Raw genomic sequence first — 57,083 nt, forward strand, 5'->3', positions numbered from 1 at the left:
TCGCAACACCATTGCATCTCGCGGCTGGAGGTGATGCCTTTTGAGTAAGCAAACAGGATGATCTTCAACAAGATGGCCGGATCATAGGCCAGCCGACCGGTCGCGTCGTTTCGATACTTGGGATGGAAAACGGATAAATCGAGCTTGTGCTCGATCAGGTAGTGTACGGCGTGTTCGAAGGTGCCTGGCTGGAGCTGATCTTGGTAATTGATCACCACCATGGCGTTCTGATCGTAGTTATAAGCCTTGAAGCGCGGCATGCTGACCACTCCTCGTCTGTTTCCTCGATCCTATCAAAACTTAGGGGCCAGCGGGGTTTTTCTACAGCCTCAACGCTTGCAGCATGCGCGCCCATGGAATGGAGCCGAAGGCGCAATGTAATGAGCGTCGCTGTGCCTGCACTGGTTAGGAATTTTAAGCACCGTTTTCTGGCCGTGCCCCACGAGCCCACATGGCTTCGTCAGCCTCGGTCTTGAAAGTTTTATGTATCACAAAGTCTAGGAAAACTTTGGTCTTCAAAAGGTCATCATGTGATATTTCGGCCTGCTCGTTCTGCGAGTGTGCCACTTGACTAGATCGAATACGATATACGGTCCGAAGCTCTTCTATGAGTTCCTCATCTCTGGTCAATGTGCGAATTGCTCTTTGCAAATCGCGGAGCTCATTGGAGAGTTTTCGAACCTTTAGAATACGATTGGCTACAAAGTGCTCTAATGCACGGTAAAAACAAAGGAATGACTCTCGGCGAAAGTTCAGCTCTAAGATGTTCAATCGCATAAGCAGCAAGCCTCGTAGATATTCCCCTACGAGAACTGGGGTTCGCTCACGAGCGATAATGCCAAATATCAGAGCCGAATTCTCAATATGAAGATCATTGATTTGCTGACGTTCTGGATACTCCGTCTCTGGATTGACAACGAGCGCAGCTTTTCGCCAGTTCAAACCATCCAAGTCATCTGCTACGGTTAGAATCGGGTGAGCCCACGGATCTTCGTCAAGCGTAAAAGTCCCCATAGCCCCTACATTGAGAGCGATCAGCATTGCATTGATAACATGGTTACAGTCATGAATTTGCTTAGATTCGGGGGCATCTTCAGCAGCCGGACGCACCGATAAAACGAAATCTTGCTCGCGCACGGTATGGATGCGAATATTTGATTCTGGAAGTTGAAACAGCCGAAAAGCATCAGGCGTGAGCGTATGCGAATCGGTGCGAATTCTACTTGAGACCCACATAAGTATTCCTAACGCCCGCAGCACGCGCGGCTTTGTAGTGATGGCGAAACCGCAACGAAAAAGCCGTCGCTGTGGCTGCGATTGTTATGCGCTTAGAAGCTGGCATAGGCTTTTAAAACACTCTGCCCAAGGACATTTGCAGTTGCCAAGTACAAAAACTGCTTTGGTTGAGTTCCCAGAAACTCACTCATTAACCACTGCTCTTTATCAGAGAATATCTTGTCAAACATATATGGGTGATAACGAGTAATAGACCCCAAGTAAAACATCATCATGTAAATAATAGACTCTTGGCTATATCGATTATCCGGACAGGTCGATAGGTACATCGTATAACCGCTATTTCCTATAAAATACCAAATTCCCTTGTTTTTTATCTGTGCTGACAAGTTTGCATAATCAGCTCTTTTAGGCTGATAGCTATTCATGTTTATTGACTCCGTATATATGGTATTTCCATCTTCATCTATGGATATACTGTAGCCTCTGGCGATTAAATCCGTTGATTGTGCAGAGCTACATTGGAGCATTGCTTTAAAGATGAGCGCCTTGCCATGCTTATACAGGTGATATTTTCTTATTCTAACGAAAATTTCTGACTGACTATAGATTTCACTATATGCGCGGTGAACACCGACACAATGATTAAGTATATTTTTAGTATTGAGAGTCAAGTCGCTAGTAGTTATTCCTGGATCAAATAACGAAACCAACTCATGCGCCACCTGCACTATTTGTTGCTTCTGTCTTTGCTTTACTATTTCGGAGTTTATGAACTTGTGTTTATGATCTTCTTTCATTCCATGCATGTACATTCTGGAGGGCCCGAATGTACCGCGAATGTTGATCATAATTTTAGAAAGGTTTAGAAAAGAATAATAATAGAGGAGCGGCTGACTTTTTACTGGGCTACCTTCTGCGCTCTGGTAAAAGTGCTTTGCCTGCTCGAGCAAAGACCTGAGAAACTCTTCTTTCTTTCGGTCTGACGATGCCTTCTTGATGACATAGTCCCAAAAAGACCATATATCTGAAATAACCAACTTTTCATTTTTACCTAAATTTACTACAGATGACTGCCTAGCAAACAAAGGAAATCCATATTTTTCTTCAACTTCTACCATGAATACGTCTCAATGAAATAGTTACTGTAAGATACTGATATCAGATGGCCACGCATAACGCCACCCATAACCAGCAGTAAAAAATGGCGCGACAAAGGAGCGCCGCTTTTACTGTCTGAGTTGATGGGATTGTTAAAAGTCATCATGCCAACATTCGTCGCAAAGCGGGAGAAACATTATAAATATGAACGCCGCCACCAACAGTTTTTGATAAGTCTAAGTGACCATTGATATCGAGCAAATCCAATATGTGGTCAATGAGTCTCTGAGAACAATTCGTTTCTTCTATTATTTTTGCATTTAATTTCATGTCTTTATTAACTATAAGCGAAATAACATCTCTGATTAAGCTTTGATACTCTGTCAAGTATGCGTTTAAATACGACTCCATGCCGTGTGTTGTGATCTGGTAATGTGAAAAACCTTCGCCGATGGTTCTAGATAATTTTACAAATCCATTTCTATCTAACATTTCCAGTGAATCTTTCAATTCGTTCTCTGGAACAATCAGCTTGTCGTTCTCAATAAACAACTTGCCTGGGTTTATGATGTGGGCGTTATTTTCAAGATCATAATCACATGACTTTTTCAGTACAAGGTTATCTATTTGTGTAAGCCCAGGTATATCTGCTAATGCATGCTGTGTGTACGATGGAGGGGAGCCAAGAGAAGGCTTGGTCGAATGACCAAAGACTGATGCAATTATTCTATCGAGATTATCTTGGTAGTTATTGGTATCTTGCACTCTTTCCCATACTGTAGATTTTAAACTTTCGGGTATATCACATTGGTCTATAACTACAGGAATAATCTTTGTGCCATTTGATATTTTATTAACAATACTCGTATTTAATTCTTCTTTCACCCAAGGCTTCGAGATACTATAGCTAGACAAAACAACAATTACAGCTTGAGCTTCTTTTAGGCCTTCCTCAAATATCTTTTCCACCAGACTGTCACCAGGGAGCATTTCCCACTTATCTAGCCATGCATCAACCCCGTTTTGTCGCAACTTTTCAGCAAAACCCAAGACGAATCGTTCTTTATCTTCGCTTGCATGACTTACAAATACCTTAGGTGCCATAATTAATCCTCTAACTTCCTTGCTGACTTCTAACGCCCATGTACAGCTGCGCGAGCTTGCGAGCGTCCGGCACCCGAAGGGTGCGAACTGGTACGCATGGTTATAGTGCAATTTCCACAACCCTGCAAAGGCACTTTGCGAAGCGCTAGCGGAGCCACACTTGGTACGTGACGGCAAGAAGAAGACAGTTGCCTACACCCCTAAATTTGCTTACTGGCACGCCGGAAAAGACACGCTGAAATTCCCGGCGCCACATAGCTTTCTTACGACGGAACGAAACCACTGAATTAAATGATGCCACGTTCCTTAATACCAGTTTTCTTGATGCTTACGAAGCGCCAGCTATAGGCACACCACTTGAAGACCCACTCCATTGCACCTATAACAGTGATTATACGCCCGGCTGCATAATATCAATGAATGTGCCGACGCGTTTATTGACATTATCTAGCCAGCCACATACTCATAACCCATTGTTTTATAATGTATCAACCTGCTTACTTGGCAGCATAGACAAAATTCGCGTGCGCGCTTGTTTTGCTCTGTTAAACCATACTCTATTCATAAAATTAGCTTAGGTCACGTGTCGGGAAGGTAAATTTTGTCGGTGGTGTGTTCAGGGTTGGAAAGGTGAGGAAGGAAACTCTGTACAAGTGATTGTTTTCGTTGGCTGATTTAATGCTGATCGCCCAATGAATTGGGCTCCTACAACCCCCTCGACGCGGGCATTGATGACGTGATTATTTCTAGAATGGCAATGTATGGTCCGTTGCAAGCCCATTGTAATGGGCTTCTGTAAGAGCCCGACTTCGTCGGGCGATCGTTTTTGGTGGCTGATTAAGCGCTGATTGCCCAATGAATTGGGCTCCTACACGCCCCGTCAACGCGGGCTTGGTGGCACGATGGCTGCTGAATCGCGCGATGAATTGCGCTTCTGCAGGCCACCGTACACTTCGCTGGATGGGCGTATCAGGCTTTTAGGACGTAGCGGAGGGTTTCGACGACTTGATCGGTAGTGGTGCACCAGGCTTGGGCGCCTGCGTCGACTTCTTTCAGCGGGTGGACGATGTCTTCGCTGTGCAGGGTGATGTAGGGCTTGGCGAGGGCGGCGCAGTAGCCTGCGTCGAAGGCGGCGTTCCACTGTTTGTATTTATCGCCAAAGCGTACGACGACCAGGTCGGCCTGTTCGATCATGGTGCGGGTGCGGATGGCGTTGACCTTGGAGGACTGGTGGTCGCGCCAGAAGCTATTTTCGGGTTTGCCGAGGTGGTCGCCGGCGGCGTCCGAGGCGTCGTGGTCGGTCACCGGGGCGGTGAAGACGATATCCAGGCCTGCCGCGTCGGCGCCGCGTTGGATTTCGTCGCGCCAGTCGGTGTGGATCTCGCCGGATAGATAAACGTAAAAGCTCATGGTCGCTCCTGATAACGCAGTCATTTAGTCGATGCAGTTATTTTATGGAAAAACATTCCATATTGATACCGGCGTCAAATCAGCGGCTGTTTGGCCAGCAGGTAGATATCCATGATCCAGCCGTGCTGTTCGCGCAGGCTTGAGCGGCGCTGGATGATCTCGTCGCTGACCTCGCTTAGCCAGCCTTTGATCAGGCACTGTTTTTCCATGCCCAGGTAGGCGCCCCACCAGATGTAGGTATCGTCGGCGGGCAACGCGGTAAAGGCCCCGCCGCTGTCGAGCATGACGGCGACGGTGCCGGCGTCGCTTGGCCAGCCGCGTTCGCGCAGGCGGCGGCCGGTGGTGATCTGGATGGGCTCGGCGAGCGCATTCAGCGGTATGCGGTGTTCGGCGGTGAGTACCTGCAGGCTGGTGATGCCCGGCACCACCTCGACGTCGACCTCTCGCCCGGCAGCGCCCAGGCGTTCGGCGATGCGCAGGCTGCTGTCGTAAAGCGAGGGGTCGCCCCAGATCAGCAAGCCGACCCGCCCGCCTTCGGGCAGGTGGTGCGCCATCAGCGATGCCCACACTTCAGCGATGGCGTGGTGCCATTCATCGACGGCGCCAAGGTAATCGCCCTGCTCGCCGCGCTTAGGCAAGTCGAATTCGACGATTTGAGCCTGCTCGGGCTCGCGCAGCAGGGTTTGGCACAGCAGGCGGCGCAGGTCGACCAGGTCGCTTTTGGCTTCGCCTTTGCGCGGCAGCAGGATCAGGTCGGCGTCGTTGAGGGCGCGCACGGCGGCAAGCGTGACGTGGTCAGGGTTGCCCGTGCCGATGCCGATCAGCGAAAGCGTCGTCATCTGTCGCGGCCCTCCTCGTCTGGCAGGTTGGCAAACGGCGAATCCGCGGTCTGTGGCCGAAAGCGGCGGTCGTAGCCCACGGCGTACAGCGCGCTTTCCTGGAAGTCCTGGCTCTCGAGCACCGGCCCGACCAGAATCAGCGCCGTCCGCTGCAGCGTGTTGGTAGCCAACGCCTCAATGGTGGACAGGCGCCCTCTGATGATTTTTTCATCGGGCCAGCTGGCGCGCCATACAATGGCCACGGGGCAGTCACTGCCGTAGTAAGGAACCAGCGAGGCCACCACGCTTGCGAGGTTATGAACCGACAGGTGAATCGCCAGCGTTGCGCCGGTTTGGGCAAAGTTGGTCAGGGTTTCGTTGTCCGGCATGGCGCTGGCGCGCCCGGAGGTACGCGTTAGCACCACCGATTGCGCCACGCCCGGCAGGGTCAGTTCCTGACCCAAACTGGCCGCAGCGGCGGCAAAGGCGGGCACGCCGGGGGTGATGGTGTAGGGAATTTCAAGCTCGCGCAGGCGACGGGTCTGCTCGCCTACCGCCGACCATACCGAAAGATCCCCCGAGTGCAGCCGCACGACATCCTGCTCAGCCGCGTGGGCGGCCTGGATTTCCTCAATGATTTCGTCCAGCGATAGCGGCGCAGTGTTGACGATACGCGCCCCTGCCGGGCAATGCGCCAGCAGTTCTTGCGGCACCAGCGAGCCTGCGTAGAGGCACACCGGGCTCGCGGCAATCAGGTCGCGGCCGCGCAGCGTGATCAGGTCCGGGGCGCCTGGCCCGGCGCCGATGAAGTGTACGGTCATAATGATGTTCCTATGGCGATGGCCGCCGTTGCCTGCCGGTCAGCGGAAATGTGCCGTGGGCCGAGCAGCTGCGCCCCTGGCCCGGCGGCCAATAACGCCACCGCTTCGGCCACGCTGCCCGTGCCCCGCGCCTGTAGGCTTTGCGCGGATTGCGTGAGAGTGGTGACGCCTGGCAGGTGCGCATCGGCGACCAGAATGACATTGAGGCAGCGTGCCTGGCCCAGGCTTTGCACCAGCGGGCGCATGGATTGCGTAGCCGCCAGGGCGTCGATGGTCCCAAAGCGCTGGATCAGCGTATCGAGTAACGCCGCCAGCGAGGCGAGCGACGCACCGCGACGAAAACCAAAGCCCACGACTTTTAGCTCCCGCCCGTTCATCGAACGCCCCGCCACTGCACGATGGGGTAGCTGGCCTTCCAGCCCCGGCGGGAGCCAAGCGGCGCGGCGCTGGCAAGCTCCAGGCGCAGCAGTTCGCCGCCTGCCTGTTTGTGCCAGTGGGCCAGCAGCGCCTCGGACTCCAGCGTCACCGCATTGGCGACGATGCGCACGCCGCTCGGCAGAATTTGCCATAACGATTCCAACAGCGCCTGGGATAGCCCGCCGCCGATAAACACCGCATCCGGCGGCGCTGCATCGCTTAAGCGCTCAACCGCGCTGCCCTCTTTTACCTCAAGCCAGTCGACGCCCAGCTGCCGGGCGTTATGGGCGGCGCGGGCGGCGCGGGCGGCGTTCTGCTCAAAGCCTACCGCCTGATTGTCGGGGTGCGCCAGCAGCCACTCGATGGCAATCGATCCCGAGCCGGTGCCGATATCCCATAGCCGTTCGCCAGGCTTGGGGGCCAGCGCAGCCAGGGTCATGGCGCGAATGGGTTGTTTGGTGATCTGGCCGTCGTGGTCAAAAAAATCATCGGCAAGCCCGGGCGTCAGCGGCAATGCGGGCCCCTCGCCTGCAACCTCAAGCGCTACCGCGACCGGGTGCGCGATGTCATCGGGCAGTGTGGCGGCGGCCTGAAAAGTGCGCACCCGCTCGTGCTCGCCGCCCAGGGCTTCCAGCACGGTTAGCGTTGAATCCGCAAAGCCAAAGCTTTCGACCAGCGCTGCCAGCTCAGCCACCGCGTCGCCGCCGCGTACCAGCACCAGCAAACGCCTGCCGGGATGCAGGTGGGGGCGAACGCGGGTTAACGGCTTGGCGTGCAGGCCCAGGCAGGTGCAGTCCTGAAGCGGCCAGCCCAGGCGGGAAGCCGCCAGGCTGAACGTGGAGGGCGACGGCAGCGCCTGCCATTCATGGGGCTCAAGGTGGCTAACGATGGAAGTGCCCGCTCCAAACCAGAAGGGGTCGCCGGAGGCCAGCATCACCACACGGCGGCCGCGCTCGGCGAGCAGTTGGGGGATGCCGTCGGCAAACGGCACCGGCCATTCACGCAGCTTGGTTTTCAAGTCGGTTCTCAAGTCGGCTTTCAGGTCGGCGCTTTGGTCAGTGCTCAGGGGTTCGAGCAGGCGCAGGTGTCGGCGGGCGCCAAACACCACCTCGGCACGCTCGAGCGCCTCGCGGCTTGCCGCCGTGAGACCCTGTGTGCCACTCTCCCCCCAGCCTATTATCGTCAGCCAGGGAACCTCGTTACCGTTAACCACTATGAACATCCTGATTCTTGGCGGAACCTCAGAGGCCAGCGCCCTGGCCAGCCTGCTGGCCGAGCTTTCGATCCCGGCCGTCTATAGTTATGCGGGGCGTGTCAGCACCCCCAAGCCGCAACCCTTGCCGACGCGTGTTGGCGGTTTTGGCGGCGTGGCTGGCCTGGTTGCGTACCTTCAGCAAGCGGGCATTACCCACCTGGTTGACGCGACCCACCCTTTCGCCGAGCAGATGAGCCGCCACGCGCTGGCCGCAGCCGAACAGTGTAACGTCCCCCTGATGGCGTTCACCCGCCCGGCCTGGCACCCCCAACCCGGCGATCACTGGGCGAGGGCTGCCAGCATCGACGAGGCAGTGAGCCAGTTGGACGGCCCGCCCCAGCGCATCATGCTGGCCATCGGGCGTCAGCACCTGGAGGCCTTTGCCGCGATGCCGCAGCATCACTATTTACTGCGGCTGGTCGATCACCCCGAGCAGCCGATACCACTGCCCCACCAGACTATCACCGTCGCGCGCGGCCCGTTTACCACGGAGGACGACTTGGCCTTGCTCAAAGACCACGCCATTGAGCGCCTGGTGTGTAAAAACGCCGGCGGCGACGGCGCGGTATCCAAACTCACCGCTGCCCGCACGCTTAGCCTGCCGGTGGTGATGATCGAGCGGCCCACGCTGCCCTCACGCCGGGAGTGTCACACCGCGGATGACGTGCTGGCCTGGCTTTTTGCGCCCACCGAGCGAGGGGTATAAACCCAGGGTTCGTTCTGTTCAGAGTTTTGTCTTTCAATGCGCCGCGTCTGGCTGGAACCCACAATGACCAGGGTGCGCATGTCTGCCATCTCCGGCGTCGCCTCGCCAAGGGTGGTCACGCGGATGACTTCGTCAGGGGTCGAGACAGCGCGGGCGAAAACGATCAGCCTTTCCGGCCCGCAGGCGTCAAGCAGCACCTCAAGCGTACGCGCAAAGCCCTCCGGCCGCGCCCTGGAGCGCGGGTTGTAGAACGCCATGGCAAAGTCGGCCTCGGCGGCCAGGCGCAGGCGCTTTTCAATCAGCGCCCAGGGCTTGAGGTTGTCGGATAGATTAATGCAGCAGAAGTCGTGCCCCAGCGGCGCGCCGACGCTGGCACTGGCGGCCAGCATGGCGGAAATCCCCGGCAGCACCTGAACGTCCAGCGAGCGCCAATGGGCATCGCCTGCTTCCAAGGCTTCAAACACCGCCGAGGCCATGGCAAACACGCCAGGGTCGCCGGAGGACACCACCGCCACGCGGCGGCCCTCGGCGGCCATCATCAGCGCTTGCTCGGCCCGCTGGATTTCTTCGCGGTTGTCCGAGCCGTGGCGCACAAGCCCGGCCCTGGGCGCGACCCGTTCAACGTAGGGCACATAGCCCACCACATCCGTGGCCTCGGCGAGCACCACCGACACCTCGGGCGTCACCAACTGGTCACTGCCCGGCCCCAAACCGACGATTTTCAGCCAGCCGCTCATGGGCGCCTCCCGTGGCCGTGAATCAGCACAATCGAGAAGTACGGCACGCTTTCGCCTGCGTCCTTGAAGGGCTGCACGCGCTCCTGGCGCATGGCGGCGTATTCGATCAGCCAGGCGTCGTCCTCGCGCCCGGCGTGGGCCAGCGCCCGGCGCAGTTTGTCCAGGTTGCGGCCGATTTTCATCACCACCAGGGCATCGGTCTCGGCGATGCGCTCGGCCAGGGAGGCCTCCGGCAGCGTGGCCATGACCACGGTGAGGATATCGTCGCCCCAGGTGATCGGCTGGCCGGTGGCGGTCCAGGCCGCCGACATCCCGGTGATCCCCGGCACCACGGAGACCGGCACGTGATCCAGTAGCCGGGTATAGAGATGCATGAAGGAACCGTAGAAGAACGGGTCGCCTTCGCAAAGCACCACCACATCGCGCCCCGCCTCGGCCAGTTCGATCAACAGCGCCACGCTGCGCTCATAGAAGTTGGCCAGCAACTCGTTATAACGCGGGTCGTCGAAGGGGATTTCCGTGGTCACCGGGTATTCCATTGCGAGCTCGGTGACCTCGGGGGCCAGCATGCCCTCGACGATGCTGCGCGCATGGCCGGTACGCCCCTTCTTGCGAAAATAGGCCACGTGCGAGGCGCCGCGGATCAGCCGATCGGCGCGCACGCTCATCAGGTCCTGGCTTCCCGGGCCAAGGCCGACCCCGTAGATGGTTCCCTGGGTCATTCTGTTCGGTCCGCGATGGCATTGAGGGCGGCGACGGTCACGGCGCTGCCGCCCAGGCGGCCCTGCACCGTGCAGCAGGGGCTCACCTGGCTCTCCCAGAGCGCCTGCTTGGACTCGGCCGCACCGACAAAGCCCACCGGGCAGCCGATAATCGCCGCAGGCCGGGGGCAGTCGGGGTCTTCGAGCATATTGAGCAGATGAAACAGCGCCGTGGGCGCGTTGCCAATTGCCACTACCGCGCCTTCCAGGTGTGGGCGCCATAGCTCCAGCGCCGCCGCCGAGCGGGTGTTGGCCATTTCTTTGGCCAGCGTCGGCGTGCGCTCGTCATTCAGCGTGCAGATGACTTGGTTATCCGCAGGCAGCCGTTTGCGGGTAATGCCTTCCGAGACCATCCGTGCATCGCAAAGAATCGGGGCACCCTGCTCCAATGCGGCGCGGGCTTTATTGACCACATCGTTTTGAAAGTGAATATGCGCGGCCAACTCCACAAGACCGGCGGCGTGAATCATACGTACCGCAACCGCTTCTTCCTCCACTGAAAAGCGGGCAAGCTCAGCCTCGCTGCGGATAATGGCAAATGACTCGCGGTAAATCGCCGGGCCGCTTGTTTCGTACTTATGAGGCACCCAAATTCTCCAAATAAACTAATTCGCAGTTGGTCGTCTGCAAGGCAACCGTGCCAGTGCAGGTTTCCGCGAGGGCGCTGTGAACCCATCCTTGGGCGCTACTTTTTCCATCCATGGAAAAAGACCCTCGCTACAACCTGCCCTGTCACTCAGCTACCGAGTATGTAAGCCAAAATTTTAACTTCGATAAACCTAACTGCTTTCTCTGAGCTTTCTTACTAAATCCAACACCTCACTCTCGGTGAGGCCTGTTTTAAACGGCGTGCTATCGGCACGGCCGTTAACAATCAGATTAAACCGGCCTGCCTCGCCAACCAGGCAAACGTCAGCCGATGAGCGGCGGGCGCAGCCCTTGGCGCAGCCGGATACATGCACTGCACCCTGGGTAACCCCACGCAGGCGTTCGGCCAGCGGCTGGGTGGCGACACTGGCCTGCTCGCAATAGGGCGCGCCGGGGCAGGCATCAATCCGCAAGCGGGCGTCCTGTTCGTCGCTGATCAACCCGTCGATGGCCTCGGCGCTGGCTCCCGCGACCCAGATGCGCCGCCAGGGGGTCACCTGCAGGGCGGTAACGTCGGCAGGCATCACCGCAGCGCGCAACACCCTGGCGGGCACCCGCCCAAACGGCAGGCCATACACCGCGCCGTGGGCGTACTTGCCCAGGGGCAATTGGCTGCCGGTTGCCGCGGGCCGTGCGTTGGCCGTGGCCCAGTCAGGCAGCGGCACATGATGGCGCCGCATACGCTTGGAGTCCCAGCCGCCACTTTCGACAAACCACGCCAGCAGGCGAATAAGCTGCGCCACGGCGGCGTCAATCGAGTCAACAGCGGTGCCTAACGAATAACCGTCGGCGCGCACCAGCAGGCCGCCCGACTCGGCGCGCTCGATACGAAAGTCCGCCGAGGCATCGCCCAGTACCGGTGCCTTGCCTGCATCAATGGCGATCCCAACCTTGGCGGGCACCACCGGCAATTCTTGCCAGCGGTCGTTAAGCGCGCTGGCGATTTTATGGGTATCGTCCCCCGCTTGCCAGCCGGGAGCCAATAGAATTTGCGGGCGACGCTCCGCTTCCGGGTCGGCATCGATCAAGTCGTGGGCGACCAGGGTCTCCATCAGGGCTGGCCAACTCGCCTCTGTGACGCCGCGCAACTGCAGATTGGCGCGGCTGGTGAGTTCGATCAAGCCGCTGCCGTAGGCCTCCGCCGCATCGCACAGCGTAAGCACCTGGCCACGCTCGAGCTGGCCCAGCCGTGGGCGCACGCGCACCAGTAAGCCATCGCCGGTTGCCATCGGTTGCCAGGCACCGGGGCACCAGCCTTTGATGCGAGGCTCAGCCGACATCCGCCGCGACCTCCTTGGCCTCGTCCATGTCCAGCAGCAGGTCTTTCAGCGCCTCGCCCTGCTCACCGGGCGACTGCCACATGCCGCGCTGGGCGGCTTCGAGCAGGCGTTCGGCCATTTCTTCCAGCGCCGAGGGGTTATGCTCACGCAGGAACTGCTGATTGGCGTCGTCCAGCACCAGGGCATCGGTGACCTGGGCGTACTGGTAGTCGGCGACCAGGTCGGTGGTGGCATCGTAGGCGAATAGATAGTCGACCGTGGCGGCCATCTCGAAGCCGCCTTTGTAGCCGTGCTCGCGCATGGCGTTAATCCACTTGGGATTGAGCACCCGCGAGCGAATCACCTTGGCCAGTTCCTCTTTCAGCGTGCGAATCTTGGGCTGAGCCGGGTTGGCGTGGTCGGCGTGGTAGATCACCGGGGTTTGCCCGCTCAGCGACCGGCTGGCGTTGGCCATGCCGCCCTGGAAGGCGTAGTAGCTGTTGGAATCGAGGATATCGTGCTCGCGGTTATCCTGATTCTGCATCACCGCTTCCAGGCCTTTAAGCTGCTGCTCGAAGGCATCCGGGGCGGCGGTGCCGGACTCGGCAAACTGCCCGTAGGCGTAGGCGCCGTTGTCCAGGTAGGCCTGTGCCAGGTCATCGGCATTTTCCCAGGCGCCGTTGTCGATCAGCCGGTTCAGGCCGGTGCCGTACTCCCCCGGCTTGCTGCCAAAGATCCGATAGCCTGCCTGCTGGGCGGCCATCTCGGGGCTCAGCCCTTGGTTTTCCAGCACCTGCTGGCGGGCCATTACCGCCTCGCGGATGGTATTGCTGTTGCCCGGTTCGGCGTAGCTCGCCACCGCCTGTACCGCCGCATCGAACAGCCGGATCACGTTGGGAAACGCATCGCGGAAGAAGCCGGAAACCCGCAGCGTGACGTCCACCCGCGGGCGGTTGAGCAGCATCGAGGGGATCACCTCGATATCGATCACCCGCTGCGAGCCCAGCGACCAGATGGGGCGCACGCCCATCAGCGCAAAGGCCTGGGCAATGTCATCGCCGCCGGTGCGCATGGTGGCGGTGCCCCAGATGGAGAGTCCCAGGCGGCGTGGGTAGTCGCCGTTATCCTGCAGGTAGCGCTCAACGAACGCCTGGGCGGATTTTTCGCCCAGCGTCCAGGCGGCGGGGGATGGAATCGAGCGGTTGTCCACGCTGAAGAAGTTGCGCCCGGTGGGCAGCGTATCCAGCCGCCCACGGCTGGGGGCGCCACTCGGCCCCGGCGGCACAAACAGGCCGCCAAGCCCATCCAGCAGGGAGCTGATTTCCAACTCAGCGCTCTGCTGAAGTGCCACCCACAGCTGATCCCGGGCGTAGCGCAGCTGCTCGGCGGTGGCGGTATAGTGGGCGGCCAACGCCTCCAGGCTGCCCGGCGCGACCACGTACGCCTCGACCAGCTGGTGGGCCAGCGCTTCCAGCCGCTCGCGGGTGTCGTTGCCGCTGCGCCAGGCGGCGCTATCCAGCTCGCGCAGCACGCTCGGCCGCGGCCCCGTCCAGGGCTCGGCGTCGGCCTTCAGTGGGTCAAAGGGCGTCTGGCTTTCGCCCTGCAGGGCCAGGTCATCGGCCAGGTTATGCAGCAGGCCGCGCTGGGCAATGCTTTCACCCCTGGGCAAGCGCAGCACCGCCACCAGGGTGCCGACCACTTTATCCTGGGGCGGCAGCGTGCCAAGAATGTGCAAACCGTGACGAATCTGCGATTCCTTGATGTCGCAAAGGAAAGTATCCAGCTCGTTCAGGATCAGCGCCTCGTCCTGGCTGTCGACCGCCTTGGTCAATTCCTGGTCGATGCCAGTCTCACGCAGGTGATCGAGAATCTGCTCGCGGATTAACGCCTCGCGCCGGGGGTCCATATCCAGCGCCTGGTAATATTCGTCGGTGAGCGTTTCCAGTTTAGCCATGTCGCCATAAAGCTCGGCGCGGGCCAGCGGCGGCATCAGGTGGTCGATAATCACCGCTTGGCTGCGCCGCTTGGCCTGGGCGCCCTCGCCCGGGTCATTGACGATGAACGGGTAGAAATGTGGCACCGGACCCAGCGCAATATCCGGCCAGCAGTCGGCGCTAAGCGCGCTGCTTTTGCCCGGCAGCCACTCGAGGTTGCCGTGCTTGCCCACGTGAATCACCGCTTCCACCTGGTAGTGCTCGCGCAGCCAGAAGTAGAACGCCAGGTAGCTGTGCGGCGGCGCCAGCTGCATATCGTGGTAGGACTGGGTCAGGTCCTCGATAAAGTCACGCTCGGGCTGGATACCCACGAAGGTCTCCCCCAGCCGGATCCCCGAGATCATCAGCCGCCCCTGGCGGCATTTGGGGTCATCAGCGGGCGCGCCCCAGCGCGTCCACACCGTTTCCTGAAGTTCGGCGGGCAGGGTTTGAAACCAGGCCAAGTAGTCATCAACGCTAATGCTTTGCCAGCACATGCGCTGGTCGATGGCATTGCGGTCGTTGGTCACCGCCCCCTGCAGCAGGCGGATCAGGTCATCGCCACTGTCGGGCAGGTCGCTGACCGGGTAACCCGCGGATTGCAGCGCGGTTAATATCTGCAGCGTCGAGGCGGGCGTATCCAGCCCCACGCCGTTGCCAATCCGGCCATCGCGGTTGGGGTAATTCGCCAGCACCAGCGCCAGCCGTTTGGCGTGATTGGGGGTGGTGCGCAAGTGGCAGAACCGGCGCGCCAGCTTGGCGACAAACTCAGCGCGCTCCGGGTGCAGCGCGTGGTGAGTTACCGACAGCTGGCTGCGTTCGTTATACAGCGCTTCGGCCTTGAAGCCCACCGCCCGGGTGATCACCCGGCCATCCATTTCGGGCAGTACAATCTGCATCGCCACATCCCGGCTTCTCAGCCCGGCGGCCGAGGCCTGCCAGTCTTCGACGGTGCTGCTGGAAAGAATCGCCTGCAGGATCACCGGCTGGCCGACGAAGACGCTCTCGGGAATCGCCCCGCCCAGCGGGTAGGTGTCATCGGAATTGCGGTTGATCGAGAAGCTGGTGGTGTTGACCACCAGCATGGCGCCGGTCTGCTCGATGAGGTGATTGATAAAGGCGATGCAGTCGGCCTCTTTCAAGGAGGCGACGGCGATGGCGAGTGGCTCAAGCCCCTGCTCTTTAAGCGCCTCGATCATGCCGTCGACGACCAGGGTATTGGCGCCCTGCAAGTGGCTGCGGTAGAACAGCAGCAGGCACACCGGCCTTTCCGGCTGCTGGTTGGCCCGCCATTCGCTCAGGCTCATCACCTGGCGGCCCGTCTGGCTTGCGGCATCACTTGGCGCATAGATCACCGCCGCGGGCACCACCTTGGGTTCCTTCCAGGTGGTGGGCAACGCCAGGCACTCGCTGCCCAGGTAGCGCAGCAGCTGTTCGGCGTTATCCACGCCGCCTTCGCGCAGATAGCGCCATACCCGGTAGGCGCTGTCATAGTCGACGCTCGAGGCTTCCAGCAGCGCATCGTCCGGGGCGTCGCAGCCCGGCACCAGAATCAGTTGGCGGCCGGGCTTGGCATTCCGCCAGGCCAGCAGGCGTTCGTAGCCGTATTGCCAGTAGGCCTGGCCGCCCAGCATCGACACGACCACCAGCTGCGCCTTTTCAAGCACCCGGTCTTCGTAGAGGTCGTAGGCGGCGGGCTTGACCAGGTTCATCCAGTTGGCCAGACGCACCGACGGATAGCGCTCGCCCAGGCGATCAATCGCCTGGGCCAAGGCCGAGAGGTTGCTGTCGGCGGCCGAGAGAATCACGACATCCGCGGGGCTTTGTTGAAGATCGACAATGCCTTCATCATCAACAAAGCCGCCGGGTTTGGCGGCAAAAAGGTGCATTAGGCGGCTGTTGTTACCTCTGCTTCGGCAAGCGCGTCGCGCAGCGCGTCGCTGTCCAGCGACTTGCCAATGATGACCAGTTGGGTTTGACGGGTTTCACCTTCTGCCCAGAGGCGGTCGAAGTAGCCATCCAGACGTTCGCCCACGGCCTGGATCACCCGGCGCATCGGCTTGCCGGGAATCGCCGCGAAGCCTTTGGCGCGGTAGATCTCCTGGGTTTTGACAATGTGCTGCAGCTTGGCCGCCAGCAGGTCGCCGTCGACTTCGCCCAGGCTGATCACGCAGGAATCAAAGTTGTCGTGGGCATGGTCGTGATGCGCACCCTCAGCGTGATGCTTGTCGTGGTGATTGGTGATCAGGTCAATACTCGCTTCGCTGGCCGCCCCGATGCCCATCAGGGCTTCGAGTTGCACGGTGTTGGTGGCCAGGGTTTGATCGACAAACAGGTACTTCACTGATTCCGGCACACGCGCCTGGATCAGCGCTTCGACCCGCGCCTTCTCGTCCGGGCTTAACAGGTCGGTCTTGCTGACCAGCACCAGGTCGGCGGCGCTAAGCTGGTCGTCGAGCAGCTCCTGCAGGCTGGGGTCGTGATCCAGGCTTTCGTCGGCCTGGCGCTGGGCTTCTACCTTGGCAACATCGCTGGCATAGCGGCCAGAGGCCACGGCGGGGCCATCGATCACGGTAATGATGGCATCGACGGTGCAGTGCTGACGCACCTCCGGCCAGTTGAAGGCCTGCACCAGCGGTTTGGGCAGCGCCAGGCCGCTGGTTTCGATCAGAATATGGTCGATATCGTCGCGGCGGGCGACCAGCTTTTTCATCACCGGTAGAAATTCCTCTTCTACGGTGCAGCAGATACAGCCGTTGGCCAGCTCGAAAATACCGCTGTCGTCGCCTTCCACCGCCTGACCGTCTTCGCAGTCGAGGGCACAGCCGCGCAGCAGGCTTGAGTCGATGTCCTGCTCGCCGAATTCATTGACGATCACGGCAATTCGCTTGCCGGTCACCTGGCGCAGGATGCTTGCCAGCAGGGTGGTTTTACCGCTGCCCAAAAAGCCGGTGACCACGGTGGCGGGTATCTTATTTAACTGCATGGGTCTCGTCCTCTGAATCGATAGGCTGACGCGCTGGCGACGCTTTGCCGCTAAACAGCAGCGCGATCGCGGCAGGGTTGTTGGCAAAAAACAGGTGCAAGTAGGTGGCCGTCAATCCACGCTCACGAAAAATGGCTTCCCCCGGCGCGGGGTGGCGCTGGCGTTCGCCATGGGCAATGGGCTCAGGCGTTCCCTCGGCCATGGAACGGTGGTGGGCATGGCCGCGCACCGGGCCTTCGGGCAACGCGGCGGTTTGCATCCCCTGGCAGCCCCGACGCCCGCGCATGGCACCGTGCCCCGGCAGCAGGCCGAGCATGGTGTGAGCGGTGTCGTCGTAGTCGGTCAGGGTTTCCAGGCAATACAGCAGCCCGCCGCACTCGGCAAGAATCGGCTTGTCGTCGGCAAAAAACTGCCTGATCGCCGCGTGCATGGCCGTATTGGCCGCCAGGGTCGCGGCATGAATTTCCGGGTAGCCGCCGGGGAGCCACAGCGCATCGCAACTCGGCAAGGTGCTGTCGGTGAGCGGCGAGAAAAAGCGCAGCTGCGCGCCCATCTGCTCGAGCAGGTCCAGGTTGGCCTGGTAAATGAAGCTGAATGCGGCGTCTTTGGCCACGCCGATGGTGCACCCGGCAAGCGACGGCAAGTCGGCGGTCACGACGTCTGCCGGGGCAGTAAAGGTCACCGGCGGCAGCGCAAGCAGCGTCTGGGGCAGGTTTTCCGCCTCGATAACGCTTGCGCCCTTTTCAAAGCGCACTTCCAGATCGTCACGAATCTCGTCGGCCTGCACCAGGCCTAAATGGCGCTCGGGCAGCGACAGCTCCGGGTTGCGGGCGATGGCAGCGAGCAGCGGGATACCCTGCGGCAGGGTGGTCTCGATCAGCTCGCGATGGCGCTGGGAGCCGCAACTGTTGGCGATAAGCCCGACAATGCGGATATCGTCACGAAAGCCCGCCAGCCCCGCCAGCAGCGCGCCCGCGGTCTGCGCCATGCCCTTGACGTCCATCACCACCACCATGGGCAAGCCAAACCGCGCGGCCAGGTCGGCACTGGAAGGCTCGCCGTCAAACAGCCCCATGGCGCCTTCGACCAGGATCATGTCCGCCGTCTGGGCGGCTTCGTAAAAGCGCTGGCGGCAGTAGGCGTCGCCGGCCATCCAGAGGTCAAGCTGGTCGACCGGCTGGCCGGCGGCTTGCGCCAGCACCTGGGGGTCCAGGTAGTCGGGGCCGGTTTTAAACACGCGCACCACCTTGCCCTGGTTGCGCAGCGCCCGGGCCAGCGCGGCGGTAAAGGTGGTCTTGCCCTGCCCGGAAGAAGGCGCGGCGATAAACAGCGCCGGGCAGCTTGCAGTGGGTGTGCTCATCAGTATTCGATCCCCGCCTGGGCTTTAACACCGCCACGAAAGGCGTGACGCTCGTCCTGCACCGTGCTGATGGTGTCCGCGATTTCCTGAAGCGGCGTCGCCATGGTGCGCCCGGTGATGATCACGTTTTGATGCGCGGGCCGTTGGTTAAGCGCTTCGACCACCGGCAGCGGGTCGAGGTAGCCATACTTGAACATGTAGCTCATTTCATCGAGGACGATGAGGTGGTAGTCAGGGTTCTCGAGCAGCCCCTTGGCCACCGCCCAGGCCGACTGGGCGGCTTCAATATCGCGCTCGCGATCCTGGGTTTCCCAGGTAAACCCCTGACCCATGATATGCCAGTCTAGGTTGGGCTGATCGCGGAAGAACAGGTACTCGCCGGTTTCACGACGCCCCTTGATAAACTGTATCACCGCGCAGCGCTGCCCGTGGCCCAGCGCCCGCGCCATGGTGCCCAGCGCCGAGCTGCTTTTGCCCTTGCCGTTGCCTTTCAGCAGGATCAACACCCCGCGCTCTTCCGTGGCGCGGCTGATGCGCTCGTCGACCACGTCCTTTTTGCGCTGCATGCGGTGGGTATGGCGATCGTCAGTCATGGGGTTTCCTGTCCAGAAAAAGGTGTCGCGTAGCGCGCCCCCAGTTGCTGGGCGATGCGTGCGCCCTGGCCGCGCTTGATTTTCGATGACTCGGTATCCAGCAGGACACAGTCGCCCAGCGGGCCGAGGTCGGCGACGGATTCGCGGGTACGGCCGTCGGTAATCAGATAGGTGCGGATGTGCAGCCCGGGCTCGCGTCGCTGCCACTGATGGATCAGGCGTTTGGCCTCAATCACTGCCTCGCGCAGCGGCGTGCCGCCGCCTCCCGTCGCAGCTTCGAGCGCATCTTGTACCCGCTTGGGCGCACGTTGCCGGGATAGTAGCGGCACCACGCCGCCGTTGCCGAACCCGACGACGGCGACCTGTTCACGTGCCGCGTAGGCCTGGCGCACCAGCGATTCCACGAGCCCCTTCGCCTGGCCCAGCAGGCGCTGCCCCAGGGTGGAGCCCGAGGTATCCAGCAGCACCAGGTGCGCCCTTGGCTGCCCGGCCTGTGTCTTGCGCATTTTAAGCGTTCGCCAGGGCCACTGGCCGCGGTTGGCGATCAGGGTGCCAAAGCCGTCCAGGCGAGAAGTCTCAGTCCGCGAGCGTCCCTTGCCTGATACCTGCCCTTTTTCACCGGACGCCGGAGTCATCGCCGTTTTCGCCTGACCAACACCGTTTGGCGTATTCGCCAGTTCAGGCGCTGCCTGCTGAATGGTTGACTGAGCCTGGGGCGGCATGGCGCCCCACTGCCCCTGTTCGCCGCGCTGATCGGATGATCCGCCGGTCGACGCACCAGTCGTTGATGACGAACCACCCTCACCTCCCGAAGGTGGTGACTTCGGCGGCGAAGACGGCGGGGTTTGCTCGGGCGATTGGGTGCGCCGATGGTCCAGCACCCACGGCTCGACGGCATCGATATCCTGCTGTGCCACCTCGCTTGCACCGCGCCATGCGGCGTGGGCGCGGGCGGCGCGGTGCCAGGTCACGTCGGCTCGCAACCCTTCCACACCGGCGGTTTCACAGCGCGAGGCGATGGTGTGATACACCCATGACGGGGTAATGACATCCACCAGTTGACGCTGGGCCTGATGAATCCGCTCGGTCAGTGCGGCCTGGGCCTCCTCGAAGCCACGGGCCGCTCCGGCTGGGTCGCGGTCGAAGGCTTCGCGCTGCTGGACGATGGCGATACGTTCTTCCACGCTGATGTTCGCGGCCTGGTCGATACACAGCCCAAAACGATCCAGCAATTGCGGGCGTAGCTCGCCTTCATCCGGGTTCATGGTGCCAATCAGGCTGAAGCGCGCCGGGTGGGAGTGGCTGATACCGTCGCGCTCGACGATGTTCGTTCCGCTGGCGGCCACATCCAGCAGCAAATCGACCAGGGTATCCGGCAGCAGATTGACCTCGTCCACATACAGCACGCCGCCGTCGGCTTTAGCGAGCAGCCCGGCATGAAAGGTGGCTTCGCCATTGGCCAGCACCTTTTGCAGATCCAGACTGCCGACCAGCCTGTCTTCACTGGCGCCCAGGGGCAGCGTCACAAAAGGAGCACGCTGCCCGTCGCTATCGCCAGGTAAAATAGCGGCCAGAGCTCGTGCCAAGGTCGACTTGGCGCTACCTCTTGGCCCACTAACCAGCACCCCGCCGATACGCGGATTAATGGCATTAAGGATCAGCGCGGTTTTCAGCGCTTCCTGGCCAACCACCGCCGCAAAGGGAAACTCACTCACCGGCACCTCCCGTGCTGGCCAAGCCCGTCAATCGAGCAATCCTTTTCAACTGAAACGCTGCCAACTGATTTGACCACCGTCGATCTTGAATCTTATTCATGGTAACTAGCTGAATGATAATAAACTACTCATAAATAAGTGGGAACAGAAAAGGCGTTCAGTATAGAGTAAGGGGTAGCGGCGAGGCCAATTTGTTACAAGCTATTAACTTTGCGAAGGCGTATATCAGCTGACACTATGCATGCCGCTGGATTTTTACACGCCTTTTAAATATTATGTTATAACATTGCTATAATGGCGAGGTTTCATAAGATCCTTAGGCTTTGTGTTGTTCGCTATCCCCCTGCCACCTAGAATGGCCAGTGTCGGTGTTCCCCACGGAACTTAATAGAGAATCCGCCGCGGCTTGCCGCGAAACGGAACTGCCCCCGCAACTGTAGGCGGCGAGCGATGCTCTTTGATGCCACTGGACACAGCGTCTGGGAAGGCGAGCTAGCCATGACCCGTCAGTCAGGAGAACTGCCGACATATGACTAACATTGAGCGAAGTGGCTCGGTCACTATTTGCTGGCCGAATGCGGAGCTCATCATGCACGGGAGTGTACATGATGTTGAGATTGACCACGGCCATCGCCGCGAGCGCTGTTGGCCTTGCCCAGGCGGCTTACGCCTCCACCGACTACCCGCTTACGCTAACCAATTGCGGTGTTGAGATCAGCGTGGCGTCGCCCCCAGAACGAACGGTGACGGTAGGCCAGTCAGCCACGGAGATTCTCTATTCGCTGGGGCTCGCTGACCGAGTGAATGGCACCTCGGTGTGGTTCACCCCGGTCCTTCCCCAGTTTGCTGAGGTCAATGAAGCGATCGAGCGGATCGCCAACGACGACCCAAGCTTTGAGGCCGTGGTCAATAAACGGCCTGACCTGGTGGCGGTACAGTACGAGTGGCACGTAGGCCCCACCGGCAGCGTCGCCACCCGGGAACAGTTTCATGAGCTGGGTATTAACACCTATATTATGCCCGCCGACTGCGACACCAAGGATAACTCTACCGGCGGCGATGGCACCCGCACGGCCGCTTTCTCCACGGATTCGGTCTATAAGGGAATCACCGAACTAGCCCAGATTTATGATGTGCAAGACGCTGGCGAGACGCTGGTAGCCGACCTTATCGACCGCGAAGAGCGCGCAATAGCTCTGGCGAACAGCCTGGACTTACCGGACGATTTATCCGCGGCATTCTGGTTCTCATCGACAGACCTGGGGGTTAGCCCCTTCGTTGCGGGTCAACTCGGCGCACCGGGCTATATGATGGACAAGCTCGGTATTCGCAATGTGATCGAGTCCGATGAGGAGTGGCCCACGGTGGGCTGGGAGAGCATCGCCAGGGCTGACCCCGATGTGCTCGTGATCGCCAGAATGGATCGCCGCCGCTTTCCCGCCGACGACATTGAAGCCAAGCGTGAGTTTCTGCGCAGCGACCCGGTTACCCGCGAAATGATGGCGGTTAAAAACGACCACATCATAGAGATGGATGCCCACGCCATGAGCGCTACGATGCGCACTATTTACGGTCTTGAAACACTGGCCGAGGCGCTAGCGACAATGGCATTTGACGAATGAGCATTGCGTTAACGCGGCGATCTACGGCAGGTTTTGCACTGCGCTGGCTATGGATCACGCCGCTGGTGCTCGTGGCGGCGCTGATCGCGGGCACCGCCATCGGCGAGACACCGATTCCCGTTGATACCATTCTCAAAGTGCTCGCCAATCAGCTCCTGGGCGCGGATTATGCGGTAGACCGGATCGATGCAGGCATTATCTGGAACTACCGGCTTAGCCGCGCCGTGGTCGCTGCCTGTTGTGGTACTAGCCTGGCGCTGGCAGGGGTGGTGCTTCAGGCGCTGCTGCGCAACCCCTTGGCCGACCCCTACTTGATGGGCATTTCCGCTGGGGCCTCTACCGGCGCGGTGGCCGTGGCCGTCGCGGGCCTTGGCGCAGGGGCGCTTTCGCTTTCCCTGGGTGCCTTTGTGGGCGCCCTTCTCGCCTTTGGTATCGTGGTGATGCTCGCCCATGCGGCCAACAGCGGCGTCGGTGGTGGCCGCGGCGTTCAGGCAGCGGGGGCGATTATTCTGGCAGGCATCGCAGGCTCACAGCTGTTCAATGCGCTCACCGCTTTTATCATTACCAAGTCGGCGAGCGCCGAGCAGGCCCGCGGCATCATGTTTTGGCTGATGGGCAATCTGTCTGGTGTGCGCTGGGCCGATGTAACCTTGGCGGTGCCTGCCGCGCTGTTTGGGGTACTGGTTTGCCTATGGCACCGCCGCTCCCTGGATGCGTTTACCTTCGGTGCCGACAGCGCCGCCTCCATGGGCATCGCAGTGCGCCCGGTGCGTGGCATGCTGATTATCGCCATGGCGCTGGTCACGGCGGTGATGGTGTCTATTGTGGGGGCGATTGGCTTTGTTGGGCTGGTGATTCCCCATGCCATGCGTTTTATCGTAGGCAGCCAACACACGCGTTTGGTTCCAGCCACGGCGCTTGCTGGGGCGGTCTTTTTGATTGGCTCAGATATTCTTTCGCGCACTCTGATCCCCGGCCAAGTGCTACCGATCGGGGTGATTACTTCACTGATTGGCGCACCTGCCTTTGCGCTCATTCTCGTGCGCGGCAAGAGGTCTTAATGCAGTTAACCGCTCAAAAACTCGATTGGTCAGTGCATGGCACGCCTCTACTGATTGACATTAACCTAACCGTCGAGCCCGGCCAAACCTTTGGCCTGGTGGGGCCGAACGGCTCGGGTAAAACGTCGCTACTTCGCCTGTTGGCAGGCTTGAACAAACCCAAAGCAGGACAGGTGCTAATGGGTAGCCAGCCTCTACACGCGCTGAAGCAGCGGGCGATTGCTCAGTCTATTGCCTTAGTCGAGCAGCAGGCCGATACCACCGATAGAATTAGCGTGCGTGACGTAGTGGCGCTGGGCCGGACGCCCTTTCTTACCGCGTTGCGCCCCTGGTCAACGGAAGATGATGCCATCGTGGTTCAGGCGCTGGTAGATGTCGATATGGTGCATATGGCCGACCGGCTTTGGCACACGCTTTCCGGCGGTGAGCGCCAGCGCGTGCATATTGCCCGCGCACTGGCGCAGCAACCCAAGATTCTGCTGCTCGATGAGCCCACCAACCATCTGGATATTCGCCATCAGCTGTCGATCCTTGAGCTGGTCAGGCAGCTTCCGGTTACGGTGATTATCTCGCTGCACGACCTGAACCACGCCATGGAGTGTGACCGCATCGGTGTCATGGATGGCGGCCGCCTGGTGGATAGTGGCCCGCCTAAAGAGGTACTGACGGCATTCCGGCTACGCCAGACCTTTGGTGTCTACGCCGATATCTTCGCCGACCCCATCGACGGCAGCCAGATGATGCGTTTTCGCAATGCTATTTAAGCATGACACGCACAGCCAGGTGATCAATCAGCGGGGTTAGCCGTTGTTTGCTAAGGTGATGTGGTGCTTTCCATTAATTAGGGGATACCTATGCGACTTCTATTCACCGGTGGCAGTGGCAAGGCGGGCCGCCATGCGACCGCCTATCTTCGTGACCAGGGTCACCGCGTCACCAACCTGGACTGGGCAACCTCCGACGTGCCCGGCATTCCCACTCTGAAGACAGACCTCACCGATGCTGGCCAGGTGTTCAACGCCTGCCATGCCTACGCCGGGATGGACGAGCTGGAACCGGGCACCGGCGTGCCGCGTTACGATGCCATTGTCCACTTTGCGGCGATACCCGCCATCCTGCACCGGCCGGACAACGAGACCTATCGCATCAACACCTTGAGCACTTACAACGTACTGGATGCCGCCACCAAGCTGGGTATTCCCAAGGTGATTTTTGCCTCCAGCGAGACGACCTATGGCGTATGTTTTGCCGACGGCGAGGTGCAACCGGATTACCTGCCGGTCGATGAAGAGCACCCCACCGTACCTCAGGACAGCTACGCCATGAGCAAGGTGGTCAACGAAGTCACCGCCCGCTCCTTCCAGGCACGCTCGGGTATCGATATCTATGGCCTGCGCATCAATAACGTTATCGAGCCCCACGAGTACCGCCAGCATTTCCCGGCCTACATGGACAACCCGGCGCTGCGCCGCCGCAATATCTTCGCCTACATCGACGCCCGCGACCTGGGCCAGATGGTCGATTGCTGCCTGAAGACAGACGGCCTGGGCTACCAGGTGTTCAACGTCGCCAATGACGATCTATCGGTGGGGCTGACCAACGCCCAGGTGATTGAACGCTTCTACGCAGGGGTACCGATCAAGCGCGAAATGGGCGAATACGAGACCTTCTATAGTATTGAGAAAGCGCGTCGTCTGGTCGGTTTCACGCCACGCCACTCCTGGAGGGATGAGCTGGAAAAGTAAGGGTGCCATGAACTAGCGACGTTGATTTGTCTAGCTAACAAGGAGACGACCATGGCCGATTCCCCGGTAGCGGGTGTACCTCGCTGGCTGAAGCTGGCCTTTTCGCTGTGGATCCTGATCTGGGCACCGAGCTATGCAGTGCTGCTGGGGCCCCAGAATTTCTTCTGGCTATGCAACGTGGCAAACTTCCTGTTGCTGGTGGCGCTTTGGACAGAGCATCGTACCCTGATGTCGATGCAGTGGCTGGCGGTGGCGCTGGTCGGCAGCTTGTGGACGTTTGACGTCACGACGGCAGCGCTCACCGGCGTCCACCCCATCGGTGGCACCGAGTACATGTTCAACCCCGAGCACCCACCCATGACGCGGGCCATGTCGCTCTACCACGCCGTACTGCCGCTGGTGGCAGGCATCGGCGTGGCGAAACTGGGCTACGCGCGCCGCGCCCTGCTGTGGCAGACCCTGCTGACCTGGATCGTGGTGCCGTTGTCCTACCTGCTCACCGACCCAGACCGTAATATCAACTGGGCACACGGGCCCTTCGGCCAACCCCAAGACAGCCTCGACCCTCTGCTTTATCTGTTCCTACTGACGCTGATATGGCCCGTAGTCGTCTACCTGCCGCTACACCTGGTGATGGTTGGCGGGCAGCGTTGGCGGCGCCAAGATTAACTAACTACTTGATCAACTGCACCAACCCATGGCGCACATACCACACCTGCTCGGCCTGGGCGGTGGCGTCTTGAGCGAACCAGCCATTGAGGTCGCGCAGGCGGCGCTGCTCGGGTGGCATGGGCACAATACCCCGACCGACTTCATTAGCGATAATGATAAGCGGCGCCTTAAGTTCGTCAGCACGCTGGCAGAGCCGTGTCATATCGCCCTGCCACTGTTGGCGAAGGGGGTCGTTTTCCGCGTTTGTTAAAGCGGCTTCTAGCCACTCGAGCACGCTGGTTATCACCAGCGGGGTGTCGGCAACCAGCGCTTGCTGGCACTCTTCCAGCCGCTGACCCGGTGCGAGGCGATGCCATACGGCGTCGGGAAAGCGAGCCGTTACGGCGTCGCGTTTACCAGCGCAGGCACCGCCGATGAAGAGCTGCATTGCCAATCTCCTTTGCCATTCGCATCGGTTTGATAAGTGAGTGTCCAGCGCCTGCCCTGGGCCTGGCTCACTGAGCCATCCCAGAAGTGAAGAGTTTCAAAACGACGGCGCAGTTCGCGAATCACACCGCCGTGAGTGACCGCTAGAATCTTTCGGTGGCCGTCTTGCCGGGCATTCACGGCTACATCATGCAACCAGGCCTCCAGGCGCGTGCGCAGCTGGGCGGCGGATTCACCGCCAGGGATTTGCAGCTCGCCGACGCTGTCGATCCAGGCGCGGTAATGGGGCAAATCTTTTAGCTCGTCGTAAACCTTGCCTTCATATTCGCCAAAATCGAGTTCGCGCAGACGCGGCTCAAGCGCAACCGGCACGCCCTCTTTCGCGGCCTGGATCCACTCAAGCGTCTGTTGGCAGCGGTTCAAGTCGCTTGAATAAATGGCATCAAAACGCTCACCCGCCAGCGCTTCGCGCAGCGCCAGCAACCCTGCCTCAGCATCGGGAAACAGCAGCGGGATATCGCGCTGGCCCTGGTAGCGGCGCTCTAGATTCCAGGCGGTGATACCGTGGCGAACTGCCACCAGCTCCACACTAAGATCAGTAGCCAAAGCTCTCCTCCTTCGATGGTGGCACCGACCATATCGCCGTTGATGCCGTTAAACAGTCGCAACATGAACACGCGTGAAAGCGCCACAAAGACCGCCGCCGCAAGCCCAATCAGCGTAAGCGAAGGTGCCAGCAGCGCAATCAGCGCCAGCGGTACCAGCGCCAGGGCCACATCCTGGCCGCTGAGCGACTGCTGCCAACTCCAGGCCAGGCCCTTTTGCTGGGCACAGGGGGTCAGCACCAGCAATGCCACACCCGTCCAGCGCCCGAGCGCGGGCACCACCAGCAGCCACCAGAGCGGTGCTTGATAGGTAAGTAATGCCCACAGTAGAACGCCCTTCCAGGCCAGTAGAAACACAAGCGTCAGCATGCCGAAACTGCCGATTTGCGGGTCCTTCATGATCGCCCAGCGGCGTTCCAACGCTTGATTGCTGCCCAGCGCATCGGCGATGTCCATGACGCCATCCAGGTGGAGCCCACCGGAAAGCGCGACCCAAAGGCTCAGCAGCGCCAGCGCGGTGATCGGCGTGGGGACGTCTTGCATGGCGAATGCCAACAGCACCAACACGCTGCCAATGAGCAGGCCGACCAAGGGATAGGCACGCAACGCCCAGCGCCGGGTTGCAGGCGTCCATGGGCAAGCGACAGGGATGGGGATTCTTGTCAAAAACTGTAGCGCGAGCAGGAGACCGAACAAAGCGTTTTTCACGGCGTCTTCTTTTACAGCATCTTCTTTCACAGCGACTTCCCGTCGTTTTTCCATTCGATGGCACAGCCCGCGACCACTTCCAGCACCGAGTCCGCCTCGGCGGCTAGCCAGCGGTGGGCACGCTGAAGAAAGCTCAGGTAGCGCCAGGTTTCGGCATCACCGGGAGGTAACGTTTCGTTGATATCGTTAGAGACAATCACTAGATGCACGCTGCGTGCGTGGGCATCTGCGAGGGTGTCTGCCAGTAACGCCAAGCTTTGGTCTTCGCTAAGCTCGCTGGCGTACAGCACCTGGCTGGCCCACAGCGTCAGGCAGTCCAGTAGCACGGCGCTCCCTTCTGGCACTCGGGAAATCGCCTGATCAATGGCCAGCGGCGCTTCCAGTGTCAGCCACTGCGCGCTTCTGGATTGCCGATGGCGAGCAACACGTGCGGCCATCTCGTCGTCGTACACGTCTGCGGTGGCCAAATAGTAACAGGGGGAACCGGCCGCCGCGCCAAGCACCCGCTGCTCGGCGATGTCACTTTTGCCGGAACGCGCCCCGCCACTAACGAAGACAATCATGCAGTGCCTTTTTCAGCTCATTGACTAGCCGCCGGTTAGCCGCTTCATCGCGCAGCGCCACCCTTAGCCATTCCCCCTCAAGCCCGGCAAAATTGTGGGTATGGCGTACCAGTACGCCTTGCTGCAGCAGCCGCTCAAATAACACATCACTGGTGGTGCCTGCGGCGCGCTGCGCGGCACCAGGCCGGATAAGAAAAAAGCAGGCCTGGCTGGGTACAACGTCCAGACCCAACTCGCTAAGTGCTTGATGCAGGCGTGGCCGCTCGCTGGCTAACCAGCGCTGGGTGCGCCGGGTAAAGGCACCGTCCGCCAGCAGCGGCGCTACCAGCTCCGCCGCCAGGTGATTCACGCTCCAGGGCGGCTGGTGGGTCTGTGCCGCTTGAATCGTGGCTACATCCGCCAGCAGGTAGCCTAGCCGTAGCCCTGGCAGCGTATAAAACTTGGTCATCGAGCGCAGCAGAATCAGATGCGGGTAGCGATCCAGCAGCGGTACCAGCGACACCGCATCATGCGTATCGCCGACCATATCCACAAAGGCCTCATCCACCACCACCCGGCAACCCGCCCAAGCCGTGTAATCCAGCAGTACCTCCATGGCCGAGGTATCGATAAGGGTCGCTGTGGGATTATTGGGCCGACACAGAAACAGCACATCGATATCATTAAGCCTTGCCAACAGCGTATCAACATCCAGGGCAAAGTCCGGCGCGGGCAGCGCGATCTCAACGATTGAGAGCCGGTGGGCGCAGCAAGCACGGGCATACTCGCCAAAGCTTGGCGTCATAATCGCCGCGCGCTGCCAGGCATGTAGCGCGGCGGCAAGAAAAATCGCCTCGGCGCCGCCGTTGGTCAGCAGCACCTGTTCGGGCTGCAGTTGGTGATGGTTGGCGATGGCCTGGCGGGCCGCGGAATAATCCGGCGCTGGATAACGCTCAAGGCCGACCAGATGTTGCGTTAACCAGTCGCGTACCCAGGCGGGTGGCCCCAGGGGATTCAGATTGGCGCTGAAATCGTCCAGACGATGCCCGGAGGGCAGGCCGAAGTGGGCTAATAGCGCCTCGGCTTGGCCGCCGTGGCTGGGCCATTCAGGTGTACTCATATAAGCCTCGGAAAAATCATACCCAACCCAACCATCAGGACAGCGGACAGCAAAATGAATAGCATCCAGCCACCGTGCATCAAGCGAATCGTGGCGTCGATATGATCAACCCGAAGTGGCTCCAGCGGCTTGCCTAGCGTCGCACGACAGGAAGCCACACCTTCATAGTAATTGGTACCGCCCAACTGCACACCGAGCAATCGCGCCACCATGGCTTCCGGCCAGCCAGCGTTAGGGCTCGGGTGACGGGGTGCATCGCACAAGGTACCGCGCAGCGCGCCTCGCCAGTGCAGGCGCATCCCCCAAAAAACGCTCAACAGCAGACCCGCTAGCCACAGACAAAAAGCCGTTAAGCGAGCTGGCAGCCAGTTGGCCGCATCGTCCAACCTGGCGGAGGCATAACCAAACTCGTTATAGCGTGCGTTGCGATAACCGACCATCGAATCCAGAGTATTCACCGCCTTGTACGCCAGCGCCAGCGGCGCGCCGCCGATCAGGGCAAAAAACAGTGGCGCGGTAATCCCATCCACTGTGTTTTCCGCCACGGTTTCCACCGCACCGCGGGTAATCTCGGCTTCATCCAGGCCATAGGTATCGCGCCCGACAATCATGCCGAGGGCTTGCCGAGCAGCGGGCAGGTTGCCTTTGGCAAGCGGCACGGCAATCGCGCGCCCCGCATCCGCCAACCCTTTGATGGCAAGCGTGGTGGACAACAGCCAGAGCTCCGCGATGAGTGCAAGCCCGGGATGCAAACGCGCCAAGATCGCCAGCACCAACACGCTACCCCCCCATACGCCACCCACCACAATGACGGTGAGCAGCACGCCACTCAGCCGCCGCTGCTTGGGCGAGCCGCGGTTCCAGAGCCGCTCGTAGTGGCTGATAAAACGGCCGATGATCACCACTGGGTGCGGCAGCGAGCGTGGGTCACCGACGATCAGATCAATCATGATCGCCACGGCGATCCACACCAGGATCATGAGTGCGTCGTCGTTGAAGGGCATCATTGGCGGGCGCTATCGCTTACGCCCGCATCGGCGAAGGTTGCCATCTCATTGAGCATTGCGACAGCCGCCTGAAGCAGCGGGAATGCCAATGCCGCCCCGCTGCCCTCGCCCAGGCGCATGCCCAGCGCCAGCAGCGGCTTGGCGTCCAACGCGTCAAGTGCCGTGGCATGGCCTGGTTCCTCCGAGCGGTGACCAAATACAAGATAGCCGCGCACCGCGGGGCATAAACGACATGCCACCAGCGCCGCCACCGTGGCGATAAAGCCATCGACGATAGCGGGCAGCCGGTGTGCCGCCGAAGCCAGGTAGGCCCCGGTCATGGCGGCGATTTCCAGGCCGCCCACCTTAACAAGCACGTCCAGAGGGTCATTGGGGTCGGCCTGGCGCGCCTGAATGGCGCGCTCGATCACCGCTACTTTATGAGCTTGCTGTGCGCTATCGATACCGGTCCCGGCGCCAACCACCTGAGCCACTGGGGTCGCGGTCAACACCGCCAGCATGGCGCTGCTGGCGGTGGTATTGGCAATCCCCATTTCGCCAACGATGATGCACCTAGCCCCGGCGTGGCTGGCGCGCTCCACGGCGGCAACGCCTGCATTGATCGCTGCGTGGGCTTCAGCGCCTTGCATGGCGTTTTCGAGCACCATATTGGCCGTGCCTGGGCGCACCTTGGCATGCGTCACGCCCGCCACGGTCAAGGGTGCCACCACCCCCACATCGACGACGTCGATTCTCGCGCCAATCTGCCGGGCAAAGACATTGATGGCGGCACCGCCGCTTGCGAAGTTGGCAACCATTTGCGCCGTTACGGCCTGAGGAAACGCGGACACGCCCTCTTCGGCCACACCGTGATCGGCGGCAAATACCAGCACACTGGCTGGCGTCACATTGGGCGTTTGCCCACCGGTGATGGCACTCAACTGTATGGCGAGTGTCTCCAAGCGACCAAGGCTGCCCGGGGGTTTGGTCAACGTATCAAGATAGGCGCGGGTACGTTCGCCGGCGCAAGCATCTACCGGCGCAATACGCTCGATAATAGACGGGGCAACATCGATAGGCATGGCGGCTCCAGAGCGTTCAACATCACAAGAGGGGGGATGGTAGCAAAAGCAGGCCTGCTATACTTGCGATTTACGCTTTGCAAGCGGGCGATTACCGCTATCGCAATCCATCGTTAGCCCTGATCGCCCAAGGCGATAGCTGTCATCAATTAGGGTAATAAAACTACAATTAGCGCTTTTATTGCCGTAAGGTCTCTCCTATCGCCATCAAAAAATGTAAAATAACTACAGGTCTGACTCACCGTCTCTACCATGCAGAGGTCCCTATGCCGAGCTCAACACACGCCCCTTTAAACCCCACCGTTGCCGAGGTTACCCAGCGCATACGTGAGCGTTCTGCCGAGCGGCGCGCGCTATACGAGCGTCGCATGGCCGACCAGCACAAACGCGGCGTGCATCGCGGCGAGCTCTCATGCGGTAACCTCGCCCATGGGTTTGCGGCCTGCAATCCGCAGGAAAAGGATTCCCTCAAGCTGATGAACAGCGCCAACCTGGGGATCATCTCCGCCTATAATGACATGCTCTCGGCTCACCAGCCGTTTGAGACCTTCCCGGAAACCATCAAGGGGGCTGCCCGCGCCATGGGCTCTACCGCCCAGTTTGCCGGTGGCGTACCGGCGATGTGCGATGGTGTGACCCAGGGCCAGCCAGGCATGGAGTTGTCGCTGTTCTCTCGGGATGTGATTGCCATGGCCACCGCCGTGGGCCTGTCCCACAACATGTTCGACGCAGCCTTGTACCTTGGCGTGTGCGACAAGATCGTGCCAGGGCTGTTCATCGCCGCAGCACGCTTTGGCCACCTGCCCGCGATGTTCGTGCCAGCGGGCCCAATGCCCAGCGGCCTGCCCAACAAGGAAAAGGCCCGCATCCGCCAGCTGTACGCTGAAGGCAAGGTCGGCCGCGATGCGCTGCTGGAAGCCGAGTCCGAGTCGTACCATAGCCCCGGCACCTGCACCTTCTACGGCACTGCCAACTCCAACCAGTTGATGATGGAAGTGATGGGCCTGCACCTGCCGGGCACCTCCTTCGTCAATCCTGGCACCGAGATGCGCGAGGCCCTGACCCGCTACGCCACCGAGCAGGCAATCCGCAACACCGAGCCTGGCGGTGACTATCGCCCGTTCTACAAGCAGATCGACGAACGTGCGATCGTCAATGCGGTGGTTGGCCTGCTGGCGTCGGGCGGCTCCACCAACCATACCATGCACCTGATCGCCATGGCGGCCGCCGCTGGCATTACGCTCAACTGGGACGACTTCACCGATCTGTCCGCGGTCACTCCAAGCCTGATGCGGGTCTACCCCAACGGCCAGGCGGATATCAACCACTTCCAGGCGGCGGGCGGCATGAGCTTCCTGTTCCGCGAATTGCTGGGCGCAGGCCTGCTCCACGGCGATATTCCCACCGTCTTCGGCACCGACCTGACCGCCTACACCCAGGAGCCTTTCCTGGAAGACGGCAAGGTGGTCTGGCACGAAGGTCCCGAGAAGAGCCTCGACGAAGCCGTGCTGAGCACCGTCGCCAACCCGTTCGCGCCCACCGGCGGCCTGACGGTGATGAAAGGCAACCTGGGCCGGGGTGTGATCAAGGTCTCGGCGGTTACCGAAGAGCACCGCATCGTCGAAGCGCCGGTGAAGATCTTCGAAGACCAGAACGAGATGAAGGCCGCCTTCGAATCCGGCGACCTGGATCGCGACGTGATCGTGGTCGTGCGCTTCCAGGGCCCCAAGGCCAACGGCATGCCGGAACTGCACAAGCTGACGCCGTACCTGGGTGTCCTTCAGGACCGTGGCTACAAGGTCGCGCTGGTCACCGACGGCCGTATGTCGGGCGCCTCGGGTAAGGTACCCGCCTCTATCCATATGAGCCCGGAAGCCCTGGACGGCGGCCCGCTGGCCAAACTGCGCGATGGCGATATCGTGCGCCTGGACGCCAACGCCGGCACCCTCGACGCCAAGGTAGACCCTGTCACCTGGGGGCAGCGTGAACTGGCCATCGGCAATCTTGACCACTACCACGTAGGCCTGGGTCGCGAGCTGTTCTCTGGGTTCCGCCACCTGGCCATGCGCGGCGAAGAAGGCGCCGGGGTGTTTGGTGGCTTTGAAGCCGACGACCTGGCCCGCCAGGAAGGACAGATTTTCGAAGAGGATGCCTGATGCGACCGGCCTTGATCGGCGATATCGGCGGGACCAATGCACGCCTGGCGCTGGTGACGCCAGGCGACATTACCCCGCACGATATCATCAACCTGCCCTGCGCCGACTACCCGGGCGTCATTGAGGCGATTCAGGACTACCTGACCCGGGTGGGTGCGACCGGCGACAACGCCCCTCGCGAGGCCTGCCTGGCGTTTGCCTGCCCGGTTCACGCCGAGCGGGTCAAGATGACCAACAACCACTGGGATTTCATGAAGCGCGATGTTCGCGAAACGCTGAACCTATCGCTATTCAAGGTTATCAACGACTTTACCGCTCAGGCCCTGGGCGTGCCCCATGTGACCGCCGATGACCTCGTCGAGGTTCAGGCCGGTGACGGCCAGGCACATTCCACCCGCCTGGTGATTGGCCCTGGCACAGGGCTTGGCGTGGCCGGGGTCTTCCCTGGCCAGCACGCCTGGATACCACTGCCTACCGAGGGCGGCCATGTCACTTTTGCGCCCACCGACGACACCGAGCGCGCGCTGCTCGACGTCTTTCTGCAACACCACAAGCGGGTCAGCGTGGAGCGCATCCTGTGCGGCCAAGGCTTACTCGAGCTTTATCAGGCCCATTGCGCGCTTGACGATCAGGCGCCGCGCTGCGCCTCCCCTGCCGAGGTGACCCAGGCCGCCAACCAGGGCGACCCGATCGCCACGGCCACGCTGTTGCGGTTCCTGAAAATTCTCGGCGATGTGTGTGGCGATGCCACGCTGACCATGGGTGCCCGTGGCGGAGTTTACCTGTGCGGCGGGATCTTGCCGCGCCTGCTTGACTGGCTGCCCAAAAGCCAGATGCGCGACGGCTTCGTCAACAAGGGCCGCATGGGGGCGTATAACGCTGACATTCCCGTCTGGGTGGTCACCCACCCGTGGACGGGACTACTGGGCGCCGCTGAGGCGTTGCATAACGAAGAAGTGTTTTAGGGCCTGTTGACGTTTCACTCACGGCCGCGCTGGAGCCCGTTTTTATTCGCGGCAAGGCAGGAGGAGAGAAGTTTGGTTATTCCAAATGAACGACGACTAACGCCGCCGCGGGTAAAAACGGGCCCAGCCCTGCGGGTTGCGCCACAAAGCGCGCCATACGGCGTTGCAAAACTTGAAAAGGGAACCACCCTTCCCTGCGTTTTGCGCCTTGTCTGGCGAGCTTTGTGGTGCAACGCGGTTCGCGATGAAACGTCAACAGGCCCTACCAACCGACAGGAAGCTCCCTATGCCCGCGCCAACCTTTGACGTGCCCTTTGTCCTCGGCATGATGCGTCTCCACGAGACCGCCGAAATGCACCAGGCCAACCACCTGGCTGACTGGATCGAGGCGCGACTCGCGCAGGGGCTGCACTGGTTCGACCACGCCGATATCTACGGCAAGGGAGCTGGCGAGACGCTGTTTGGTCAGGCACTGCGCGCCCGCCCGGCGCTTGCCAAGCGGCTCAAGGTGGTGACCAAGGCCAGCATTGCCAACGACAACCCCGCCCCTGGCTCAGGCAAGGTCAAGCACTACAACGCCAGCCCGGCGTACCTGAGTCAAGCCATTGATGACGCGCTAAACCGCCTGAGCGTTGAGCGGATCGATCACTTTCTGATTCACCGCCCTGACCTGCTGATGGACGCCGAGGCCACCGGGCGCGCCCTGGACAGCGCCATCGAGGCAGGAAAAATTGGCGCCGCAGGCGTTTCCAACCACCTGCCCGGCCAGTGGCGCAGGTTGCAAAGCGCCATGCACTACCCGCTGCGCGCCAATCAGATCGAGCTGTCCATCGCCCATAGCACACCGCTGTTTGACGGCAGCTTCGACGATTTATGCGCCGACGGCCACGCGCCGATGGCCTGGTCGCCGCTGGCAGGCGGTCACCTGATGCAGGGCGCAGTGCATAAGGTGCTTGACCGTTTGGCAAGCGAGTACAACAGCACGCCCGGCGCACTTGCCCTGGCATGGCTACGCACGCTGCCCAATCGCCCTGCGCCCGTGGTAGGTAGCGTGAAGCCCGAACGGATTGCCGATATGCTGGCAGGCCCAGATACCCTCCCAAGGGAAGCCTGGTATGAACTGTTGGAAGCCGCCCGGGGCCATTGCGTGGCCTAGTTCAAGGCTTCTCTTCTGATCAATAATGACAAGGAACCGATCATGACACCGATCATTGCGTTTGGTGAAGCCCTGGTGGATATGCTCTCCAGCCGCCTGGGTAACGACGACACAGGACCCGAGACCTTTACCCCCTACGCCGGGGGTGCTCCCGCCAATGTGGCGGTTGCCTGCGCCCGGCTCGGCGTGCCCAGCCAGTTTCTGGGCATGGTCGGCGACGATACCTTCGGGCATTTTCTAATCCGCGAATTACAACACCATGGCGTGGACACACAGGGCGTGATCCTCACCCAAGAGGCACGCACGGCGCTGGCGTTTGTCTCCCGGGATAGCCAGGGCGAGCGCACCTTCGATTTTTACCGGCCACCGGCCGCCGACCTGCTATACCGTCTTGAACACCTCCCCCAGGGCGTTTTCGAGAACCCCGCGATTCTTCACTTCTGCAGTAACAGCCTGACCGACCCGGAAATCGCCGACGTGACGCTTGCCATGGCGTCCATGGCGAAACGCACAGGCTGCCTGATCAGCGTTGATGCCAACCTGCGTCACAACCTCTGGCCAGAGGGTGAAGCGGATATGGGCCTGGTGACGCAACTGCTGGATAGCGCCGAGCTGGTCAAGGTATCGCTCGACGAACTTGATTACCTGCGCGGCGATCACCCCCAAGACGCCTGGATAGCAGAGCGCCTTGCCGCAGGCGTGAAGGTCATGCTGGTGACCGATGGGCCCAATAGCGTGGCGGTGAAAGGCGTGGGTATTGATCAAACCATCGCGCCGCCCAAGGTTGAGGCCGTGGACACCACCGCGGGTGGCGACGCCTTCATCGGCGGGCTGCTGGCCGAGCTGTCACATCACGGCATTGAGGAAGGCTGGCACCAGGACGCCGACTTTCTTACCCGTGCGGTGAAAACGGCCTGCCGCTGCGGCGCTCACGCCGTAACGCGCCCCGGCGCCTACTCAGCGCTGCCCACCCATGCCGATATCGAAGCGTTGCGCAACGCTTTCTAAATACCGTTCCCTAAATAATATTCCCTAAATAACAGCCATTTGCCCAGGGCGTACCGATATGCGCCCTGCATTGCCGACAAAGGTCGTACCGCTCCGGCTTGTCTAAATGTCAGACATTTACTACCATACCGGCACTATCGTTAATAAGTGACCGCTATGACGCTGGAAACCCTTCCCCGCCATAAAGGGGGTGCGGACGAGTTAGCCCGCCTGCTGGCAAGGGCATTACTGGCAGGCCACTGGCAGCCGGGTGACGCCTTCCCCAAAGAAATGGACATCGGCACACACTTCGATGTGAGCCGTAACCAGGTGCGCAATGCGCTGACCCGCTTGACCGCCGCAGGGCTTTTAGACCGCACCGCCGGGCGTGGCACCCACGTACGTGAAATGAGCGACTGGCACCTGCTGGATCCGCTGATGAGCGAATGGATGACGGGGCTTACCGATCTCGACCCGCAGCTCACGCGCGCTATCTATGCGTTTCGCTTTTCGGCCGAGCCCGTCGTGGCGGGCCTTGCCGCCGACGCAGCCGATGCGAACGATATCGCTCGGCTTGAAGCCGCCTTTGAAGGCATGCAGAAAACGGCCCGGTCACCCGCCGCTCGCGCCCAGCACGCCGAGTATGACGTGATGTTTCACGATGCTACCTATCAAGCCAGCCATAACCTGGTGTGGCGGCAAATGGGACACTTGTTGCGCCCTTCGATCATGGCCCTGGTTCATGGCTCTCAGCACCGAACCGACACCTTCGACGACAGCCTGTCACGGCATCGCCGCGTGCTTGAAGCCATTATGCGCCGGGATGCCGAGGCGGCGTCTCGCGCCGCACGGGAAGTGCTTCGCCGCACGGCGATCGACCTGGGTATCGTCAATTAACCGGCCATCGACAACTGACTAGGATCTGACCCTATGAAAATTACCCGACTGAAAACCTGGCAAGTACCGCCCCGCTGGCTGTTTCTCAAAATCGAAACCGACGAAGGCTGCTACGGCTGGGGCGAGCCGGTCATCGAAGGCCGCTCGGCGACTGTCGAGGCTGCCGTTCATGAGCTTTCCGACTACCTGATTGGCCAGGACCCGCATCGCATCGAACACCTGTGGAATACGCTGTATCGCGCCGGGTTTTACCGCGGCGGGCCAATCTTGATGAGTGCCATTGCGGGTATCGACCAGGCGCTGTGGGACCTTAAGGGTCGCGACCTGGGTGTGCCCGTGCACCAGCTTCTGGGCGGCGCGGTGCGCGATAAAATGCGCATGTACGCCTGGACCGGCGGCGACCGGCCAAGCGACGTGGGCGCGGGCGCCAAGGCACTGGCTGACAAGGGCTTTACCGCCTTCAAGATGAACGGCACACCGGAGCTGCAGATCGTCGACTCCCACCGCAAAGTGGATGAGGCGGTCGCCCGGGTGGCCGAAGCGCGCCATGCGGTGGGCCCGGATGTGGGCATTGGTATCGATTTTCATGGCCGCGTGCATCGCCCCATGGCCAAGGCGCTGCTGCGCGAGCTGGAGCCCTACCACCCGATGTTCGTCGAGGAACCGGTTGCCCCCGAGCACTTGCCCTGCCTGAAAGACATTGCCGGTGGCCTTGGGTACCCGCTCGCCACCGGCGAACGGCTGCATACCCGCTTTGAGTTCCGCGACCTGCTCAAGGACGGCATGATCGACATTATTCAGCCAGATATCTCCCACTGTGGCGGTATCAGCGAGGGGCTTAAAATCGCCGCCTTGGCATCCGCCTACGATGTGGCCCTGGCGCCCCACTGCCCGCTCGGCCCGCTGACCCTGGCCGCGTCATTACAGCTGGATGCCGTTAGCCACAACGCCTTTATCCAGGAACAGAGCATGGGCATTCACTACAATCAGGGCAACGATGTTCTCGACTACCTGGTCGACAAATCGGCGCTCAGTATTGAAGACGGCTTCTGTGCGATTCCCCAGGGCCCAGGGCTAGGTGTGGAGATTGACGAGGCCTTCGTTGAAGAGCGCGCCAAGGTCGGCCACCGCTGGCGCAACCCCGTCTGGACCCATGAAGATGGCTCGATTGCCGAGTGGTAAACCCTCTCATCAACGGGAGACGTCCCTATGGGCGCAAGTGAACTGACACGTCCTTTAGCGTGGATTGCGGTGGACTGGGGGTCGAGCAACCTGCGCGCCTGGGCAATGGATGCCCAGCATCACGTCATGGCGAGTGCCTCCAGCCCTCGCGGCATGCTGTCGCTGACCCCCGCCGAGTACGAGGCCGAGCTGCTTGGAATCGTCGACGACTGGTTACCCGACAGCGGCCAAACGCCCGTGATGGTATGCGGTATGGCGGGCGCGCGGCAGGGTTGGCAGGAAGCCGCCTATCTGGCGACGCCCACGCGTCTCGATCAACTCTCTCGTGGCGCGGTGATGCCGCCCCTCGCCGACCCTCGCCTGCGGGTTTATTTACTGCCAGGATTAAGCCAGACCGGCAGCACAAACCACGACTATGATGTCATGCGCGGGGAGGAAACCCAGCTGGCTGGCCTGTTGGCGGATACATCGCGTTTTAGCGGCCTTGTCTGCCTGCCCGGCACCCATGCCAAATGGGCACGCTTAACCGATGGTGCCGTCACCGAGTTTGCGACCTATTTGACTGGCGAGCTGTATCAACTGCTCGCTCATCAATCCGTACTGAAGCACTCCGTAGGGCAGGATGACCTGCAACACGACGGCTGTCGCCAGGCGTTTACCCAGGCGGTCAAGGCAACCTATCAGGCGCCCGAACGCTTCAGCCAGCGGCTATTCGGCGTCCGCGCTCAGGACTTGCTGGCTAATACCTTGCCGAGCGGTGATGCCCGAAGTGCCGTGCTTGCCGCACATCTCTCGGGATTGACGATCGGCCTGGAACTGGCCGGTGCCTGCCACGAGCTGACGCCAGGAGAAAACGTGACCCTGATCGGCAACGAGGCGCTCAGCCACCGCTACGCACTCGCCCTGGAAACCCTCGGCATCGACACCCAGCGCGTTGACGGTGACACAGCGGTATTGGCAGGGCTGACCCTCGCCTACCAAAGTACCCGGCAATAAGCACCAGCTAAACAAGGAGAGCGCTATGACACTGCCTTTAATTGGCATTTTACGTGGGGTAACGCCCGATGACGCGGTGGCCGTTGGCGGCGCCTTGCTTGAGGCGGGCATCACGCAAATCGAGGTGCCGCTCAACTCCCCCGACCCATTGACCAGTATCCAACGCCTGGCGGAGGCCTTTGGCGACCAGGCGCTGATCGGTGCGGGAACGGTATTAAGCGCTGAGCAGGTACGCGACGTTCATGCCGCAGGCGGTCGATTGATCGTCTCGCCCAATTGCCGCCCTGCCGTCATCGAAGCATCCTGTCGCCTCTCCATGGCCAGTTGGCCGGGCATTGTGACGCCTTCCGAAGCCTTTGATGCCCTGGATGCGGGGGCCACCGGGCTCAAGCTCTTCCCGGCGGTCCAGGTGGGCATCGCGGGCATGAAGGCTGTCCGCGCCGTGCTGCCCCTTAACACATTGCTATATGCGGTTGGGGGTATCGGTATCGACAATTTCGCCGCCTGGCGCGCCGCGGGCGTGGATGGCGCAGGCCTTGGCAGCGCACTTTACCAACCGGGGCAAACGCCCCAGCAAGTCGGCAAGCAGGCCCATGCACTGGTAGACGCCTGGCAAGCCGCAGGAGACCGTTTATGAATCACGACAACATGGCCGAACTGGCGGTGGATTGCCGCTGCGAGCTGGGCGAAGGCCCCCAGTGGGACGCCGAAAGCGGACGGCTTTACTGGTGCGATATTCTGGGCAAATGCCTTCACTGGCTGTCACCTGAAAACGGCGACCACGGCCATTACCCGCTTGAGCAAATGGTATCGCTCGCCACCCCACTGAACGATGGCCGGTTAATGCTGGTCGGCGAACACAGCCTGAGCCTGTTGAATCCGGCCACGCAACACCTTGAGCATTTTGCCGACTTCGAAGCCGAAAACCCCGTTACGCGCAGCAACGATGCCCGCGTGGACCGCCACGGCAGCCTGTGGCTTTCCACCATGGGCAAGACCGCCGAACCCGGCGCGGGCAGCCTTTACCGCCTGCATCGCGGCGAGCTGACCCGAGTGCGCAGCGGGCTCACCATTCCCAACGCCATCTGCTTTTCACCTCAAGGCGACGCGGCATATTTTACCGACACAGCCGCCGGGGTCGTGATGCGCTGGGCGTTGGACGACCAGGGCTGGCCTGTCGGCGAACCGGTTGCCTGGGCAGATTTCACGGGGGTTGAAGGCAACCCGGACGGCGCCGTGATCGATAGCGAAGGCTGCCTGTGGCTCGCCTTGTGGGGCGCTGGCAAAGTGGTGCGGCTGAACCGCGATGGCCAGGTGATTGATAGCGTTCAGCTCCCCGTTAGCCAACCCTCCTGCCCAGCCTTCGCGGGCGAGAATCTGGACCGGCTTTACATCACCACCGCTCAGGAAGGATTCACTGCCGACCAGCGCCGGGAACAGCCCCAGGCGGGCGGCCTGTTCACCTGCGACGTTGGCGTGCGCGGGCTTGCCGACCCGCTATTGCGCCTGACTTAGCCACAGCAAAAAAACCCCGGACCATGTCCGGGGCAATCCACTTGCACAAACGACCCTGTTTGCGTGAGGCAAGTGGCGAGAGTGCACCTTAGATTACACCACCTTTAGTGGTGAAAGCGCTCGGCAGCCTGGCGGGCCAGCTCCCGAATACCGTCCCAGTCTTCTTCCTCGACCATTGCCTTCGGCGTCAGCCAGGAACCGCCCACGCACATGACGTTGGGCAGCGACAGGTAATCCTCGGCGTTGTCGACGGTGATGCCGCCCGTGGGGCAGAAACGCGCTTCCGGAATCGGCGCGCCAAACGCCTTGAGCGCTTTGGCCCCGCCGCTGGATTCTGCTGGAAAGAACTTGAACCGGCGGTAGCCGTACTGCCAGCCGGTCATCAGTTCCGAAATGGTGGATACGCCGGGCAGCATCGGCACCGGGCTTTCCACGCCATAGCGATAAAGCGCATCGGTCGCCCCTGGGGTGACCACGAAGTCGGCGCCGACCTGCTCGGCCTGGCGATACTGGGCAGGGGTCAACACCGTGCCGACGCCAATGCTCGCCCCCGGCAGCGCTTCTTTCATGCGCTTGATGGCTTCCAGCGCGCAATCGGTACGCAGGGTGATTTCCAGCACCGTCAAGCCGCCATCTACCAGCGCACGCCCCATCGGTACGGCATCTTCCAGGCGATCAATGGTAATCACCGGAATCACCTCGGCCTTGAGGCAAATGCTGTCTAGCTCCGCGGTACGTGTCGACGGTAGCTGCTTATCAATGGTCATGTGAGTCTCCAAGCAAATTATTATTGACGAAAGCGGCGTTAAGGCGCCCAGTAAATCGCCAAGGGGCAGGATAAGAAAGCGCGGATGGGCAGTTGACGCATGTCGTCCCCGCTCAGAGCCTTGGCCAACACTGCTCTCTTATCGTCACCGGTAATATGTAAAATGTGGCGGCGCGCCTGATGCAGCCGGTCTGCCGAAAAGGTGATGCGCGGCTGCGGCTGGCTGGGCGTTCGCACGGCGACCAGCGGCTCTTCCGTGGCGAGCGCCAAGCCAAGTTCCAGGCTGTCAGGAAACAGCGAGGCCGTGTGGCCATCGCCACCCATGCCCAAAATCACGACGCTTGCCGGCCAGCTAAGTGATAGCGCACGCTCACTGACGTCGGACACACCTTCTTCAGGTGTCCCGGCCTCGCTGGTCAAGGGTTCAAAATGAGCCGCCGCTGCCGCCCCCTGAAGCAAGTGCTCGCGAACCAATTTTGCGTTGCTGTCGTCACTTTGATCATCCACCCAGCGCTCGTCCGCCAGCGTGATTTCCACCCGTTCCCAGGGTAGCGGCTTGGCCGCCAGCGCTTTGAAAAAGGGGACGGGCGTCGAGCCGCCGGAGACCACCAACAAGGCGTTTTCCTGGTGTTCCAGGTCGTCGTTCAAGGCCTGAAAAACGGCCTCTGCCAGCTGTTCGGCAAGCTGTGTGCGTGCATCGCTCATATCAATAATCCTCGTACCAGCTGCGACCATCCTGGGTAATCATGGCAATGGAGGCGACCGGCCCCCAGGACCCGGCCGGATAACGGCGCGGCGGCGTTTCCCGGGCTTTCCAGCCATCAATCAGCTGATCACACCAGCGCCAGGCATGCTCGACTTCGTCACGGCGCACGAACAGGTACTGCTGGCCTTTCATGACTTCCAGCAGCAACCGTTCGTAGGCATCAGGGATGCGCGACTTGGGGAAGGCGTTATTGAAATCCAGGTGCAGCGGGCCGGGGCGCAGGCGCATGCCTTTATCGAGACCGCTGTCTTTGGTGAGTACCTGGAGCGCAATGCCCTCTTCCGGCTGCAGGCGAATGATCAGCTTGTTGGCCGCGATATTGCGCTGATCCGGATCGAAGATGTAGTGCGGCTGCTGGCGGAAGTGGATCACGATCTGCGACAGCTTCTCCGGCATCCGTTTGCCGGTACGCAGGTAGAAAGGTACGCCCGCCCAGCGCCAGTTGGCCACCTCGGTCTTCATTGCGACGAAGGTTTCCGTCTGGCTCTCCGTGTTGGCGCCCTCCTCTTCCAGGTAGCCCGGCACCTGTTGGCCGTCGCTGGTGCCCGCCGTGTACTGGCCGCGCACCACGTCCTTGTCCAGGGCTTCACCGGTGAACGGCTTGAGCGCCTTCAGCACCTTGACCTTTTCGTCGCGAATGGCGTCGGCGTCGAGATTGGAGGGCGGGTCCATGGCAATCAGACAAAGCAACTGCAGCAAGTGGTTCTGCACCATGTCGCGCAGTTGGCCCGCTTCATCGAAATAGCCCCAGCGGCCCTCGATGCCGACCTTTTCCGCCACGGTAATTTCCACATGGGAGATATGGTTCTGATTCCACTGGGTGCCGAACAGCGGGTTGGCAAAGCGCAGCGCGATCAGGTTCTGAACGGTTTCCTTGCCCAGATAGTGGTCAATGCGATACACCCGCGACTCGGGAAAGACATCGCCAATGGCGTCGTTGATTTCCTCGGAAGACGTCAGGTCGAAACCGATGGGCTTTTCCACCACGACGCGCGTGGCATCGTCCAGACTGCCGCTCTGCTGAAGGTTTCGACAGATATCGCCGTAGATTTTGGCGCCCACCGACAGATAGACCACCATCGGGCGCGGCGACCCTTCGCGCCATTGACGCACGGCATCAAACCCCTCGACGCTGGTAAAATCCAGCTTCAAGTAATCGAGGCGGTCCAGAAAGCGCTCCAGGCTGGCTTTATCCTGCTCGTCCTTTTTGAGACGCTTGTGCAGCGCGCCGCTTACCAATTGACGAAACTCGGCCGTATCGTGCTCCTGGCGCGCCAACCCCAGAATGCGCGTGCTCTCGGGCATCAGGCCTTCTCGGTCCAGTTGATAGAGCGCGGGAAACAGCTTGCGCAGCGCCAAATCGCCAAGCGCGCCAAACAGCGCTAAGTCGATGGCGTTATTCGGATCGCCCAATGGGGCACCCTGGGAGGCAGGTGACGGGCTCATCTCAGCTCCTGATGTAGTTAGATTACCTAAAATCTACCTGAAAAAGGTCATTATATGCAATATTGCTTGTAATTTTACTACAAAATAGCACCAAATATTCATTTTTTAGGTGCCATTACGTCTTATTCTCGATAAAGAAATTTCCACTTTCACTCTCTAGACCTTCATATGCTCCACTGCTACACCTACTCAATGAGAAGGCTAGCTATATTAGTAACTAATCAAGTACCCTTTACTGCTCCGGGCCGTGGATAAGTCGCTAGATTCGACTGATGCCAATGAAGAAGTATCATATTAGGTTTATGTTTTTATGAATTATTTTTGCCAAAGAGAAGCCAATAGCGGCGCCTGTTAATTTTGCATAGGTGACAAAACCAAAATAGATCAGCTCTGTTTGAGTGTAAATTGTCGCATAACTCGCAGACATAGCAGACAGTGTTGCCAAAGCTGCAACTAAGAAGCCCCACCCAACACCATATACCCATGCAATCAAGGCGACGGGTATGAGATATGGAAATATAGATATAACTGGTTCTTCTGATTGATAATTATATATCCACAGACCACATAGCCAAGTGAGCAAAACTAAAATGCGAACAAACGGATTGAGATTTTTTTGAAACAACCCCATAGCATTATCGTCCTACTAAGAAAATATTTATCCATTATTTAACCATAAGCAGGTACATTCGACTTATTTCAAGCAATTTTTACGCAATTTTTACGCCTGCTGGCTTAGGGTTAATGAGCTATTGTGTAATGGACCTACAGCATATAAATTTACGCAATCCAAAGCTGTGGAACTCCCCTTTATCATGATTGAAAAACAGCAATTTATCGTCATAGGCCTAGGGATCTTCGGTGCTACTATTGCCCGTGAATTGACTCAACTCGGACACGAAGTGTTGGGTATCGATGCTGACGAACAGCGTGTCAACCGCTTGGCCGACGAAATCACTCACGCGGTCATTGCCGACGTAACCGATGAAAATACGCTGATCGAGCTAAATGCTGGCAGCTACGACGCAGCGGTCGTTGCAATAGGCAGAAACGTCGAGGCTGCCATGTTAGCAACCCTTAAGCTGCATGAATTAGGGCTTCCCAAGGTATGGACAAAAGCGCTGACGAATCAACATCACCGTGTTCTCGAGCGGCTTGGTGCAACGCGTATTATTGCCCCTGAATACGAAATGGGTGTGCGAATCTCTCAAGAACTCAACTACCCAATGGTGCATGATTATCTGAACCTGGGAAAAGATTATGTTGTCGTGGAGTTTCACACGACAGATGATTTGATTGGCAAAACGATTGGTGAGGTCATCAAGAACGTTGATGTAGCGGCGTTAATATTTAAAAGGAACCAAGAAGTCCACGCACACCCTGACGATGCCTGGAAGATACGCAGTGGTGATCGCTTGGTGCTTGGTGGCTGGCTTGATGAATTAAGAAAGCTTGTTAAAGAGTTATGAAAACAAGCTTACAAGATCAAACGTCCCACCAACCCATTGCCAAAGGGCCGAAGCGTAGACGGAGCATCAAACCTCCTTTGCTATTGCTCGAGTCCTTTCTAGTGCTGATTTTCATTGGAACATGCCTGCTTAAGCTGCCATTTGCCACCGTCACGCCGGTTACCTGGATGGAAGCTGCGTTTACCGCCACTTCCGCAATGACCGTAACCGGTTTAGTGGTTGTCGATACAGGCAGTCAATACACGGTCTTCGGCCAACTCGTTATCTTATGTTTGATTCAATTAGGTGGGCTAGGGTTAATGACCTTTGCGGTTTTGACCGCTCTAGCACTCGGGTTCAAGTTACGCCTCAAGCAACAGCTAGTAGCACAAGAAGCTTTTAATGAAGTATCTCTGCAAACGGCCAGAAAAGCAGGAAGCTCCATTGCGCTCTTTGCCCTTGTCAGTGAAGCCATAGGATTTATTATCCTAAGCTATTTTTTTATCCCCGAGCTCGGCTGGGATGAGGGCCTATATAACGCCCTCTTTTATACTATCTCCGCATTTAACAACGCGGGCTTTGCACTATCTTCCAACAGCTTGTCCGACTATGTTTCCCACCCAGGCATCACGCTTTCTGTAACAGGGCTTTTTATTACGGGAGGGCTTGGCTATATCGTCATCATGGAAGTATTGGAGAAGCGCTCGTGGTCGAAACTTTCAGTTTATGTAAAGATTATTTTAAGCACAACGCTGTTCCTTAATTTGTTTGCCACTGCGGCGATTTTGTTCCTGGAATTTAGCAATCCCAGTACGCTAGGCACGCTGGAAGGGTTTTGGAACAAACTGCTGGCCGCCTGGTTTCAAGGCGTAACGCCAAGAACCGCTGGCTTCAACACCCTCGACATTGGGGCCCTGACAGCCGCTAGTAGCGTATTACTACTCCTGCTGATGTTTATTGGAGGGGCACCTAACTCCACCGCTAGTGGAATTAAAATTTCCACTTTCTTCATATTAATTACGGCTACAAAGTCTTTTCTGCAAGGTAATTTGAATGTGAATTTTTTTGGTCGCTCATTAAGCAGAGAAACTCTCCTTAAAGCGCTCGCGACGACAACCATTGGCATGATAACTATTTTCCTAGCCATTTTTATGCTTACAACTCTGGTAAAAGATGACTTCTTAGACATCGCTTTTGAGGCTGTCTCTGCTTTTGGCACCGTGGGATTATCCCGTGGAACAACGTCTGAACTGGGTACTGCAGGTCAGTTAATCATCATGGCGGTCATGCTCATTGGCCGTCTAGGCCCCCTGACCCTTGGTTACACACTCACAATCCGCCACAAGGCACATGTTAAATATGCAACGACCGAATTTCCTGTTGGCTAACCTTCCGTGACTTTTTCTACTCATTTTCCGGGCTGGACACGATGACTCTGAACCTACCTTGTGCCTCCGGTGAAGTCCGTAGCCATTCTTCGGGGGGCAGTGCGATTTTTTTAGGAGAATTTTACAGACTTTTGCCAGTTGCCATGATGAGATACCACGATGAACACTAGGGCAATTTAAGAGCGACGCTATGACCATTTTCCCCGGCGCACTTTACTATCGGGACGCTTACCGTAACTGGGCACAAATCTTTAAAATCATGTCAGTGCTGTGGCTGGTACTCGCGATGTTCATGGCGCTACCCTTGGTTGTTCTCCTGGTAGAAAAAGATCCTGATGCTCCTGCTTTCGGGGTGTCTTTATTTATTGTACTTGGTGCCGCCCTCACTACATGGCTACTTACCCGCAGGGTGTCATTGCAACTCAAACCCTGGCAAATGTTCGTGCTCACCTCTGCCAGTTGGGCGAGTATTACCGGCTTTGCAAGTCTGCCACTGATTTTGGGGGCTCCCCAGCTAAGCATAACCAATGCAGTGTTTGAATCTGTCTCTGCGATTACCACGACTGGGTCGACGATATTGGTGGGCATCGAGGACCTCTCCGACGGGCTTAAACTCTGGCGGGGCATCATGCAATGGATGGGGGGTATCGGCATTATCGTCATGGGGATCGCCATCCTGCCGTTTCTGAAAGTCGGCGGGATGCGGCTTTTCCATACGGAATCCTCAGACTGGTCAGACAAGGTCATGCCCCGTACGGGAGGCATCGCCAAGGCAACGCTGAGCATCTACGTAACAATGACGCTGATGGCCATGCTCAGCTACTGGTTAGGAGGCATGGATCTTCTGGATGCTGTTGTCCACGGCATGACATCGCTTGCGACCGGCGGTTTCGCGAATTCAGACGCGTCGTTTGGTGCCTACGACGATCAGCCATGGATACTCTGGATGGCTAGTCTGTTCATGCTCAGCGGGGCGTTGCCGTTTGTGCTTTATATCCGCTTTCTTCGCGGTTATCGTAGCGCCCTGTGGAAAGACCAGCAGGTTCGGGGGCTGTTGGGCGTCCTCGCCATCGCGATTGCCCTGCTCACCTTCTGGCGGGTAATGAAGGGCGACTCTGGGCTTGAATCGCTTACTCACGTCACTTTCAACGTCATCTCTGTTGTCACAACCACCGGCTACGCATCCGACGACTATACGCAATGGGGTGCACTGGCCATTGTCGCATTTTTCTACCTGACCTTCGTGGGTGGCTGCAGCGGCTCCACCAGCGGCGGCATGAAAATTTTTCGCTTCCAGATCGCCATGCTGATGCTGCGTGACCAACTCCGCTACCTGATTCATGCCAACGGTGTCTTTTCTGCTCGTTACAATCAGCAGCCGGTGACCAGCGATATCTCAAGAAGTGTGGTGGCTTTCTCATTTTTCTTTTTCATTACCATTGCCGTGCTAGCGTTGGGGCTTTCGGTGCTGGGCCTAGATATAGTTACCGCCCTGTCGGGTGCAGCAACAGCCGTTGCCAACGTGGGCCCCGGTCTTGGCGATACCATTGGCCCATCCGGCAACTTTGCAACGTTACCGGACGCAGCAAAGTGGCTACTTTGTATCGGTATGCTGATGGGCCGCCTGGAAATTTTGACGGTGGTGGTACTATTGACGCCGATGTTCTGGCGTCGCTAGCGTCTTTACGATCATTACGATGTTGCAGGTCGCTGTGCTGGCTCTACCAACAGTCGATAGCCGACTCCTGCTTCTGTTTGAAGTAACACAGGCGTTTGGGGATCATCGCCAAGCTTTTGACGCAGGCGACTAACTACAATACGCAGGTAATGGGAGTCGTCTACATGGGTCGGCCCCCATACTTCCTTGAGTAGCTGGGTCTGTGTCATCACTCGCCCGGCGTAGCGGCACAGTCGGGCAAGGACGGCAAATTCCTTGCGCGTCAAATGCACGTCTCTTTGATGCAGCATTACCCGTCTTAGCTCAAGATCAATCGCCAATCCCTGACTGACATAATAACTCGATGCCATTTCCCCTCTCGCTTGCTGAGCCTGACGCTGGACCGATCTTATGCGGGCGAGTAGCTCCTGAATGCCAAAAGGCTTGGTCACGTAGTCGTTGGCGCCGTTATCCAGCGAGAAGACCTTTTCTTCTTCCCTGTCGCGCACAGAGACCACAATGACCGGCACTGCGCTTTGCTCACGGATACCTCGCAGCACGTCATGGCCCTCCATGTCCGGCAGGCCAAGGTCGAGTAACACTACGTCCGGCGCTTGCGTGTATACCGCAGCCAACGCCTGCTCACCGTTCTCTGCTTCTAATACTCCATAGCCCTGGGACGCCAGACTGATGCGCAGAAAACGGCGAATTTGCTGCTCATCATCGACAATTAAAATGCGTCCACCAACCTCACTCTTCATCTTCACTCCTAATGTCTGCCCCTAATAGCGGCAGCGTAATAATGATCGCCGTACCTCGTCCGCTCTCGCCAGCATCAGCGTTAATCGTGCCACCGTGAGCGCCAATCATACCGCGACAAATAGCCAAGCCGAGGCCGCTGCCATGGGCACTGCGGTCTCCGTCGCCGCCACTGTAGAACATGTCAAACACCTGCTCGCGTAGTTCAGGAGAAATCCCTGGCCCCTGGTCTTCTATCGTGATTACCAGCGTGGATGGCTCACCTTCACCCAGTTGAGCTTTGATGAGTAGCTCACCGCCAGGCGGGGAAAAACGCTGTGCATTATCCAGAACATTGACCAGCGCCTGCTCAACCAACGCCGGGTGGACATAGAGCAACGGCAGCGTCGTGGGCCAGGATCTTCGCACCACGACATGCTTGAGCGACTGGCCCAGGCGCTGAAGCGCTGAATTGATGACATCGTCAAACGACACCCAGTCGCGCTCAATCTTCAAGGTGCCGTGTCCCAGGCGCGTCATGTCCAGCAGATTCTGGATATAACGATTGAGCCTTTCGCTCTCGGATAAAATGCCATCCAGCAGCTCGCGCTGATCATCTTCACTGAGCTGGGCTTTTAGCTCGATCAACGAACTGGTGGCACCAATGATGGATGACAGCGGCGTGCGCAAGTCGTGAGACACCGACGACAGTAGCGCTGAGCGTAGCCGCTCGTTCTCTTCTGATACACGAGTTGCGTTCAATTCGGCCACCAGGCGTGTGCGCTCTAGCGCCATGCTGAGCTGGCGCACTAGTGTGTCGATCAACGACTCCTGCTCATGATTGAGCCCATTGGGGTTTTCCGACAGTTTGAGCGCCAGCATGCCGACTTTTTGATTCTGCACTGATAGCGGTATCAGACGCCACGCCTGCTGGCTCAGCGTTTCGGTGCCTTGACCACTGGGTTTCTGATGTTGCCAGCTCCACACGGCGGCCTGTTTGGCGGTCATATCCAAATGCTCGGAATCGGGCAAGGCATGAAGTACCCGCACCTCACTGGCTGTTTCAGCGGTTTCTATAAACAGGACGGGTACCGTCAAGCATTTAGCGAGCGTATCGACCCCCACCTTTGCAGCGCTTGCACTATCGGTCGCCGTTGAAAGCTGTTCGGCGTAGTGCAGCAGCAACTGGGTCTGATCACGACTTGCTCGCAAGGCAATCAGGCGCTGACGCCCACGCCCCGCCAACTGTCCGACCACAAGTGCTACCAGAAAGAAAAACACCACGGTCAGCAGTTGCCCCCGCTCCACCATGGCAAAGGTCAAACGCGGCTCTGTAAAAAAGAAATTGAACACCAAAAAGCCCGCCACGGCACTCAACATGGCCATGGTCGTGCCCGCCCATACGGCGCTGAATAATACGGCGGCCAGAAACACCAGCGACAGGTTGGCCAGCTCCAGCCAGGGTTCTAATAAATGAGCCACGCCAAGGGACGCCATCACCGCCAGGCTGGTAACAATTAACTGAGGAGAACGCAGCCTAAGGCGACGCTGACGCTTTCCCCAACGTTGTTTCATTGCGCCCTGGGCAACGATCACAATGTCGAAATCTTCTCCATGATCCATCAATCGCTGAGGTAACGGTCTTGTCCACGACCACCAGCGCCGTTTTACGGGCCGCCCCACGACAATGGTGGTGGCGTTTATCGAACGGGCGTAGTTGAGTACTTCGCCATGCTGACTGTGCCCCTGTAAGCGTAAGGAGTCACCACCTAGTCGAGTCACAAGGCTAAAGGTTTGCTCGACGGCAAGCTGTTGCTCAGGGGAGGCAATGCCTTTATCGACATAGACCGCCCGCCAAACAGCCAGACGACGTTCGGCCATACGGTGGGCAGCACGCACAAGCGACACATCGTCTGCATCGCCGCTGATCACCACCAGCAGGTGTGGCCTGACAGGCCAAGGGCCCGCGCGCCCTCCGGCATCCATTGCCACCTTGACATCGGCATCGACCCTTTCAGCCATGGTTTGAATCGCCAGCTCGCGCAACGCATTGAGGTTCGACTCGTTGAAATAACCTTCCATGGCCGCTCGCGCCTGTTCGGGCACATATACCTTGCCTCGCCTTAAGCGCTCGAGCAGTTCTTCGGGGGTTAAATCCACAAGAGACACGTCGCGTGCACGTTCAAGCAAGGCATCCGGCACGGTTTCACGCATGCGGATGCCAGTTATTCTAGCTACATCGTCATTGAGACTCTCCAGATGCTGAACGTTGACCGTTGTCCATACATCGATGCCGGCATCCAGTAATTCTTCGATATCCTGATAACGCCTTGGATGCCGACTGCCGGGGATATTGCGGTGGGCCAATTCATCGACCAGCAAAATACCGGGACGTCGTGCCAACGCCTCGTCAATATCGAATTCGTAAAATGTTCGGCCATGATGCTGTAAAGGGGCCAGCGGTATACGCGAAAGCCCCTCGCAAAGCATCTCAGTATCAGCTCGTCCGTGGGATTCCACCACGCCAATGACGATATCCTCACCCTCTTCAGCGCGCTCCCGAGCGGTACGCAGCATGGTGTAAGTCTTGCCCACACCGGGAGCGGCTCCCAAAAATACTCGCAAACAACCGCGCGCTTCCCGGCGCGCGGCTTTAAGCAATGCATTGGGATCGGGTCGCTGATCCGCTGAGTACATTGGCCTACTCCATGGCGGTTGTGGAGGCTGGGAAACGCTCATCCAAACTGACGTTCAGCCGCAGTACATTGACCACCGGCGAACCTAGCCAGCCTGTATTTTCAAGCGCTTTATCAATCATTTCGATCACACTAGCTTCGTCGATTTCGCGTGCCTGCGCTACCCTTGAGGCCTGTAATTCAGCGGCTGCTGGAGAAATGTGCGGATCGACTCCTGAACCGGAGGCAGTGATCAGATCAACCGGTATCTGATCGACGCTGACACCTTCACGCTCGGCGATGGCTTCCGCATCCGCCTGAGCTCGCTCGCGCAACGCTTTATTACTGGGTGCCAAGTTGGACCCCGAAACACCGCCCGCATCGTTGCCCGCTGCTGAAGGGCGGCCGATAAAATATTTGTCGCTGACAAAGGTTTGCGACACCAAGTAGGAACCTACTATCCGCCCACCGCCGTCGCGTACCAAACTGCCTTGGGCCTGCTCTGGAAATAGCCAACCGCCTACTGTTGTGGTGACCAAGGGGTAAACAAGCCCGAGCAGCACCGCCATCACCCCCATAAAGCGAAGCGCATGTTGCCATGAGGCCTTGACTGTCTGCTGCGCTTCGTCACTGGAAGCAACGTGGCTTTTCATATCCATGTTCATGACGTTTCTCCTAGATAAATAACGCAATTAGCATGTCGAACAGCTTGATCGCAGGGAACGGTAGCAGCAGCCCGCCGAGGCCATATATGAGCAGATTGCGGCGCAACAATACCGTTGCCGATGCAGCCTTTACCGACACCCCACGCAGGGCAAAGGGTATCAAGGCCGGTATGATCAAGGCGTTAAACAGAACCGCCGCAAGCACCGCTGACGTCGGCGAATGCAGATTCATGACATCGAGCACGCCCAACGCCGGGAAGCTGGCGGCAAACAGGGCAGGCAAAATCACGAAGTACTTCGCGACATCATTCGCCAGGGAGAACGTGGTTAGTGCGCCCCGCGTCACCAACAGCTGCTTACCGATTTCTACCGCGCTGATCAGTTTGCCAGGGTCGGAGTCTAGGTCGACCATATTCCCCGCTTCGCGAGCGGCTTGGGTGCCGGAGTTCATGGCCAAGCCAAGGTCGGCCTGAGCCAGCGCCGGAGCGTCATTGGTACCGTCGCCTACCATGGCAACCAGACGACCACTGGCTTGCTCTTCGCGAATCAGCGAAAGCTTACGCTCGGGGGTGGCTTCGGCAATGTAATCGTCGACCCCGGCCGTGGCAGCGATTGACGAGGCAGTTATAGGGTTGTCGCCGGTGATCATCACGGTTTTGATGCCCATGGCGCGCAGCTCGGCAAACTTCTCTGCGATACCGCTTTTAATCACGTCAGACAGCGCCACCACACCCAAGACTTGCTTGTCTTCTGCCACGGCAATAGGCGTCGCGCCATCTCGCGATATACGCTCAATGACCTGGTGATAATCGCTGGGGACCTCACCCCCCTGTGCCTTGACCCACTCTGTGATGGCATTAGGCGCGCCCTTGCGTATTTTTCTACCGCTGGCCAGATCCACACCCGACAGGCGCGTTTCAGCGCTGAAGGCTTCAAAAGTGGCGCCATCGGCTTCTTCACTGAGCTGCACATCCACACCCTGCTCGTTAGCGAGCGTCACAATCGACTTACCCTCCGGTGTAGGGTCTTCCAGCGAGGTCAGGAACGCCGCGTCGCGCACCTTGTTACGTGGCACCTGCTGGCAGGGGGCAAACTCCGTCGCGCGCCGGTCGCCCAGCGTAATCGTGCCGGTTTTATCCAGGAGCAGCGTGTCGATACTGCCTGCGATTTCTACTGCCTTGCCAGACTTGGCAACCAGGTTCGCTCGCATGGCGCGCTCCATTCCGGCGATGCCGATGGCTGGCAAGAGACCACCTATCGTCGTGGGAATCAGACACACCAAAAGGGCTACCAGCATGACCGTCGAGGTTTCTACCCCAACAAAAGCCGCCATGGGTACCAGCGTGACCACCACGATCAGGAACACCAGGGTAAGCATCGCCAGCAGCACCGAAAGCGCCAGCTCGGAAGGCGTTTTCTGACGGCTCGCGCCCTCTACCAAGGCGATCATACGATCCAGCAGGGACTCACCGGGGTTGGCGCTGACTTCAATAATCAGCTGATCCGAGAGCACTTTGGTGCCCGCGCTGACGCCGCTGTTATCGGTACCCGCCTCACGCAGCACCGGCGCGGACTCACCGGTTACCGCCGACTCGTTGATAGATGCGGCACCCTCGACGATATCGCCATCTGCAGGAATCAGCTCACCTGCCACAACTTTTACTCGGTCGCCTTTGCGCAGTGAGTCGGCGGTCACGTCGCTGGTGGTGCCATCAGCGTTTAGCTTAGCCGCCTTGAGTTCCCCTTTGGTTTTGCGCAGCGCGCCCGCGTGGGCCTTACCCCGGGACTCCGCCAGTGACTCCGCACCGGTGGCAAACAGCACGGTAGCAAGCAGCAGTAGCGCAATGGTGAGTGCAAAACCGCCGTTTTCACCCTGCGCGAAGGCAATGGGCGTTAGCCCGAAACACACCACCGTACCAATGGCGACCACCGCCATAACCGGGTTGCGCGCCAGTAGATGGGGCGCAAGCCCTTTCACCGCGCCGGTGACAACTTGGCCAATGGGTAGCGAACGACGCGTCTGTTTAGCAAGCTCTGTATGTGACATCTCTTTTCTCCTAGAAGCCTTGCACGACGGATTCTGCAATCGGGCCAAGTACTAACGCCGGTAAGAAGCCAAGCAGGTTGACGATCACAATCACCCCTGCGGTCAGGCCCATAAAAGCCGGGCTGTCCATGGGCAGCGTGCCACGCCCCGCCGGAGCCGTGCGCTTAGCGGCCAACCAGCCAGCGACGGCTAATGGCACTAGCATAGGTAAGAAGCGGCCAATCAATAGGGCAACCACACAGGCGATATTCCACCACGGCGTATCATCGCCAAGCCCTTCAAAACCAGAGCCGTTATTGGCGAAGGCCGAGGTAAATTCGTAAAGCACTTGAGATAAACCGTGGAAACCAGGGTTTGAGTTGCCCGCGGCGCCGGGCATTGCAACCGTAAGCGCAGATAAACCAAGAATGACCAGCGGCTGAGCAAGAATGGCCAACGAGATCCAACGCATTTCGCGGGTTTCAAGCGGCTTGCCAAAAAGCTCGGGCGCCCTTCCCACCATCAAAGAGCCGACGAAGGCCGCCAACATAAGATACAGAAAGAAACCAATCAGCCCGACGCCCACCCCGCCGAAGGTCACGTTCACGAACATATCCATCAGCAGCATCATGCCGCCCATGGGGTTGAAGCTGTCGTGCATGGCGTTAACCGAGCCATTGGAGGTTTGCGTCGTCCAACTGCCCCACAGAGCGGAAAGGTCCGTACCAAAGCGCAGCTCTTTACCCTCTAAATTCGCCCCGGCCTGGGACAGCTCGACAAGGGCAGCATTGGGCATACGTTCCGAATAGACTACTACGGAGGTGGAAATAAGCGAGAACGCGATCATCACGACACCAATGCCCATCATTAATCGGCGTCGACCGCTGATCAGCGCAATCGCGATAAGCAGCGCCACGGGGATAAGTGTGATTGAGGCGGTTTCGATGACGTTGGCCAGCGGGGTGGGGTTCTCAAGGGGCACGGTGGAGTTGGGTCCATACCAGCCGCCACCGTTGGTGCCCAGCTGCTTGATCGCCACCATGGAAGCCACTGGCCCCAATGGGATTAACTGAACTTCCTCGACTTGCGCGTCGAGCATGTCTACCTGATGCGCTGCCTGATAGCTGGAGGGTACGCCCTGCGAGGTTAGCAATAAAGCCACTACCGTTGCCAGTGGCAGCATGACGCGCACGACGGTGCGGGTAAGATCGTGGTAGTAATTGCCGACGCCTTTGATCAGGCCAGCGGGCCGAGCAACCAACAACGTGCGTGCGATAGCAACCAATACCGCTAACCCTGTGGCAGGTGTCAAAAACTGCAGGGTGACAATGGCCAGGGTCTGACTCAGGTGAGAAAGCTGCGCCTGACCTGAGTAGTGCTGCTGGTTGGTGTTGGTGGCAAATGACACCGCGGTATGCAACGCCGTGTCCCAAGGCATACCGGGTATGCCGTCAGGATTGAGTGGCAGCATGCTCTGACACATAAACACGAGCCATGCCAGCAGAATCAAGCCCACATGCAGCTTGAGAATAGCTAACGCATACGCCTGCCAAGTCATGGTTTGTTGGCTGTTAATGCCTGCCAGCCGATAGATAGGCTTTTCTATCACACTAAACAGCGTGTCGATTCGGCTAGGCTGGGTGCTTAACGCTCGGGCGATATAGATGCCTAATGGGACGCTGAGCAAGGCCACCAAGGCGTAAATGGCGATCATATCGTTCATGGCGATCTCCTAAAAACGCTCGGGGCAAACCAGCGCGTAAAACAGATACGCCGCCGTGCCAGTCGCGATGATTAACAATGCAATATTCATGATAAGTGCCTCCTGTTATTGGCACTTTGAGAATAGGGATTGCCCGCGTAAAAATTCGATGGCGTTTAAAGCGTTAATCGTCAAAAAGACGTAAAAAAGTGTTTTTCGTCACTTTGAGGAAAGGTCAGCCTCGACAGCTTCCCCTTGGATGGGTGACTATCTTCACCAACACACTGTCGGAGTAACCTGCCACCGATGAAGATCATTATTTTGGGCGCCGGCCAGGTCGGCGGCACCCTTGCGGAATACCTGGCCCGTGAGGAAAACGACATCACCGTCGTCGATACCGATGCCAAGAAACTGCGCGAACTGCACACTAAAATCGACATCCGCACGGTCACCGGCGCGGGTTCCTACCCCATCGTGCTGCGT

At 59.2% G+C, this 57,083-nt stretch carries 54 protein-coding genes and 1 riboswitch (1 of these 55 running past the window's edge); of the genes, 19 read left to right on the forward strand and 35 right to left on the reverse strand.

The window, feature by feature from the left end; translation table 11 throughout:
- From BMX75_RS14685 to cbiE, 9 genes are all read right to left on the reverse strand, one after another.
- Positions 1–260 (reverse strand): transposase (locus BMX75_RS14685; RefSeq protein ID WP_175474752.1); only part of this gene is annotated, 260 nt, incomplete at its 3' end.
- Between the two features lie 154 nt (positions 261–414).
- Positions 415–1,236, reverse strand: a complete 822-nt coding sequence (locus tag BMX75_RS14690; RefSeq protein ID WP_092829186.1) for a hypothetical protein — start codon at positions 1,234–1,236, stop codon at positions 415–417.
- A gap of 92 nt (positions 1,237–1,328) precedes the next feature.
- On the reverse strand, positions 1,329–2,357 hold the full coding sequence (locus tag BMX75_RS14695; protein WP_092829188.1) for a YaaC family protein: 1,029 nt from the start codon (positions 2,355–2,357) through the stop codon (positions 1,329–1,331).
- A 142-nt stretch (positions 2,358–2,499) separates the two neighbouring features.
- Entirely contained in the window at positions 2,500–3,441 is a 942-nt protein-coding gene (locus BMX75_RS14700) for a toll/interleukin-1 receptor domain-containing protein (RefSeq protein ID WP_092829190.1), read from the reverse strand.
- Positions 3,442–4,410: 969 nt separating this feature from the next.
- Positions 4,411–4,851: a YtoQ family protein gene (locus tag BMX75_RS14705; protein ID WP_092829192.1), complete on the reverse strand. Its 441-nt coding sequence runs from the start codon at positions 4,849–4,851 to the stop codon at positions 4,411–4,413.
- Between the two features lie 74 nt (positions 4,852–4,925).
- Complete coding sequence (gene cobF / locus BMX75_RS14710; RefSeq protein ID WP_092829194.1) at positions 4,926–5,690, reverse strand: precorrin-6A synthase (deacetylating); 765 nt, start codon at positions 5,688–5,690, stop codon at positions 4,926–4,928.
- Positions 5,687–6,490, reverse strand: a complete 804-nt coding sequence (gene cobM / locus BMX75_RS14715) for a precorrin-4 C(11)-methyltransferase (RefSeq protein ID WP_092829196.1) — start codon at positions 6,488–6,490, stop codon at positions 5,687–5,689. The genes cobF and cobM overlap by 4 nt, the downstream gene beginning before the upstream one ends.
- Positions 6,487–6,867, reverse strand: coding sequence for a cobalamin biosynthesis protein (locus BMX75_RS14720; RefSeq protein ID WP_092829198.1), 381 nt, complete (start codon positions 6,865–6,867; stop codon positions 6,487–6,489). The genes cobM and BMX75_RS14720 overlap by 4 nt, the downstream gene beginning before the upstream one ends.
- On the reverse strand, positions 6,864–8,129 hold the full coding sequence (gene cbiE / locus BMX75_RS14725) for a precorrin-6y C5,15-methyltransferase (decarboxylating) subunit CbiE (protein WP_092829200.1): 1,266 nt from the start codon (positions 8,127–8,129) through the stop codon (positions 6,864–6,866). The genes BMX75_RS14720 and cbiE overlap by 4 nt, the downstream gene beginning before the upstream one ends.
- Between cbiE and BMX75_RS14730 the strand changes: the two genes are divergently transcribed.
- Positions 8,122–8,868, forward strand: a complete 747-nt coding sequence (locus BMX75_RS14730) for a cobalt-precorrin-6A reductase (RefSeq protein WP_092829381.1) — start codon at positions 8,122–8,124, stop codon at positions 8,866–8,868. The two genes, cbiE and BMX75_RS14730, sit on opposite strands and share 8 nt — an antisense overlap.
- Here the strand turns inward: BMX75_RS14730 and cobJ are convergent.
- From cobJ to BMX75_RS14775, 9 genes are all read right to left on the reverse strand, one after another.
- Positions 8,811–9,605 carry a precorrin-3B C(17)-methyltransferase gene (cobJ, locus tag BMX75_RS14735; RefSeq protein WP_092829202.1) on the reverse strand — a complete coding sequence of 265 codons (795 nt, stop codon included), beginning with the start codon at positions 9,603–9,605 and terminating at the stop codon, positions 8,811–8,813. The genes BMX75_RS14730 and cobJ overlap by 58 nt on opposite strands.
- The gene (gene cobI / locus BMX75_RS14740) at positions 9,602–10,327 is read right to left on the reverse strand and encodes a precorrin-2 C(20)-methyltransferase (RefSeq protein WP_092829204.1); all 726 of its coding nucleotides are present in this window, start codon (positions 10,325–10,327) and stop codon (positions 9,602–9,604) included. Before cobI ends, cobJ begins: the two co-directional genes overlap by 4 nt.
- Positions 10,324–10,953, reverse strand: a complete 630-nt coding sequence (locus BMX75_RS14745) for a precorrin-8X methylmutase (RefSeq protein WP_092829206.1) — start codon at positions 10,951–10,953, stop codon at positions 10,324–10,326. Before BMX75_RS14745 ends, cobI begins: the two co-directional genes overlap by 4 nt.
- Positions 10,954–11,145: 192 nt before the next feature.
- Positions 11,146–12,294 carry a cobalamin biosynthesis protein CobG gene (locus tag BMX75_RS14750; protein ID WP_092829208.1) on the reverse strand — a complete coding sequence of 383 codons (1,149 nt, stop codon included), beginning with the start codon at positions 12,292–12,294 and terminating at the stop codon, positions 11,146–11,148.
- On the reverse strand, positions 12,284–16,135 hold the full coding sequence (cobN, locus tag BMX75_RS14755) for a cobaltochelatase subunit CobN (protein WP_092829210.1): 3,852 nt from the start codon (positions 16,133–16,135) through the stop codon (positions 12,284–12,286). Before cobN ends, BMX75_RS14750 begins: the two co-directional genes overlap by 11 nt.
- Positions 16,135–17,232, reverse strand: coding sequence for a cobalamin biosynthesis protein CobW (gene cobW / locus BMX75_RS14760; RefSeq protein ID WP_092829212.1), 1,098 nt, complete (start codon positions 17,230–17,232; stop codon positions 16,135–16,137). Before cobW ends, cobN begins: the two co-directional genes overlap by 1 nt.
- A complete protein-coding gene (locus BMX75_RS14765) occupies positions 17,219–18,592 on the reverse strand; it encodes a cobyrinic acid a,c-diamide synthase CobB (protein ID WP_092829214.1) in 1,374 nt (457 codons plus the stop codon). The genes cobW and BMX75_RS14765 overlap by 14 nt, the downstream gene beginning before the upstream one ends.
- Positions 18,592–19,185: a cob(I)yrinic acid a,c-diamide adenosyltransferase gene (cobO, locus tag BMX75_RS14770; RefSeq protein WP_074396058.1), complete on the reverse strand. Its 594-nt coding sequence runs from the start codon at positions 19,183–19,185 to the stop codon at positions 18,592–18,594. The genes BMX75_RS14765 and cobO overlap by 1 nt, the downstream gene beginning before the upstream one ends.
- Positions 19,182–20,900, reverse strand: coding sequence for an AAA family ATPase (locus BMX75_RS14775; protein WP_092829216.1), 1,719 nt, complete (start codon positions 20,898–20,900; stop codon positions 19,182–19,184). Before BMX75_RS14775 ends, cobO begins: the two co-directional genes overlap by 4 nt.
- 349 nt (positions 20,901–21,249) lie before the next feature.
- Positions 21,250–21,441: riboswitch (cobalamin riboswitch) on the forward strand.
- 64 nt (positions 21,442–21,505) lie between these two features.
- Between BMX75_RS14775 and BMX75_RS14780 the strand changes: the two genes are divergently transcribed.
- The 5 genes from BMX75_RS14780 (at position 21,506) to BMX75_RS14800 (ending at position 25,997) form a co-directional block, all read left to right on the forward strand.
- The gene (locus tag BMX75_RS14780; RefSeq protein ID WP_092829218.1) at positions 21,506–22,522 is read left to right on the forward strand and encodes an ABC transporter substrate-binding protein; all 1,017 of its coding nucleotides are present in this window, start codon (positions 21,506–21,508) and stop codon (positions 22,520–22,522) included.
- A complete protein-coding gene (locus BMX75_RS14785) occupies positions 22,519–23,583 on the forward strand; it encodes a FecCD family ABC transporter permease (RefSeq protein WP_092829220.1) in 1,065 nt (354 codons plus the stop codon). Before BMX75_RS14780 ends, BMX75_RS14785 begins: the two co-directional genes overlap by 4 nt.
- Entirely contained in the window at positions 23,583–24,347 is a 765-nt protein-coding gene (locus BMX75_RS14790; RefSeq protein WP_092829222.1) for an ABC transporter ATP-binding protein, read from the forward strand. The genes BMX75_RS14785 and BMX75_RS14790 overlap by 1 nt, the downstream gene beginning before the upstream one ends.
- 90 nt (positions 24,348–24,437) lie before the next feature.
- Positions 24,438–25,328, forward strand: coding sequence for an NAD-dependent epimerase/dehydratase family protein (locus BMX75_RS14795; protein WP_092829224.1), 891 nt, complete (start codon positions 24,438–24,440; stop codon positions 25,326–25,328).
- Between the two features lie 51 nt (positions 25,329–25,379).
- Positions 25,380–25,997, forward strand: coding sequence for a hypothetical protein (locus BMX75_RS14800; protein WP_092829226.1), 618 nt, complete (start codon positions 25,380–25,382; stop codon positions 25,995–25,997).
- A 4-nt stretch (positions 25,998–26,001) separates the two neighbouring features.
- Here the strand turns inward: BMX75_RS14800 and BMX75_RS14805 are convergent, their stop codons facing one another.
- From BMX75_RS14805 to cobT, 7 genes are read right to left on the reverse strand one after another with little or no spacing between them, the layout of a single operon-like run.
- Positions 26,002–26,427, reverse strand: coding sequence for a bifunctional adenosylcobinamide kinase/adenosylcobinamide-phosphate guanylyltransferase (locus tag BMX75_RS14805; RefSeq protein WP_092829228.1), 426 nt, complete (start codon positions 26,425–26,427; stop codon positions 26,002–26,004).
- The gene (locus tag BMX75_RS14810; RefSeq protein WP_092829230.1) at positions 26,379–27,032 is read right to left on the reverse strand and encodes a histidine phosphatase family protein; all 654 of its coding nucleotides are present in this window, start codon (positions 27,030–27,032) and stop codon (positions 26,379–26,381) included. The genes BMX75_RS14805 and BMX75_RS14810 overlap by 49 nt, the downstream gene beginning before the upstream one ends.
- Positions 26,969–27,739 carry an adenosylcobinamide-GDP ribazoletransferase gene (gene cobS, locus BMX75_RS14815; RefSeq protein ID WP_092829383.1) on the reverse strand — a complete coding sequence of 257 codons (771 nt, stop codon included), beginning with the start codon at positions 27,737–27,739 and terminating at the stop codon, positions 26,969–26,971. The genes BMX75_RS14810 and cobS overlap by 64 nt, the downstream gene beginning before the upstream one ends.
- 26 nt (positions 27,740–27,765) lie before the next feature.
- Complete coding sequence (locus BMX75_RS14820) at positions 27,766–28,302, reverse strand: bifunctional adenosylcobinamide kinase/adenosylcobinamide-phosphate guanylyltransferase (RefSeq protein ID WP_092829232.1); 537 nt, start codon at positions 28,300–28,302, stop codon at positions 27,766–27,768.
- On the reverse strand, positions 28,286–29,401 hold the full coding sequence (cobD, locus tag BMX75_RS14825; protein WP_092829234.1) for a threonine-phosphate decarboxylase CobD: 1,116 nt from the start codon (positions 29,399–29,401) through the stop codon (positions 28,286–28,288). Before cobD ends, BMX75_RS14820 begins: the two co-directional genes overlap by 17 nt.
- Positions 29,398–30,408: an adenosylcobinamide-phosphate synthase CbiB gene (cbiB, locus tag BMX75_RS14830; protein WP_245748582.1), complete on the reverse strand. Its 1,011-nt coding sequence runs from the start codon at positions 30,406–30,408 to the stop codon at positions 29,398–29,400. The genes cobD and cbiB overlap by 4 nt, the downstream gene beginning before the upstream one ends.
- Positions 30,405–31,469, reverse strand: a complete 1,065-nt coding sequence (cobT, locus tag BMX75_RS14835; protein WP_092829236.1) for a nicotinate-nucleotide--dimethylbenzimidazole phosphoribosyltransferase — start codon at positions 31,467–31,469, stop codon at positions 30,405–30,407. The genes cbiB and cobT overlap by 4 nt, the downstream gene beginning before the upstream one ends.
- A 266-nt stretch (positions 31,470–31,735) precedes the next feature.
- Between cobT and edd the strand changes: the two genes are divergently transcribed.
- The 9 genes from edd to BMX75_RS14880 all read left to right on the forward strand — a co-directional run bounded on the left by edd (position 31,736) and on the right by BMX75_RS14880 (position 41,323).
- Positions 31,736–33,625: a phosphogluconate dehydratase gene (gene edd, locus BMX75_RS14840; RefSeq protein WP_092829238.1), complete on the forward strand. Its 1,890-nt coding sequence runs from the start codon at positions 31,736–31,738 to the stop codon at positions 33,623–33,625.
- On the forward strand, positions 33,625–34,590 hold the full coding sequence (glk, locus tag BMX75_RS14845) for a glucokinase (protein ID WP_092829240.1): 966 nt from the start codon (positions 33,625–33,627) through the stop codon (positions 34,588–34,590). The genes edd and glk overlap by 1 nt, the downstream gene beginning before the upstream one ends.
- A 286-nt stretch (positions 34,591–34,876) precedes the next feature.
- Entirely contained in the window at positions 34,877–35,746 is an 870-nt protein-coding gene (locus BMX75_RS14850) for an aldo/keto reductase (RefSeq protein ID WP_092829242.1), read from the forward strand.
- A 42-nt stretch (positions 35,747–35,788) separates the two neighbouring features.
- On the forward strand, positions 35,789–36,754 hold the full coding sequence (locus tag BMX75_RS14855; protein WP_092829244.1) for a carbohydrate kinase family protein: 966 nt from the start codon (positions 35,789–35,791) through the stop codon (positions 36,752–36,754).
- 156 nt (positions 36,755–36,910) lie between these two features.
- Complete coding sequence (locus BMX75_RS14860; protein WP_092829246.1) at positions 36,911–37,630, forward strand: FadR/GntR family transcriptional regulator; 720 nt, start codon at positions 36,911–36,913, stop codon at positions 37,628–37,630.
- A gap of 33 nt (positions 37,631–37,663) precedes the next feature.
- Positions 37,664–38,812 (forward strand): galactonate dehydratase, encoded by a 1,149-nt coding sequence (gene dgoD / locus BMX75_RS14865; RefSeq protein WP_092829248.1) that lies wholly within the window; start codon positions 37,664–37,666, stop codon positions 38,810–38,812.
- A 27-nt stretch (positions 38,813–38,839) separates the two neighbouring features.
- A complete protein-coding gene (locus BMX75_RS14870; RefSeq protein ID WP_092829250.1) occupies positions 38,840–39,808 on the forward strand; it encodes a 2-dehydro-3-deoxygalactonokinase in 969 nt (322 codons plus the stop codon).
- A gap of 25 nt (positions 39,809–39,833) precedes the next feature.
- A complete protein-coding gene (locus tag BMX75_RS14875; protein WP_092829252.1) occupies positions 39,834–40,445 on the forward strand; it encodes a 2-dehydro-3-deoxy-6-phosphogalactonate aldolase in 612 nt (203 codons plus the stop codon).
- Positions 40,442–41,323 (forward strand): SMP-30/gluconolactonase/LRE family protein, encoded by an 882-nt coding sequence (locus BMX75_RS14880; protein WP_092829254.1) that lies wholly within the window; start codon positions 40,442–40,444, stop codon positions 41,321–41,323. Before BMX75_RS14875 ends, BMX75_RS14880 begins: the two co-directional genes overlap by 4 nt.
- 104 nt (positions 41,324–41,427) lie before the next feature.
- Here BMX75_RS14880 and BMX75_RS14885 read toward each other — a convergent pair whose 3' ends face one another.
- From BMX75_RS14885 to BMX75_RS17980, 4 genes are all read right to left on the reverse strand, one after another.
- On the reverse strand, positions 41,428–42,090 hold the full coding sequence (locus BMX75_RS14885; protein ID WP_092829256.1) for a bifunctional 4-hydroxy-2-oxoglutarate aldolase/2-dehydro-3-deoxy-phosphogluconate aldolase: 663 nt from the start codon (positions 42,088–42,090) through the stop codon (positions 41,428–41,430).
- Between the two features lie 38 nt (positions 42,091–42,128).
- Positions 42,129–42,794, reverse strand: coding sequence for a 6-phosphogluconolactonase (pgl, locus tag BMX75_RS14890; RefSeq protein ID WP_092829258.1), 666 nt, complete (start codon positions 42,792–42,794; stop codon positions 42,129–42,131).
- A gap of 1 nt (position 42,795) precedes the next feature.
- The gene (gene zwf / locus BMX75_RS14895) at positions 42,796–44,301 is read right to left on the reverse strand and encodes a glucose-6-phosphate dehydrogenase (RefSeq protein ID WP_092829260.1); all 1,506 of its coding nucleotides are present in this window, start codon (positions 44,299–44,301) and stop codon (positions 42,796–42,798) included.
- A 289-nt stretch (positions 44,302–44,590) separates the two neighbouring features.
- A complete protein-coding gene (locus BMX75_RS17980; protein ID WP_139197172.1) occupies positions 44,591–44,932 on the reverse strand; it encodes a hypothetical protein in 342 nt (113 codons plus the stop codon).
- Between the two features lie 184 nt (positions 44,933–45,116).
- On the opposite strand from BMX75_RS17980, the gene BMX75_RS14900 reads away from it, so the two are divergent.
- From BMX75_RS14900 to BMX75_RS14910, 3 genes are all read left to right on the forward strand, one after another.
- Positions 45,117–45,770 carry a potassium channel family protein gene (locus BMX75_RS14900; RefSeq protein WP_092829262.1) on the forward strand — a complete coding sequence of 218 codons (654 nt, stop codon included), beginning with the start codon at positions 45,117–45,119 and terminating at the stop codon, positions 45,768–45,770.
- Positions 45,771–45,871: 101 nt separating this feature from the next.
- Positions 45,872–47,137, forward strand: a complete 1,266-nt coding sequence (locus tag BMX75_RS14905) for a TrkH family potassium uptake protein (RefSeq protein WP_217639886.1) — start codon at positions 45,872–45,874, stop codon at positions 47,135–47,137.
- 190 nt (positions 47,138–47,327) lie between these two features.
- Entirely contained in the window at positions 47,328–48,815 is a 1,488-nt protein-coding gene (locus tag BMX75_RS14910; protein ID WP_092829264.1) for a TrkH family potassium uptake protein, read from the forward strand.
- Positions 48,816–48,829: 14 nt separating this feature from the next.
- Here the strand turns inward: BMX75_RS14910 and BMX75_RS14915 are convergent, their stop codons facing one another.
- From BMX75_RS14915 to kdpF, 6 genes are read right to left on the reverse strand one after another with little or no spacing between them, the layout of a single operon-like run.
- The gene (locus tag BMX75_RS14915; RefSeq protein ID WP_092829266.1) at positions 48,830–49,555 is read right to left on the reverse strand and encodes a response regulator; all 726 of its coding nucleotides are present in this window, start codon (positions 49,553–49,555) and stop codon (positions 48,830–48,832) included.
- Positions 49,545–52,229 (reverse strand): sensor histidine kinase, encoded by a 2,685-nt coding sequence (locus BMX75_RS14920; RefSeq protein WP_092829268.1) that lies wholly within the window; start codon positions 52,227–52,229, stop codon positions 49,545–49,547. The genes BMX75_RS14915 and BMX75_RS14920 overlap by 11 nt, the downstream gene beginning before the upstream one ends.
- Positions 52,230–52,233: 4 nt before the next feature.
- Positions 52,234–52,872 carry a potassium-transporting ATPase subunit KdpC gene (gene kdpC, locus BMX75_RS14925; RefSeq protein ID WP_245748586.1) on the reverse strand — a complete coding sequence of 213 codons (639 nt, stop codon included), beginning with the start codon at positions 52,870–52,872 and terminating at the stop codon, positions 52,234–52,236.
- Positions 52,873–52,882: 10 nt separating this feature from the next.
- Complete coding sequence (gene kdpB / locus BMX75_RS14930; RefSeq protein WP_092829270.1) at positions 52,883–54,919, reverse strand: potassium-transporting ATPase subunit KdpB; 2,037 nt, start codon at positions 54,917–54,919, stop codon at positions 52,883–52,885.
- Positions 54,920–54,929: 10 nt separating this feature from the next.
- Complete coding sequence (gene kdpA, locus BMX75_RS14935) at positions 54,930–56,621, reverse strand: potassium-transporting ATPase subunit KdpA (RefSeq protein WP_092829272.1); 1,692 nt, start codon at positions 56,619–56,621, stop codon at positions 54,930–54,932.
- A gap of 9 nt (positions 56,622–56,630) precedes the next feature.
- Positions 56,631–56,711 carry a K(+)-transporting ATPase subunit F gene (kdpF, locus tag BMX75_RS18425; protein ID WP_083003017.1) on the reverse strand — a complete coding sequence of 27 codons (81 nt, stop codon included), beginning with the start codon at positions 56,709–56,711 and terminating at the stop codon, positions 56,631–56,633.
- Positions 56,712–56,906: 195 nt separating this feature from the next.
- Between kdpF and trkA the strand changes: the two genes are divergently transcribed.
- A protein-coding gene (gene trkA / locus BMX75_RS14945) for a Trk system potassium transporter TrkA (RefSeq protein WP_092829274.1) crosses the window boundary here: on the forward strand, positions 56,907–57,083 show its start. Its footprint extends 1,197 nt past the window's final position; 177 of the gene's 1,374 nt are visible here — the first part of the coding sequence; the start codon lies at positions 56,907–56,909; its stop codon lies beyond the right edge, outside the window.

It is taken from the genome of Vreelandella subterranea (assembly GCF_900111305.1).
GTDB lineage: Bacteria > Pseudomonadota > Gammaproteobacteria > Pseudomonadales > Halomonadaceae > Vreelandella > Vreelandella subterranea.

Excerpts from the sequence above, each read along its gene's own strand:
- BMX75_RS14690 (WP_092829186.1), bottom strand. The coding sequence starts at position 1,236 with ATGTGGGTCTCAAGTAGAATTCGCACCGATTCGCATACGCTCACGCCT.
- BMX75_RS14695 (WP_092829188.1), bottom strand. The coding sequence starts at position 2,357 with ATGGTAGAAGTTGAAGAAAAATATGGATTTCCTTTGTTTGCTAGGCAG.
- BMX75_RS14700 (WP_092829190.1), bottom strand. The coding sequence starts at position 3,441 with ATGGCACCTAAGGTATTTGTAAGTCATGCAAGCGAAGATAAAGAACGA.
- BMX75_RS14705 (WP_092829192.1), bottom strand. The coding sequence starts at position 4,851 with ATGAGCTTTTACGTTTATCTATCCGGCGAGATCCACACCGACTGGCGC.
- cobF (WP_092829194.1), bottom strand. The coding sequence starts at position 5,690 with ATGACGACGCTTTCGCTGATCGGCATCGGCACGGGCAACCCTGACCAC.
- cobM (WP_092829196.1), bottom strand. The coding sequence starts at position 6,490 with ATGACCGTACACTTCATCGGCGCCGGGCCAGGCGCCCCGGACCTGATC.
- BMX75_RS14720 (WP_092829198.1), bottom strand. The coding sequence starts at position 6,867 with ATGAACGGGCGGGAGCTAAAAGTCGTGGGCTTTGGTTTTCGTCGCGGT.
- BMX75_RS14730 (WP_092829381.1), top strand. The coding sequence starts at position 8,122 with ATGAACATCCTGATTCTTGGCGGAACCTCAGAGGCCAGCGCCCTGGCC.
- cbiE (WP_092829200.1), bottom strand. The coding sequence starts at position 8,129 with ATGTTCATAGTGGTTAACGGTAACGAGGTTCCCTGGCTGACGATAATA.
- cobJ (WP_092829202.1), bottom strand. The coding sequence starts at position 9,605 with ATGAGCGGCTGGCTGAAAATCGTCGGTTTGGGGCCGGGCAGTGACCAG.
- cobI (WP_092829204.1), bottom strand. The coding sequence starts at position 10,327 with ATGACCCAGGGAACCATCTACGGGGTCGGCCTTGGCCCGGGAAGCCAG.
- BMX75_RS14750 (WP_092829208.1), bottom strand. The coding sequence starts at position 12,294 with ATGTCGGCTGAGCCTCGCATCAAAGGCTGGTGCCCCGGTGCCTGGCAA.
- cobN (WP_092829210.1), bottom strand. The coding sequence starts at position 16,135 with ATGCACCTTTTTGCCGCCAAACCCGGCGGCTTTGTTGATGATGAAGGC.
- cobW (WP_092829212.1), bottom strand. The coding sequence starts at position 17,232 with ATGCAGTTAAATAAGATACCCGCCACCGTGGTCACCGGCTTTTTGGGC.
- BMX75_RS14765 (WP_092829214.1), bottom strand. The coding sequence starts at position 18,592 with ATGAGCACACCCACTGCAAGCTGCCCGGCGCTGTTTATCGCCGCGCCT.
- cobO (WP_074396058.1), bottom strand. The coding sequence starts at position 19,185 with ATGACTGACGATCGCCATACCCACCGCATGCAGCGCAAAAAGGACGTG.
- BMX75_RS14780 (WP_092829218.1), top strand. The coding sequence starts at position 21,506 with ATGATGTTGAGATTGACCACGGCCATCGCCGCGAGCGCTGTTGGCCTT.
- BMX75_RS14785 (WP_092829220.1), top strand. The coding sequence starts at position 22,519 with ATGAGCATTGCGTTAACGCGGCGATCTACGGCAGGTTTTGCACTGCGC.
- BMX75_RS14790 (WP_092829222.1), top strand. The coding sequence starts at position 23,583 with ATGCAGTTAACCGCTCAAAAACTCGATTGGTCAGTGCATGGCACGCCT.
- BMX75_RS14795 (WP_092829224.1), top strand. The coding sequence starts at position 24,438 with ATGCGACTTCTATTCACCGGTGGCAGTGGCAAGGCGGGCCGCCATGCG.
- BMX75_RS14800 (WP_092829226.1), top strand. The coding sequence starts at position 25,380 with ATGGCCGATTCCCCGGTAGCGGGTGTACCTCGCTGGCTGAAGCTGGCC.
- BMX75_RS14805 (WP_092829228.1), bottom strand. The coding sequence starts at position 26,427 with ATGCAGCTCTTCATCGGCGGTGCCTGCGCTGGTAAACGCGACGCCGTA.
- BMX75_RS14820 (WP_092829232.1), bottom strand. The coding sequence starts at position 28,302 with ATGATTGTCTTCGTTAGTGGCGGGGCGCGTTCCGGCAAAAGTGACATC.
- cobD (WP_092829234.1), bottom strand. The coding sequence starts at position 29,401 with ATGAGTACACCTGAATGGCCCAGCCACGGCGGCCAAGCCGAGGCGCTA.
- cbiB (WP_245748582.1), bottom strand. The coding sequence starts at position 30,408 with ATGATGCCCTTCAACGACGACGCACTCATGATCCTGGTGTGGATCGCC.
- cobT (WP_092829236.1), bottom strand. The coding sequence starts at position 31,469 with ATGCCTATCGATGTTGCCCCGTCTATTATCGAGCGTATTGCGCCGGTA.
- edd (WP_092829238.1), top strand. The coding sequence starts at position 31,736 with ATGCCGAGCTCAACACACGCCCCTTTAAACCCCACCGTTGCCGAGGTT.
- glk (WP_092829240.1), top strand. The coding sequence starts at position 33,625 with ATGCGACCGGCCTTGATCGGCGATATCGGCGGGACCAATGCACGCCTG.
- BMX75_RS14850 (WP_092829242.1), top strand. The coding sequence starts at position 34,877 with ATGCCCGCGCCAACCTTTGACGTGCCCTTTGTCCTCGGCATGATGCGT.
- BMX75_RS14855 (WP_092829244.1), top strand. The coding sequence starts at position 35,789 with ATGACACCGATCATTGCGTTTGGTGAAGCCCTGGTGGATATGCTCTCC.
- BMX75_RS14860 (WP_092829246.1), top strand. The coding sequence starts at position 36,911 with ATGACGCTGGAAACCCTTCCCCGCCATAAAGGGGGTGCGGACGAGTTA.
- dgoD (WP_092829248.1), top strand. The coding sequence starts at position 37,664 with ATGAAAATTACCCGACTGAAAACCTGGCAAGTACCGCCCCGCTGGCTG.
- BMX75_RS14870 (WP_092829250.1), top strand. The coding sequence starts at position 38,840 with ATGGGCGCAAGTGAACTGACACGTCCTTTAGCGTGGATTGCGGTGGAC.
- BMX75_RS14875 (WP_092829252.1), top strand. The coding sequence starts at position 39,834 with ATGACACTGCCTTTAATTGGCATTTTACGTGGGGTAACGCCCGATGAC.
- BMX75_RS14880 (WP_092829254.1), top strand. The coding sequence starts at position 40,442 with ATGAATCACGACAACATGGCCGAACTGGCGGTGGATTGCCGCTGCGAG.
- BMX75_RS14885 (WP_092829256.1), bottom strand. The coding sequence starts at position 42,090 with ATGACCATTGATAAGCAGCTACCGTCGACACGTACCGCGGAGCTAGAC.
- pgl (WP_092829258.1), bottom strand. The coding sequence starts at position 42,794 with ATGAGCGATGCACGCACACAGCTTGCCGAACAGCTGGCAGAGGCCGTT.
- zwf (WP_092829260.1), bottom strand. The coding sequence starts at position 44,301 with ATGAGCCCGTCACCTGCCTCCCAGGGTGCCCCATTGGGCGATCCGAAT.
- BMX75_RS17980 (WP_139197172.1), bottom strand. The coding sequence starts at position 44,932 with ATGGGGTTGTTTCAAAAAAATCTCAATCCGTTTGTTCGCATTTTAGTT.
- BMX75_RS14900 (WP_092829262.1), top strand. The coding sequence starts at position 45,117 with ATGATTGAAAAACAGCAATTTATCGTCATAGGCCTAGGGATCTTCGGT.
- BMX75_RS14910 (WP_092829264.1), top strand. The coding sequence starts at position 47,328 with ATGACCATTTTCCCCGGCGCACTTTACTATCGGGACGCTTACCGTAAC.
- BMX75_RS14915 (WP_092829266.1), bottom strand. The coding sequence starts at position 49,555 with ATGAAGAGTGAGGTTGGTGGACGCATTTTAATTGTCGATGATGAGCAG.
- BMX75_RS14920 (WP_092829268.1), bottom strand. The coding sequence starts at position 52,229 with ATGTACTCAGCGGATCAGCGACCCGATCCCAATGCATTGCTTAAAGCC.
- kdpC (WP_245748586.1), bottom strand. The coding sequence starts at position 52,872 with ATGAACATGGATATGAAAAGCCACGTTGCTTCCAGTGACGAAGCGCAG.
- kdpB (WP_092829270.1), bottom strand. The coding sequence starts at position 54,919 with ATGTCACATACAGAGCTTGCTAAACAGACGCGTCGTTCGCTACCCATT.
- kdpA (WP_092829272.1), bottom strand. The coding sequence starts at position 56,621 with ATGAACGATATGATCGCCATTTACGCCTTGGTGGCCTTGCTCAGCGTC.
- kdpF (WP_083003017.1), bottom strand. The coding sequence starts at position 56,711 with ATGAATATTGCATTGTTAATCATCGCGACTGGCACGGCGGCGTATCTG.